At 72.4% G+C, this 55,945-nt stretch carries 52 protein-coding genes (2 of these 52 only partly in view); 30 read left to right on the top strand and 22 right to left on the bottom strand.

All coding sequences use genetic code 11. The annotated features are described in order from the left end of the window. Together gap and tkt are read right to left on the bottom strand one after the other, a co-directional pair. Nucleotides 1–814, bottom strand: partial view of a type I glyceraldehyde-3-phosphate dehydrogenase gene (gap, locus tag QM792_RS03380; RefSeq protein WP_415147772.1) — the 5' portion only. The gene continues 185 nt to the left of window position 1, outside the view; only the first 814 of its 999 coding nucleotides appear in the window; its start codon is at nt 812–814; its stop codon lies off the left edge, out of view. A 34-nt stretch (nt 815–848) separates the two neighbouring features. Beyond that, nucleotides 849–2,921 carry a transketolase gene (gene tkt / locus QM792_RS03375; RefSeq protein WP_415147771.1) on the bottom strand — a complete coding sequence of 691 codons (2,073 nt, stop codon included), beginning with the start codon at nt 2,919–2,921 and terminating at the stop codon, nt 849–851. 80 nt (nt 2,922–3,001) lie between these two features. On the opposite strand from tkt, the gene speD reads away from it, so the two are divergent. The 4 genes from speD to QM792_RS03355 all read left to right on the top strand — a co-directional run bounded on the left by speD (nt 3,002) and on the right by QM792_RS03355 (nt 5,614). Beyond that, the gene (gene speD / locus QM792_RS03370; protein WP_415147770.1) at nt 3,002–3,364 is read left to right on the top strand and encodes an adenosylmethionine decarboxylase; all 363 of its coding nucleotides are present in this window, start codon (nt 3,002–3,004) and stop codon (nt 3,362–3,364) included. A 71-nt stretch (nt 3,365–3,435) separates the two neighbouring features. After that, complete coding sequence (locus QM792_RS03365; protein ID WP_415147769.1) at nt 3,436–4,023, top strand: hemerythrin domain-containing protein; 588 nt, start codon at nt 3,436–3,438, stop codon at nt 4,021–4,023. A 25-nt stretch (nt 4,024–4,048) separates the two neighbouring features. Beyond that, the gene (gene murU / locus QM792_RS03360; protein ID WP_415147768.1) at nt 4,049–4,750 is read left to right on the top strand and encodes an N-acetylmuramate alpha-1-phosphate uridylyltransferase MurU; all 702 of its coding nucleotides are present in this window, start codon (nt 4,049–4,051) and stop codon (nt 4,748–4,750) included. A gap of 102 nt (nt 4,751–4,852) precedes the next feature. Continuing rightward, nucleotides 4,853–5,614 (top strand): hypothetical protein, encoded by a 762-nt coding sequence (locus tag QM792_RS03355; protein WP_415147767.1) that lies wholly within the window; start codon nt 4,853–4,855, stop codon nt 5,612–5,614. On the opposite strand, the gene QM792_RS03350 is transcribed toward QM792_RS03355, so the two are convergent. The 5 genes from QM792_RS03350 to QM792_RS03330 are packed head-to-tail and all read right to left on the bottom strand — an operon-like array spanning nt 5,592 to nt 11,684. Then, the gene (locus QM792_RS03350) at nt 5,592–7,220 is read right to left on the bottom strand and encodes an FAD-dependent oxidoreductase (RefSeq protein WP_415147766.1); all 1,629 of its coding nucleotides are present in this window, start codon (nt 7,218–7,220) and stop codon (nt 5,592–5,594) included. The two genes, QM792_RS03355 and QM792_RS03350, sit on opposite strands and share 23 nt — an antisense overlap. Then, the gene (locus QM792_RS03345) at nt 7,217–8,737 is read right to left on the bottom strand and encodes a polyamine aminopropyltransferase (RefSeq protein ID WP_415147765.1); all 1,521 of its coding nucleotides are present in this window, start codon (nt 8,735–8,737) and stop codon (nt 7,217–7,219) included. The genes QM792_RS03350 and QM792_RS03345 overlap by 4 nt, the downstream gene beginning before the upstream one ends. 25 nt (nt 8,738–8,762) lie before the next feature. Then, the gene (locus QM792_RS03340; protein WP_415147764.1) at nt 8,763–8,987 is read right to left on the bottom strand and encodes a DUF350 domain-containing protein; all 225 of its coding nucleotides are present in this window, start codon (nt 8,985–8,987) and stop codon (nt 8,763–8,765) included. 24 nt (nt 8,988–9,011) lie between these two features. After that, on the bottom strand, nt 9,012–10,628 hold the full coding sequence (locus QM792_RS03335) for a DUF4178 domain-containing protein (RefSeq protein ID WP_415147763.1): 1,617 nt from the start codon (nt 10,626–10,628) through the stop codon (nt 9,012–9,014). 21 nt (nt 10,629–10,649) lie between these two features. Beyond that, entirely contained in the window at nt 10,650–11,684 is a 1,035-nt protein-coding gene (locus tag QM792_RS03330; protein ID WP_415147762.1) for an SPFH domain-containing protein, read from the bottom strand. Nucleotides 11,685–11,783: 99 nt separating this feature from the next. On the opposite strand from QM792_RS03330, the gene QM792_RS03325 reads away from it, so the two are divergent. From QM792_RS03325 to QM792_RS03300, 6 genes are read left to right on the top strand one after another with little or no spacing between them, the layout of a single operon-like run. Beyond that, on the top strand, nt 11,784–13,010 hold the full coding sequence (locus QM792_RS03325; RefSeq protein WP_415147761.1) for an FAD-dependent monooxygenase: 1,227 nt from the start codon (nt 11,784–11,786) through the stop codon (nt 13,008–13,010). Nucleotides 13,011–13,031: 21 nt separating this feature from the next. After that, nucleotides 13,032–14,021 carry an AEC family transporter gene (locus tag QM792_RS03320; protein WP_415147760.1) on the top strand — a complete coding sequence of 330 codons (990 nt, stop codon included), beginning with the start codon at nt 13,032–13,034 and terminating at the stop codon, nt 14,019–14,021. 22 nt (nt 14,022–14,043) lie between these two features. Further along, the gene (locus QM792_RS03315; RefSeq protein WP_415147759.1) at nt 14,044–15,324 is read left to right on the top strand and encodes a glutamate-5-semialdehyde dehydrogenase; all 1,281 of its coding nucleotides are present in this window, start codon (nt 14,044–14,046) and stop codon (nt 15,322–15,324) included. 7 nt (nt 15,325–15,331) lie between these two features. Then, nucleotides 15,332–16,033: a 7-cyano-7-deazaguanine synthase QueC gene (queC, locus tag QM792_RS03310; protein ID WP_415147758.1), complete on the top strand. Its 702-nt coding sequence runs from the start codon at nt 15,332–15,334 to the stop codon at nt 16,031–16,033. Beyond that, nucleotides 16,026–16,538 (top strand): LemA family protein, encoded by a 513-nt coding sequence (locus tag QM792_RS03305; RefSeq protein WP_415147757.1) that lies wholly within the window; start codon nt 16,026–16,028, stop codon nt 16,536–16,538. Before queC ends, QM792_RS03305 begins: the two co-directional genes overlap by 8 nt. Before the next feature lie 39 nt (nt 16,539–16,577). Next, nucleotides 16,578–17,393 carry a hypothetical protein gene (locus QM792_RS03300; protein WP_415147756.1) on the top strand — a complete coding sequence of 272 codons (816 nt, stop codon included), beginning with the start codon at nt 16,578–16,580 and terminating at the stop codon, nt 17,391–17,393. 4 nt (nt 17,394–17,397) lie between these two features. On the opposite strand, the gene QM792_RS03295 is transcribed toward QM792_RS03300, so the two are convergent. Both QM792_RS03295 and QM792_RS03290 read right to left on the bottom strand, forming a co-directional pair. Further along, nucleotides 17,398–18,219 (bottom strand): carbon-nitrogen hydrolase family protein, encoded by an 822-nt coding sequence (locus QM792_RS03295; protein ID WP_415147755.1) that lies wholly within the window; start codon nt 18,217–18,219, stop codon nt 17,398–17,400. Between the two features lie 10 nt (nt 18,220–18,229). Then, nucleotides 18,230–22,396 (bottom strand): YhdP family protein, encoded by a 4,167-nt coding sequence (locus tag QM792_RS03290; protein WP_415147754.1) that lies wholly within the window; start codon nt 22,394–22,396, stop codon nt 18,230–18,232. An 89-nt stretch (nt 22,397–22,485) separates the two neighbouring features. On the opposite strand from QM792_RS03290, the gene glnE reads away from it, so the two are divergent. The 4 genes from glnE to QM792_RS03270 are packed head-to-tail and all read left to right on the top strand — an operon-like array spanning nt 22,486 to nt 27,321. Further along, nucleotides 22,486–25,227: a bifunctional [glutamate--ammonia ligase]-adenylyl-L-tyrosine phosphorylase/[glutamate--ammonia-ligase] adenylyltransferase gene (gene glnE / locus QM792_RS03285; protein WP_415147753.1), complete on the top strand. Its 2,742-nt coding sequence runs from the start codon at nt 22,486–22,488 to the stop codon at nt 25,225–25,227. Beyond that, nucleotides 25,224–25,817, top strand: a complete 594-nt coding sequence (gene rrtA, locus QM792_RS03280) for a rhombosortase (protein WP_415147752.1) — start codon at nt 25,224–25,226, stop codon at nt 25,815–25,817. The genes glnE and rrtA overlap by 4 nt, the downstream gene beginning before the upstream one ends. Then, nucleotides 25,804–26,703 carry a DMT family transporter gene (locus QM792_RS03275; protein WP_415147751.1) on the top strand — a complete coding sequence of 300 codons (900 nt, stop codon included), beginning with the start codon at nt 25,804–25,806 and terminating at the stop codon, nt 26,701–26,703. The genes rrtA and QM792_RS03275 overlap by 14 nt, the downstream gene beginning before the upstream one ends. A 48-nt stretch (nt 26,704–26,751) precedes the next feature. Further along, complete coding sequence (locus tag QM792_RS03270) at nt 26,752–27,321, top strand: glutathione peroxidase (protein WP_415147750.1); 570 nt, start codon at nt 26,752–26,754, stop codon at nt 27,319–27,321. Nucleotides 27,322–27,540: 219 nt separating this feature from the next. On the opposite strand, the gene corA is transcribed toward QM792_RS03270, so the two are convergent. Next, nucleotides 27,541–28,503: a magnesium/cobalt transporter CorA gene (corA, locus tag QM792_RS03265; RefSeq protein WP_415147749.1), complete on the bottom strand. Its 963-nt coding sequence runs from the start codon at nt 28,501–28,503 to the stop codon at nt 27,541–27,543. 258 nt (nt 28,504–28,761) lie between these two features. Between corA and hpf the strand changes: the two genes are divergently transcribed. The 3 genes from hpf (at nt 28,762) to hprK (ending at nt 30,719) form a co-directional block, all read left to right on the top strand. Further along, entirely contained in the window at nt 28,762–29,103 is a 342-nt protein-coding gene (hpf, locus tag QM792_RS03260; RefSeq protein ID WP_415147748.1) for a ribosome hibernation-promoting factor, HPF/YfiA family, read from the top strand. Between the two features lie 181 nt (nt 29,104–29,284). After that, nucleotides 29,285–29,755 (top strand): PTS sugar transporter subunit IIA, encoded by a 471-nt coding sequence (locus tag QM792_RS03255; protein ID WP_415147747.1) that lies wholly within the window; start codon nt 29,285–29,287, stop codon nt 29,753–29,755. A 7-nt stretch (nt 29,756–29,762) separates the two neighbouring features. Then, a complete protein-coding gene (gene hprK, locus QM792_RS03250; RefSeq protein WP_415147746.1) occupies nt 29,763–30,719 on the top strand; it encodes an HPr(Ser) kinase/phosphatase in 957 nt (318 codons plus the stop codon). A 4-nt stretch (nt 30,720–30,723) separates the two neighbouring features. Here the strand turns inward: hprK and QM792_RS03245 are convergent, their stop codons facing one another. After that, nucleotides 30,724–31,797, bottom strand: coding sequence for an aminoglycoside phosphotransferase family protein (locus QM792_RS03245; protein WP_415147745.1), 1,074 nt, complete (start codon nt 31,795–31,797; stop codon nt 30,724–30,726). A gap of 145 nt (nt 31,798–31,942) precedes the next feature. On the opposite strand from QM792_RS03245, the gene QM792_RS03240 reads away from it, so the two are divergent. The 3 genes from QM792_RS03240 to rsmA are packed head-to-tail and all read left to right on the top strand — an operon-like array spanning nt 31,943 to nt 36,469. Then, complete coding sequence (locus QM792_RS03240; RefSeq protein WP_415147744.1) at nt 31,943–34,279, top strand: LPS-assembly protein LptD; 2,337 nt, start codon at nt 31,943–31,945, stop codon at nt 34,277–34,279. Continuing rightward, complete coding sequence (locus QM792_RS03235; RefSeq protein WP_415147743.1) at nt 34,276–35,598, top strand: peptidylprolyl isomerase; 1,323 nt, start codon at nt 34,276–34,278, stop codon at nt 35,596–35,598. Before QM792_RS03240 ends, QM792_RS03235 begins: the two co-directional genes overlap by 4 nt. Nucleotides 35,599–35,602: 4 nt before the next feature. Then, complete coding sequence (rsmA, locus tag QM792_RS03230; protein ID WP_415147742.1) at nt 35,603–36,469, top strand: 16S rRNA (adenine(1518)-N(6)/adenine(1519)-N(6))-dimethyltransferase RsmA; 867 nt, start codon at nt 35,603–35,605, stop codon at nt 36,467–36,469. A 50-nt stretch (nt 36,470–36,519) separates the two neighbouring features. Here the strand turns inward: rsmA and QM792_RS03225 are convergent, their stop codons facing one another. The 4 genes from QM792_RS03225 to QM792_RS03210 form a co-directional block, all read right to left on the bottom strand. After that, nucleotides 36,520–36,702: a hypothetical protein gene (locus tag QM792_RS03225; protein WP_415147741.1), complete on the bottom strand. Its 183-nt coding sequence runs from the start codon at nt 36,700–36,702 to the stop codon at nt 36,520–36,522. Then, complete coding sequence (locus QM792_RS03220; RefSeq protein WP_415147740.1) at nt 36,681–37,118, bottom strand: barstar family protein; 438 nt, start codon at nt 37,116–37,118, stop codon at nt 36,681–36,683. Before QM792_RS03220 ends, QM792_RS03225 begins: the two co-directional genes overlap by 22 nt. Continuing rightward, a complete protein-coding gene (locus tag QM792_RS03215; RefSeq protein WP_415147893.1) occupies nt 37,115–37,444 on the bottom strand; it encodes a ribonuclease domain-containing protein in 330 nt (109 codons plus the stop codon). Before QM792_RS03215 ends, QM792_RS03220 begins: the two co-directional genes overlap by 4 nt. Before the next feature lie 353 nt (nt 37,445–37,797). Further along, on the bottom strand, nt 37,798–40,113 hold the full coding sequence (locus QM792_RS03210) for an NADP-dependent malic enzyme (protein WP_415147739.1): 2,316 nt from the start codon (nt 40,111–40,113) through the stop codon (nt 37,798–37,800). Nucleotides 40,114–40,273: 160 nt separating this feature from the next. Here QM792_RS03210 and QM792_RS03205 point away from each other — a divergent pair, with 160 nt between their 5' ends. From QM792_RS03205 to QM792_RS03180, 6 genes are all read left to right on the top strand, one after another. Further along, a complete protein-coding gene (locus QM792_RS03205; RefSeq protein WP_415147738.1) occupies nt 40,274–42,361 on the top strand; it encodes a sensor histidine kinase in 2,088 nt (695 codons plus the stop codon). Next, nucleotides 42,358–43,014: a response regulator transcription factor gene (locus tag QM792_RS03200; RefSeq protein ID WP_415147737.1), complete on the top strand. Its 657-nt coding sequence runs from the start codon at nt 42,358–42,360 to the stop codon at nt 43,012–43,014. The genes QM792_RS03205 and QM792_RS03200 overlap by 4 nt, the downstream gene beginning before the upstream one ends. A gap of 74 nt (nt 43,015–43,088) precedes the next feature. Next, nucleotides 43,089–44,048: a thiamine-phosphate kinase gene (gene thiL, locus QM792_RS03195; RefSeq protein WP_415147736.1), complete on the top strand. Its 960-nt coding sequence runs from the start codon at nt 43,089–43,091 to the stop codon at nt 44,046–44,048. 6 nt (nt 44,049–44,054) lie between these two features. Further along, nucleotides 44,055–44,561, top strand: coding sequence for a phosphatidylglycerophosphatase A (locus QM792_RS03190; RefSeq protein WP_415147735.1), 507 nt, complete (start codon nt 44,055–44,057; stop codon nt 44,559–44,561). Next, nucleotides 44,561–45,049 (top strand): CinA family protein, encoded by a 489-nt coding sequence (locus QM792_RS03185; RefSeq protein ID WP_415147734.1) that lies wholly within the window; start codon nt 44,561–44,563, stop codon nt 45,047–45,049. The genes QM792_RS03190 and QM792_RS03185 overlap by 1 nt, the downstream gene beginning before the upstream one ends. Further along, complete coding sequence (locus QM792_RS03180) at nt 45,046–45,933, top strand: 2-hydroxyacid dehydrogenase (RefSeq protein WP_415147733.1); 888 nt, start codon at nt 45,046–45,048, stop codon at nt 45,931–45,933. Before QM792_RS03185 ends, QM792_RS03180 begins: the two co-directional genes overlap by 4 nt. A 1-nt stretch (nt 45,934) precedes the next feature. Here QM792_RS03180 and holA read toward each other — a convergent pair whose 3' ends face one another. The 7 genes from holA to QM792_RS03145 form a co-directional block, all read right to left on the bottom strand. Beyond that, on the bottom strand, nt 45,935–47,035 hold the full coding sequence (gene holA / locus QM792_RS03175) for a DNA polymerase III subunit delta (protein WP_415147732.1): 1,101 nt from the start codon (nt 47,033–47,035) through the stop codon (nt 45,935–45,937). Nucleotides 47,036–47,049: 14 nt separating this feature from the next. After that, nucleotides 47,050–47,541: an LPS assembly lipoprotein LptE gene (gene lptE, locus QM792_RS03170; RefSeq protein WP_415147731.1), complete on the bottom strand. Its 492-nt coding sequence runs from the start codon at nt 47,539–47,541 to the stop codon at nt 47,050–47,052. Further along, nucleotides 47,538–50,165 (bottom strand): leucine--tRNA ligase, encoded by a 2,628-nt coding sequence (leuS, locus tag QM792_RS03165; RefSeq protein WP_415147730.1) that lies wholly within the window; start codon nt 50,163–50,165, stop codon nt 47,538–47,540. Before leuS ends, lptE begins: the two co-directional genes overlap by 4 nt. 74 nt (nt 50,166–50,239) lie before the next feature. Then, nucleotides 50,240–50,659: an ExbD/TolR family protein gene (locus tag QM792_RS03160; protein ID WP_415147729.1), complete on the bottom strand. Its 420-nt coding sequence runs from the start codon at nt 50,657–50,659 to the stop codon at nt 50,240–50,242. Between the two features lies 1 nt (nt 50,660). Beyond that, nucleotides 50,661–51,326, bottom strand: a complete 666-nt coding sequence (locus QM792_RS03155) for a MotA/TolQ/ExbB proton channel family protein (protein ID WP_415147728.1) — start codon at nt 51,324–51,326, stop codon at nt 50,661–50,663. A 4-nt stretch (nt 51,327–51,330) separates the two neighbouring features. After that, nucleotides 51,331–52,137, bottom strand: a complete 807-nt coding sequence (gene dapB / locus QM792_RS03150; RefSeq protein WP_415147727.1) for a 4-hydroxy-tetrahydrodipicolinate reductase — start codon at nt 52,135–52,137, stop codon at nt 51,331–51,333. Further along, nucleotides 52,134–52,667, bottom strand: a complete 534-nt coding sequence (locus tag QM792_RS03145; RefSeq protein ID WP_415147726.1) for an outer membrane protein assembly factor BamE — start codon at nt 52,665–52,667, stop codon at nt 52,134–52,136. The genes dapB and QM792_RS03145 overlap by 4 nt, the downstream gene beginning before the upstream one ends. A 100-nt stretch (nt 52,668–52,767) precedes the next feature. Between QM792_RS03145 and fur the strand changes: the two genes are divergently transcribed. From fur to ubiM, 4 genes are all read left to right on the top strand, one after another. Then, nucleotides 52,768–53,196 carry a ferric iron uptake transcriptional regulator gene (gene fur / locus QM792_RS03140; protein ID WP_415147725.1) on the top strand — a complete coding sequence of 143 codons (429 nt, stop codon included), beginning with the start codon at nt 52,768–52,770 and terminating at the stop codon, nt 53,194–53,196. Between the two features lie 48 nt (nt 53,197–53,244). After that, a complete protein-coding gene (queA, locus tag QM792_RS03135) occupies nt 53,245–54,309 on the top strand; it encodes a tRNA preQ1(34) S-adenosylmethionine ribosyltransferase-isomerase QueA (protein WP_415147724.1) in 1,065 nt (354 codons plus the stop codon). Nucleotides 54,310–54,337: 28 nt separating this feature from the next. Next, nucleotides 54,338–55,465, top strand: a complete 1,128-nt coding sequence (tgt, locus tag QM792_RS03130; protein ID WP_415147723.1) for a tRNA guanosine(34) transglycosylase Tgt — start codon at nt 54,338–54,340, stop codon at nt 55,463–55,465. 219 nt (nt 55,466–55,684) lie between these two features. Further along, nucleotides 55,685–55,945 carry the 5' portion of a 5-demethoxyubiquinol-8 5-hydroxylase UbiM gene (ubiM, locus tag QM792_RS03125; protein WP_415147722.1) on the top strand. It continues 1,038 nt past the right edge of the window, so 261 of the gene's 1,299 nt are visible here — the first part of the coding sequence; it begins with the start codon at nt 55,685–55,687; its stop codon lies beyond the right edge, outside the window.

Here is a 55,945-nt window from a genome sequence, read left to right as displayed (position 1 = left end):
CGCCCTTCATCGCGCCCTCGCTGGCCGCCTTCATGGCCTTGCAGATGTCATCGTAGCTGGCTTCCTTGTTCAGCTCGACGGTCAGGTCGACCACCGAGACGTCGGAGGTCGGCACGCGGAAGCTCATGCCGGTGAGCTTCTTGTTCAGCTCGGGGATCACCACGCCCACCGCCTTGGCCGCGCCGGTGCTGCTGGGGATGATGTTTTCCAGGATGCCGCGGCCGCCGCGCCAGTCCTTGTTGCTCGGGCCGTCGACGGTCTTCTGCGTCGCGGTGGTGGCGTGCACCGTGGTCATCAGGCCGCGCTTGATGCCGAAGGTGTCGTGCAGCACCTTGGCCACGGGCGCCAGGCAGTTGGTCGTGCACGAGGCGTTGGAGATGATCGCCTCGCCCTTGTAGCTCTTGTCGTTGACGCCGTAGACGAACATCGGCGTGTCGTCCTTGGACGGCGCGCTCATCACGACCTTCTTCGCGCCGGCGGCGATGTGCTTCTGCGCGGTTTCCTTGGTCAGGAACAGGCCGGTCGACTCGACCACGATGTCGGCGCCGACCTCGCCCCACTTCAGCTCGGCCGGGTCCTTCACCGCGGACAGGCGGATCTTCCTGCCGTTGACGATCAGCGTGTTGCCGTCGACGGCCACATCGCCCTTGAAGCGGCCGTGCACGCTGTCGTACTTCAGCATGTAGGCGAGGTAGTCGGGTTCGAGCAGGTCGTTGATGGCGACGACTTCCACGTCCTTGAAGTTCTGCACGGCGGCGCGGAACACCATGCGCCCGATGCGGCCGAAGCCGTTGATGCCGATCTTGATGGTCATGAGATTTCCTCCAGGTTGAATGGGTGGCGCGGCTTCAGCGGCGGCGCGCCAGCACCGCGCGCACGGTGTCGGCCACGTTGTCCGCGGTGAAGCCGAAATGCTTGAAGAGCACGCCGGCCGGCGCCGACTCTCCGTAGGTGTCGAGGCCGACGACGGCGGCGCAGCCGTACTTCCACCAGCCGTCGGTGACGCCGGCCTCCACCGCGATGCGGGGCAGGCCTTGGGGCAGCACGGCGCTCTTGTAGGCCGTGGCCTGGCGGTCGAACACGCTGGTCGAGGGCATCGAGACGACACGCACGGGGATGCCGCTCTTGGCCAGCAACGCCTGCGCGTGCAGCGCGAGCTGCACCTCCGAACCCGTGGCGACGATCACCGCCCGGGCCCTCTTCCGCAGCCCGACTTCAGCCGGCTCGGCCAGCACGTAGGCGCCTTTGGCGATGTCGTCGAGCCGGCCGTCTTTTGTGTCTTTCGGCAGGTAGGGAAGATTCTGTCGCGACAGCAGCAGCGCGGTGGGCCGCTGGCGGTTGGCGATCGCCGCCGCCCAGGCCGCCGCCGTCTCGGCGGTGTCGGCCGGGCGCCAGACGTCCAGCCCCGGGATCAGGCGCAGCGCGGCGGCATGCTCGACGCTCTGGTGCGTCGGGCCGTCTTCGCCCAGGCCGATCGAGTCGTGCGTGAACACGTGCACCACGCGCTGTTTCATCAGCGCGGCCATGCGGATCGCGTTGCGGCTGTAGTCGCTGAAGGTCAGGAAGGTGCCGCCGTAAGGCAGCAGCCCGCCGTGCAGCGCGACGCCGTTCATGATCGCCGCCATGCCGAACTCGCGCACGCCGTAGTTGATGTGGCGGCCGCCGTTGCTGGCGCCATCGCTGCCGAAGCGCAGCGCCGGCGTCGAGCTGGTGTTGGTGAGGTTGGAGCCGGTCAGGTCGGCGCTGCCGCCCAGCATCTCGGGCAGCGCCTGGGTGAAGACTTCCAGCGCCAGTTGGCTGGCCTTGCGGCTGGCCACCGTCTCGGCCTTGGCGTCGGCGGCCTGCAGCGCCTCGCCCACGGTCCGTGCCCAGTTCGCCGGCAGCTCGCCGCGCATGCGGCGCACGAACTCGGCGGCGAGTTCGGGAAACGCGGCGCGGTAGGCGGCGAAGCGTGCGTCCCACTGCGCTTCCAGCTCGGCGCCGCGCGCCTTGGCGTCCCAGGCGGCGTAGGCGGCTTCGGGGATCACGAAGGGCTCGCTGGTCCAGCCCAGCGCGGCGCGCGTCAGCTTGATCTCCTCGGCGCCCAGCGCCTCGCCGTGCGCCTTGGCGCTGCCGGCGCGGTTCGGCGAACCCTTGCCGATGGTGGTCTTGCAGCAGACCAGCGTCGGCCGGTCCGCCCGTGCCCTGGCCTGCGCGAGCGCCGCGCCGACCGCCGCCGCGTCGTGGCCGTCGACGCCGCGGATCACGTTCCAGCCGTAGGCATCGAAGCGCTTGGGCGTGTCGTCGACGAACCAGGGCGCGACCGGCCCGTCGATCGAGATGCCGTTGTCGTCGTACAGCGCGATCAGCTTGCCGAGCTTCCACGCGCCGGCCAGCGCGCAGGCCTCGTGGCTGACGCCTTCCATCAGGCAGCCGTCGCCGAGGAAGGCGTAGGTGTGGTGGTCCACCACCGCGTGGCCCGGCCGGTTGAACTCGGCGGCCAGCAGCTTCTCGGCCAGCGCCATGCCGACGGCATTCGTGATGCCCTGGCCGAGCGGGCCGGTGGTGGTCTCGACACCCGGCGTGACGCCGACCTCGGGATGCCCCGGCGTCTTGCTGTGCATCTGGCGGAAGTTGCGCAGCTCGCTCATCGGCAGGTCGTAGCCGGTCAGGTGCAGCAGCGCGTAGATCAGCATCGAGCCGTGGCCGTTCGAGAGCACGAAGCGGTCGCGGTCGGCCCAATGCGGGTTGGCCGGGTTGTGGCGCAACAGGCCTTGCGCCGGGCCCCACAGCGCGACGGCGATCTCGGCCATGCCCATCGGCGCGCCCGGGTGGCCCGAGTTGGCCTGCTGCACGGCATCCATCGCGAGGGCGCGGATCGCATTGGCCATCAGGGCCGTCGTCGAGGAGGCGGGGGCTTGCAAAGAGGCGATGTCGGCCATGTCGATCGCGGCGGCGGCGCGGAGGGCGGAAACCGCGGATTTTAAAGCCGCGCTCCCGCGCCCTCCGTATCATCCGCCGCATGCAGGGGCTGCACCTCACCGCCGACTTGAGTGGTTGCGATCCGGCCCGTCCGGTGATGGGCGACGCCGCCGCGCTGCGCGAGCGCTGCCTGGCGGCGGTGCGCGCGGCCGGGCTCGCGCCGGTGGGCGAGGTGTTCCACCGCTTCGAGCCCGGCGGCGTCACCGGCGTGGTGCTGCTGGCCGAGTCGCACGTGGCGGTGCACACCTGGCCCGAGCTGGGCGCGGTGACGCTGGACGTCTACGTGTGCAACTTCGGCGCCGACAACTCGGCGCGCGCGCGGGCGCTGCTGGCCGCGCTGGAACAGGCCTTCGCGCCGGCCGGCGCGCAGCGCCACGAGATCGTGCGCGGCACGCAAGCTTGACCCCGCTCAAGCCGCGCCGCGCCGCGCGGTGCGACGCTGGAGTCCTGCCGCAACGGCCCTGGAGTCCCGCCATGTCCCACCCTTCCATGACCATCATCCGCGACGAGCACGGCGCGCTGTCGGCGATGCTGCGCTCGCTGTCCATGCTGCTCGCCGAGCACCGCCGGCACGGCTCGCTGCCCGACTTCGGCGTGCTGCGCGCGATGCTGTTCTACATCGACGAATTCCCGGAGCAGTTGCACCACACCAAGGAGAGCGAGCTGCTGTTCCCGAAGCTGCGCGCGCGCTGCCCGCAGGTCGCCTCGGTGCTCGACCGGCTCGACCGCGACCACGCGCGCGGCGAGAAGGCGATCCGCGACCTCGAGCACGACCTGCTCGCCTTCGAGGTGCTGGGCGAGCCGCGCCGCGCCGCCTTCGAGCAGGCGGTGGAGCGCTACATCGACTTCTACCTCGGCCACATGCGCGTCGAGGAGGAGGAGGTGCTGCCGCTGGCGATGAAGCACCTGACGCCCGAGGACTGGAAGGAACTCGACGAAGCCTTCCTCGCCAACCGCGATCCGCTGACCGGCCACGAGCCGGCCGACCTGTACCGGCCGCTGTTCAGCAAGATCGTGCAGAGCGCCCCGGCGCCGATCGGCCTCGGCCCCGCATTGAACTAGAACCCGCGGCCCTAGACTCGGCGGGATGAAAGCGATCATCCTCGCCGCCGGCCGCGGCGAACGCATGCGGCCGCTGACGGACGCCTGCCCCAAGCCGCTGCTGCCGGTGCGCGGCAGGCCGCTGATCGAGTGGCACCTGGCCGGCCTGGCGCGCGGCGGCGTGCGCGAGGTGGTGGTCAACACCGCCTGGCTGGAAGAACAAATCGTCGCCGCGCTGGGCGACGGCGCGCGCTTCGGCCTGTCGATCCGCTACTCGCGCGAGGGCCGCGACCACGGCGGTGCGCTGGAAACCGCCGGCGGCCTGAAAAAAGCGCTGCCGCTGCTCGCACTCGCGGCCGACGAGCCGTTCTGGTACGTCGCCGCCGATGTGTTCGCACCCGCTTTCGACTTCGGCGCCGACGCGGCCGGCACGATCCAGGCCAGCCGGCTCGGCCACCTGTGGATGGTGCCGAACCCGCCGCAGCACCCGGGCGGCGACTTCGGCATCGCCGACGGCCTGGCGCTGCCGGCACGAGACGGCGCGAGCTTCACCTGGTCGGGCATCGGCCTGTTCCGGCCCGGCTTCGTGACCGAGCTGATGACCGACTTCGCGCCCGGCGAAAAAGCCCGCCTGCGCCCCTACCTCGACGCCGCGATCGTGCAGCGCCGCCTGGGCGCGACGCGCTGGACCGGCGACTGGGCCGACGTCGGCACGCCCGAGCGGCTGCGTGCGCTCGACGCGGGCTGAGCCACCCGAGCGAGCCGGCCTCCTGCCGTTCGACCAGCCGGAAACGCCGCTCGGGCGGGCGGCCCGCTTGATTCCGCACCAGAAGCCGCTAATGTGCGCGCCATGGACACGCTCACGTCCGTGATCACGCTGCCGATGTCGCTCGCCGCGGCCGGCGCGGCGCATTTCCTCGCCTCGCGCGCGGTGAAGGCGGTGCTGTGGTCGGTGTCGCCGCTGGCCACCGGCGAGCCGCAGGCCTACACCTATGAACGCGACGTCTGGCGCACCGCCGAGCCGGCGACGCTGCAGGTGGTGATCGCGGTGCTGGCCTCGGGCGCCGTCGTCTGGCTGGGCGCGCTGCTGGGCTGGCGCTGGCTCTCGGGCGCGGGCATCGCGGCCTGGTTCGGCGCGCTGGCGCTCGACCTGCTGCGCTGGGAGCGCGTGGCGGTCAGCGCGCACAACCTGTGGTTCCAGCGCGGGCTGCGCGAGCGCGTGCACCAGGTCGCCTACGAGAACATCCTCGACGTGCACGTGGAGGAGAAGGACACCGGCGGCTTCACGCTGCGGCGCGGCCGCGCCAACCGCGTCTGCCGCCTGAACGTGCGCATGAAGGACAAGCGCGTCGTCGCGCTGCCCAAGACCGACGCGCACGCCGGCCTCGCCGACGTGGAGGAAGTAGCCAACCAGTTGCGCCAGCGCCTGCGCCACCTCGAAGACCGCGAGGCGATGCGGCGCTCCGAAGCGGCTGCGCACGAAGCCGCGCAGCGCGCCGCCGAGGCGCCGGCCGACGGCGACGCCGAACTGCGCCGCGCGCTGAACAAGCTGCGCGCCGGCGCGCTGGCGCCGGACCTGCCCAAGGCCGTCAAGCTGCGCGACGAGTCCTGACCGCCTTCGTCACGTCGGCCGCCGCGCGCGTGCCGTGGAAGAAGGCCTCCTCGAACACCGAATAGCCGGCCAGGTCGGCATGCGCGAAGTGGACGCGGCGCTGCGGCGCGGCCAGCGCGCGCAGCGCCGCGTGGCCGCGCAGGCCCGGCACGGGGATGCTCATCGCGTGGCCGTAGCGCATCAGCTCGATGCGCCGCACGTGGCGCGGCAGGTCGGGGTGCGGCGCCGAGAGATCGGCGAGCACACGCGCCGCCCAGGCCTCGGCGCCGTCGGCCAGCAGGCGCTGGCGCGCGCCGGCTTCGTCGCCCAGCGCCCAGTACGCGGTCAGCACGGTCGGCCCCGGGTGCGGACGCAGGCTCTGGTGCATCGCGTCGACGTAGCCGAGCGCGTGGCTGCGGTAGATCACGTTGTCCCACGAGGGCGGCGCGCCGCCGCGGTCGATCGGCGCGCGCTCGCAGTGCAGGTTGGCCACCAGCCACGGCGCGTGGCGCATCGCGGCGGCGGCCTGCGCCAGCGCGGCCGGCGGCGAGTCCAGCACGCGCGCCGCGGCGAACAGCGGCAGCGCCATCACGAGCTGCGGCGCGACGAAGCGTTCGACGCGCTGCGCGCGCTCGTTCCAGGCATCGAGTTCGACGCCCTCGCGCCCCTCGCGCACGCGCAGCGCGACGCAGCCGCCGTGCAGGCGCTCACCCAGCGGCGCGGCGAGCCGCGCGGCGAGCCAGCCGTTGCCTTCCGGCCAGGTCAGCAGGCCGTCGCGCTCGGCCTCGCCCTCGCCGGGCGCGTGAAAGCCATGGCGGCTGGCGAAGTAGTGCAGCCCGGCCCAGGCCGACACCCGCGCGCTGCCGGCGCCGTAGTCGTCGCGGCAGCAGTAGTCGAGGTACCAGCGCAGCGCCGGCGCGTCGAAGCGCTCGCGCGCCAGCCAGTCGGCGAAGCTCAGCGCGTCCAGCGCCGCCAGTTCGTCGCTCCACGCGGCGCGCGCGGTCGGCACGCGGAAGGCGTCGGCATCCACCCAGCGCTGCACCTCGCGCGCGAAGCCGCGGTACTGGTCGCGCGTGCGCTCGCGCTCGGCGGCGGGCAGCGCCTCGACGGGCGGCAGCAGCCCCTCGACCCACTGGCCTTCGATGTGCAGCCGCTCCTGCGGGCTGTGGCACAGGTGGCGCTCGTCGTAGACCACGCGGCCGTGTTCGACGCGGCGCAGGCCGAGTTCGTCGAGCAGTTGCGCCACCTCGTTTGCATGCGGCCCCGGCAGCGGCAGGTAGTGCGCGCCCAGCGGGCAGCCCATGCCGCCGAGCACGTGGCCACGGCTGTTGCCGCCGGGCGCGTCTTCCAGTTCGAGCACGTGCACGTCGTCCAGGCCGGCGCGCATCAGCGCGCGCGCGGCCGCCAGCCCGGCGATGCCGGCGCCGACGACGATCGCGCCGGCGCGCCGCGTCACGGCCGGCGCGCCCAGGCTGCCGCTTTTCGTCGCGTCGCGCAGCCGGTGGCCGCGCTCGTGCGCGGCGCCGATCCAGTGCGCGCTCCAGCGCGCTTCGCCGTCGCGCGAGCAGCCGGCCAGCGCCGCGCCGGCCAGCGTCAGCGCGGCGCGCCGCGTGATGCCGCGCTTCACTGCTGCACCTTGCCCCATTCTTCCTCGAACAAGTGCACGAGGCGCTGGTTGGAGAGCTGGTTCGGCTCCGCCGGCACGCGCGCCATGTCGGGCGGGAAGTGGAACAGCGCCGGCAGCCCGGCCAGGTCGAGGAAGCGCAGCCCCTCGGGCAGCGCCCGCGGCATGCGCCACGGCCGCCGGCTCGCCAGGATGAAGCCCCATTCGCCGAAACTCGGCACGTGCGCGTGGTAGGGCGTGGCGACGAGCCCGGCGGCTTCGAGCGTGGCCGCCACGGTCCAGAAGCTGCGCCGCGCGATCAGCGGCGAGGTGGTCTGCACCACCGCGTAGCCGCCGGCGGCCAGGTGCGCGTCCAGGCGCTGGTAGAAGGTCGTCGTGTAGAGCTTGCCGATCGCGAAGTTGGTCGGGTCGGGGAAGTCGACCACGATCACGTCGAAGTGCGCGTCGTTCTTCTCCAGCCAGCCGAAGGCGTCGTCGTTGACGATGCGGACCTTGGGCGAGGCCAGCGCGTTGCCGTTCAGCGCGGTCAGCAGCGGCGCGCTGGAGAAGAGCTGGGTCATGTGCGGGTCGAGCTCGACCAGCGTCACCTGCTCGACGCTCGGGTACTTGAGGATCTCGCGCAGCGCCATGCCGTCGCCGCCGCCGAGCACCAGCACCTGCTTGGGCGCGCCGTGCGCGGCCATCGCCGGGTGCACCAGCGCCTCGTGGTAGCGGTGCTCGTCGCGCGAGTGGAACTGCAGGTTGCCGTTGAGGAACAGGCGCACGCCGGCATGGCCCGAGGTGACCACGACGCGCTGGTAGGCGCTGCTCTCGGCGTAGACGATGGCCTCGCCGTAGAAGCGGTCCTCGGCCCAGCGCGTGATCGTGTCGGCGCCGGCGAAGGCCGCCGCCAGCGCGGCCAGCGTCAGCGCGCAGGCCAGCGCGTGCGCCGCCAGGCCGCGCAGCTCGGCGCGGAACAGCCACAGCGTCCACAGCGCCACGCCGGCGTTGAGCAGCCCGAAGAACAGCCCGGTGCGGATCAGCCCGAGCTGCGGCACCAGCACCAGCGGGAAGGCGATCGCCACCGCCAGCGCGCCCAGGTAGTCGAAGGTCAGCACCTGCGAGACCAGGTCCTTCAGCGCGTAGCGCTCGCGGAAATGGCGCTTCAGGATGCGCATCACCAGCGGGATCTCCAGCCCCACCAGCGTGCCCACCACGAGCACCAGCGCGTACAGCGCGAAGCGGAACGAGCCGGCCGCGACGCTGTGCAGCGCGAACAGCGCCGCCGGCATCAGCCCGCCGACCAGCCCGACCAGCAGCTCGATGCGCAGGAACTGCGCGACGAGCTGGCGCTCGACGAAGCGCGACAGCCACGAGCCCACCCCCATCGCGAACAGGTAGGTGCCGATGACGGTGGAGAACTGCAGGACCGAATCGCCCAGCAGGTAGCTGGCCAGCGCGCCGGCGGCCAGCTCGTAGAGCAGCCCGCAGGCGGCGACGACGAACACCGAGGCGAGCAGCGCCAGCTCGGCCGGCCGCACGACCGCCGGCGCCGCGCGCCCGTCCTCAGCCGTGGATGGCGGCGGCAACGATCTGCCCGATGGAGATCGCGGTGGCGCCGACCACGATGGCCAGCGCGACGTTCTTCTTGTCGACGATCTCCTCCCACAGCTTGTAGGGCGAGAGCTTGTCGATCAGGACGAAGCTGATCCAGTAGATGCCCACGCCGATCAGGGCGTAGAGGATGGAGCCGAAGAAGACCTCGGGTTTCAGCCAGTCGATGCCGATCATGTTCGCTCCTCGTTCAATGTCGATTCACTTGTGGCCGCCGCCGCTGGACCAGCCGCCGAAGGATCCGCCGCCGACGCGCCCGCCGCCGCTGCGCGCGCTGCGCAGGCAATTCTGGTACTCCACCGAGGCCTCGCCGTAGGTGGAGCGCAGCGAGTCGCACTCGCTGCGCTCGCCGCCGTCGCAGCGGAACATCATCAGCAGCAGCACCACCACGAAGCCCCAGAAGAACACCTTGGCCAGCAGCGAGGCGGCGTTGCCCGAGGCCGGCAGCGCGTCGCGCGCCAGCGCCGCGCCCTGCGCCGGCGCGAGCTTGAAGGCCTGCACCACCGCGTCGGCGCTCAGCGTCTCGCCGGCCGACCAGGTGATCTCCTGCGCGTCGCCGCCGCCGGTGCGCTCGCGGTTGAGGCGCCGCGCGCCGAACGCGCCGGTGCCGACGTAGTCGGTGTTGTAGGTGCGCGCGTCGCGCTCGAGCTTCCAGTAGAACTCGCCGAGCACGTAGGTGACCATGCCGGTGTAGTCGTACAGCTTGCGGTAGACCACGCCCTGGTGCCTGACGCCCTCGCCGGCGCGCTCGGGCACGCCGGTGATCGGCGCGGTCCAGCTCCAGCCGTCTTCGGCGTCGACGAGGAAGGCGAAACCCTCGGTGCGGTGGTACAGCAGGTACTCGCGCCAGAACGCCTGGTCGTCCTCGCCGGTATCGACCTCGCAGCGCTCGGCGTAGCCCACCACCTGCCACGGCAGGGCCTTCTTCTCGCCCGGCCGGAAGGCGAACGCGAAGGTGCCGACGCTGCCCAGCGGAATGCGCGGCTCGCTGCCCTTGGCCTGCGCGTAGTGCTGAAGGTCGCCGCCGAGGCCTTGCGACACGTCGACCACGTGGCGGCACTGGTGGCAGACGATGCTCTGCGTGGTGGCGAGCTTCACCTCCAGCGCCGCGCCGCAGCTCGGGCACTCGGCGCCGCGCGCGCCCAGCGTCTTCTCGCTCGATTCGGCCAGGCCGGTCATCGCCAGCTCGCCGATCGCCACCGGGCGGCCCACCGACCACGTCGGCGCGGCCGGCTCGGCGTAGTCCAGCGTGCCGACCTCGTCGCGGGTGTTGCGCAGGTCGGCGACGACGAAGCCGCGCTCCAGGTTCGGCCGGGCCGGCAGCTCGCCCTGCGCGGCGACCAGCCGGGCCACCACCACCGAGGCCACCGTCCAGGCCTGGCCGGCCACGCTCACCGGCTGGCCGGGGCGCAGCGACTCGCTGGCCGGCGCGGCCCCGGGCAGCGGCGCGTCGAAGGCGAAGACGTAGCGGCCGTTGTCCTCGCTCAGCCAGCCCGACTTCTGGCCGTCGGGGCCGCTGTCGAACAGCGCGCGCCATTCGTTCCAGGTGCCTTCGGCGTAGCGGTATTGCAGCCGCCCGACCAGCACGAAGGGCGCGCCCTGGTAGCGGCCGGCCGCGCCGAGCTGCAGCGGCGAGTGGTCGTCGAACAACTCGGCGCTCTGGCCAATGCGGCGCAGCGCCTCGCCGTCGCGCACCAGGGTCGAGCGGCAGAAGCCGCAGACGGCGAAGGCCGACGCGGCCGAGCGGAACTCGACCGGCGCGCCGCAGTTCGGGCAGGCGGCCCGGTAGCCGCGCTGCGGACTGTCTTCGGTGGCCAAGGACGCGCTGGACCGGCGTTGCTAGACCAGCTTCTTCAGCAGCTCGGTCTTCTTGGCCTCGAACTCCTCGGCGCTCAGGATGCCCTTGCCCTTCAGTTCGGCGAGCTTCTCGATGGTGGCCATCACCTCGTCGGGCTTCACGCCCACGGCCGCCGGCGTGGCCTGCGCCGCCGCGCCGGCGCCTTGCAGGCCCTGGCCGAGCTGCTGCGCCATCACCTGGCCGAGCGCCACGCCGGCGCCCAGGCCCATCGCGTCGCCGACCACCCCGCCGCCGCCCGCGCCCTTGGCGAACTCGGGCAGCGACTGCGCCGTCTGGTACTGCATGAACTTGCCCATGTCGTTGCCGACCATGCCCATGCCGATCTTCTGGTCGAGGATCTTCTGCAGCTCCTCGGGCAGCGAGACGTTCTGCACCGTCACCGCCTCGAGCCGGAGGCCGAGCTTCTCGAAGGCCGGCGCGGTGGCCTGCTGGAGCTGGCTGGCGAACTCGACCTGGTTGGCGGCGAGGTCCAGAAAGGCGATGCCGCTGCTGGCCACCGCGTCCGAGATGTGCTGCAGCATCAGCGCGCGCAACTGGCCGTCGAGCTCGGCCACGGTGTAGCGCTCGCGCGTGCCGGAGATCTCGGTGTGGAACAGCTTCGGGTCGGCGATGCGGTAGGCGTAGTTGCCGAAGCCGCGCAGCCGCACCGCGCCGAAGTCCTTGTCGCGGATCGTCACCGGCTGCGTCGTGCCCCAGCGCTGGTCGACCTGCTGGCGCGTACTGAAGAAATACACGTCGCTCTTGAACGGGCTCTGGAACAGCTTGTCCCAGTTCTTCAGGTAGGTGAGCACCGGCAGCGTCTGCGTCGTCAGCTTGTACATGCCGGGGCCGAACACGTCGGCCACCTGGCCCTCGTTGACGAACACCGCCATCTGCGATTCGCGCACCGTCAGCGAGGCGCCGTTCTGGATCTCGCGGTCGGCCATCGGGAAGCGCCAGGCGAGCGTGCCGTCGCCCGCCTCCGTCCATTCGATGATGTCGATGAACTGTTTCTTGACGAAATCCATCAGCGCCATGAGGCCTCCCAGGTCGAGTCGACGATGAACGCCGGCGCGCGGGCGCCGGGGCGAGCGGATCATAGGGCCAGCCCCGCGCCGCGGGGGCAGAATCGCGTGATGTCCTCGACACCGATCGCCACCCCCGGCCTGCGCCTGGCCATCGTCGGCGCCGGCCCGGTCGGCCTGGCACTCGCGCTCGACGCCGCGCGGCGCCTGCCCGAGGCCGACATCAGCGTGTTCGACGCGCGCCCGCCCGAACGCGACGTGAGCGCCGATCCGCGCACGCTGGCGCTGTCGCTGGGCAGCGTGCAGTGGCTGCAGCGCCTGGGCGCCTGGCCCGCCGAGGGCATGCAGCCCATCCTGGAGGTGAACGTCTCGCAGCAGCCGCCCTCGGCGCCGCCACTGTTCGCCGCGCTGTTCGGCGAGCCCGAGGTTCGCATCGCCGCGCACGACGAGGCGGTGCCGATGCTCGGCGCGGTGCTGAGCTACGGCCGCATCGTCGCGGCACTGCAGCAGGCCTGGCTGGCCGCCGAGGCGGCGCAGCCGCAGCGGCTGCACACGCGCTTCGGCACGCCGGTGGGCGCGATCAAGCCGGTGGCCGGCGGCGTGGAAGTCGACGCCGGCATCGCCGAGCGCTTCGACCTCGCGGTGGTGGCCGAAGGCGGCGTGTTCGCCGAGCAGGCGCGCAAGGCGATCCGGCGCGACTACCGCCAGTGCGCCTGGGTCGGCACGGTCGAGCTGGCGCCCGGCGCGGCGCGCGGCGTGGCCTACGAGCGCTTCACGCGCCACGGCCCGGCGGCGCTGCTGCCGCTGGCGGACGGGCGCGCCTCGCTGGTGTGGTGCGTGCGGACCGACGAAGGCGATGAAAGCGACGGCGGCGACCCGGTGGCCGGGCTCGACGACGCGCAGCGCCTCGCGGTGCTGAACACCCTCTTCCCCGCCGCGGTGACACCGCTGGCCGCCATCACGCCGCTCAAGCGCTTCGCGCTCGGGCTGAACGCCGAGCGCACGCTGGTCGACGGCCGCACGGTGCGCATCGGCAACGCGGCGCAGACGCTGCACCCCGTCGCCGGCCAGGGCCTGAACCTCGGCCTGCGCGACGCCGCCGAGCTCGTGAACGGGCTGCGCCGCGGCGGCGACCTCGACGCCGCGCTGCGCCGCCTCGAATGGCAGCGCGCGCCGGACCGCTGGGCGATGATCGCCACCACCGACTTCCTCGCGCGCAGCTTCACCTGGGTGCTGCCGGGCGCCGGCGCGGCGCGCGGGCTCGGCCTGGCGGCCTTGCAGGCCGTGCCCGGGCTGAAATCGGTGATCGCGCGGCAGATGATGTTCGGCCGGCGCTGAGCCGCGCCGGGCGGAGCCGCGATGTCCGCATCGGTCTTCCTCAAGCTCGCCGCGATCTTCGTCGTGGTGGCGCTCGGCTGGGTGGTGGGCAAGGCGCGCTGGCTGGGCCCGAACGACGAAACCAGCGACCCGGCCCGCGTGCTCGCCAACGCGGCCTACTACATCTTCGTGCCGGCGCTGCTGTTCCGCACCACCGCGCGCCTGGACCTGGCCGCGATGCCCTGGGGCACGGTGATCGCCTTCTTCGTGCCGGTGCTGGCGCTGCTGCTGCTCGTCTACGCCTGGGAGCGCCGCACCCACCGCGAGCGCGGCCTGCCCGTCGCGGCGCCGAGCGTGCGCGCGATCTCGGCCACCTTCGGCAACTCGGTGCAGGTCGGCATTCCGTTCGCCGCGGCGCTGTTCGGCGAGGCGGGCCTCGCGATCCACGTCGCGCTGGTCAGCCTGCATGCGCTGACGCTGCTGACCGTGCTCACCGCGCTGGTCGAGCTCGACCTGGCGCGCGAGCGCCGCACGCTCGGCCACTCCAACGCGCACCTGCTCGCCACGCTCGGCCGCACGGTGCGCAACACCATCATCCACCCGGTGGTGCTGCCGGTGCTGGCGGGCCTGGCCTGGAACCTCGCCGCGCTGCCGCTGCCGGCCATCGCCGTCGAGATCCTCGCCACGCTGGCGCAGGCGGTGGTGCCGCTGTGCCTGGTGCTGATCGGCATGTCGCTGGCCTACTACGGCGTCAAGGGCGCGGCGCGCGGCGCGGTGCTGATCGGCGTGCTGAAGCTGCTGGTGCTGCCCGCGCTGGTGCTGGCCGCGGCGCGCTGGGGCTTCGGCCTGAGCGGCCTGCCGCTGGCGGTGGTGGTGATGATGGCCGCGCTGCCGGTGGGCAGCAACGCGCTGATCTTCTCGCAGCGCTACGCCGCGCTGGAGGCCGAGGCGACGGCGGCGATCGTGTTCTCGACGCTGGCTTTCGTGGCAACGGCCTCGATCTGGCTGGCCGTGCTGGCGTGGCTGGGATAGGCGTTCCGGGATAATCCGGCGCATGACTTCCGCCGACCTGCAAGCCACCATCGCGCACATGGGCGTGGCCGCGCGCGCCGCCGCCACCGGCATGGCGCGCGCGCCCACCGCCGCGAAGAACGCGGCCCTGCTGGCGCTGGCGCGGCGCCTGCGCGACGGCACGGCCGAGTTGCAGAAGGCCAACCACCACGACCTCGCCGCCGCGCGCAGCGCCGGCCTGAGCGAGCCGATGGTCGACCGCCTCGAGCTCAGCGAGAAGGTGATCGCCACCGTCGCCGAGGGCTGCGAGCAGATCGCCGCGATGCCCGACCCGATCGGCGAGATCACGAACGTGCGCCAGCGCCCGAGCGGCATCGCCGTCGGCCAGATGCGCGTGCCGCTGGGCGTGTTCGGCATGATCTACGAGAGCCGGCCGAACGTGACCATCGAGGCGGCCTCGCTGGCCATCAAGAGCGGCAACGCCTGCATCCTGCGCGGCGGCTCGGAGGCCATCCATTCCAACCTCGCGCTGTGGCGCTGCGTGCAGGCGGCGCTGTCCGAAGCCGGCCTGCCGCCCGACGCGGTGCAGCTGGTGCAGACCACCGACCGCGCCGCCGTCGGCCACCTGATCGCCTCGCCCGAGGCGGTGGACGTGATCATCCCGCGCGGCGGCAAGAGCCTGATCGAGCGCATCTCGCGCGAGGCGCGCGTGCCGGTCATCAAGCACCTGGACGGCAACTGCCATGTCTACGTCGACGCCAGCGCGGACCTGGAACTGGCGGTGAAGGTCACCGACAACGCCAAGACGCAGAAGTACAGCCCCTGCAATGCCGCCGAATCGCTGCTGGTGCACGCGGCCATCGCGCCGGCCTTCCTGCCGCGCATCGGCGCCGTGTTCGCGGCCAAGGGCGTGGAGATGCGCTGCGAGCCCAAGGCGCGCGCCTTGCTGGCCGGCGTGGCCGGCGCGAAGCTCGCCGACGCCAGCGAAGGCGACTGGAGCGAGGAGTACCTCGCGCCCATCATCAGCGTGAAGGTGGTGGCCTCGCTCGACGAGGCGATCGCGCACGTCAACCGCCACGGCTCGCACCACACCGACGCCATCCTCACCGACAGCCACACGAACGCGATGCGCTTCCTGCGCGAGGTCGATTCGGCCAGCGTGATGGTCAACGCCAGCACGCGCTTCGCCGACGGCTTCGAGTACGGCCTGGGCGCCGAGATCGGCATCAGCACCGACAAGCTGCACGCGCGCGGCCCGGTCGGCCTGGAGGGCCTGACCTCGGTGAAGTGGGTGGTGCTGGGCCAGGGCGAGATCCGGGAGTGACGGCGCCATGAAGGACGAGCGCCGCGCCCTCGTGCTGTTCTCCGGCGGGCAGGACTCCACCGTCTGCCTGGCCTGGGCGCTGAACCGCTTCCGCGCCGTCGAGACCATCGGCTTCGACTACGGCCAGCGCCACGAGGTCGAGCTGGCGTGCCGGCTCAAGGTGATCGAGGCGCTGCGCGCGCAATTCCCGAAGTGGGGCCGGCGCCTGGGCGAGGATCACCGGCTCGACCTCTCGCTGCTCGGCCAGATCTCCGACACCGCGCTGACGCAGCAGCGCGAGATCGAGATGAGCGAGAGCGGCCTGCCCAACACCTTCGTGCCCGGCCGCAACCTGCTGTTCCTGACCTTCGCCGCCACGGTGGCCTACCGGCGCGGGCTGAACGTGCTGGTGGGCGGCATGTGCGAGACCGATTTCTCCGGCTACCCCGACTGCCGCGACAACACGCTCAAGGCGCTGCAGGTGGCGCTCAGCCTCGGCCTGGACGCGCCGATGACGGTCGAGACGCCGCTGATGTGGTACGACAAGGCGCAGACCTGGGCGCTCACCGAGCGCCTCGGCGGCGAGGCCTTCATCGACCTGGTGGCCGAACACACCCACACCTGCTACATGGGCGACCGCTCGCGCCGCCACGAGTGGGGCTACGGCTGCGGCCTGTGCCCGGCCTGCGACCTGCGCCGCGCCGGCTACAACGCCTGGGTGAATGGCTGACACCACGCTGCCGGCCATCGTCGCCGCCGCGGTGCTGGTGTTCTGGGCGGTCGGCGCCTACAACCGGCTGGTCAGGCTGCGCAACGATCTGCTGCGCGCCTTCCCGGCCGTCGACGCGCAGTTCCAGGCGCGCCAGGCGGCGCTGATGCGCTGGGCCGAGGGCCTGGCCGCGCAAGCGCAGCCGGCCGACGCGCAGGCGCTGGCCGCGCTGCACGCCGCCGCGCGCCAGGCCGAGACGGCCTGCGGCCACGCGCGCGCCCACCCGGCACGCGCCGGCGCGGTGACCAGCCTGCGCCTGGCCGAAGACATCCTGGCGCATTCGCGCGCCGCGCTGGGCCCGGACGGCGAGGGCCCGGACGCGGCGCTGGCGGAAGCCGACACGGCGCTGGCCTTCGCGCGGCGCCGCTTCAACGAAACGGCCGAGTTGTACAACCATGCCGTGTCGCAGTTCCCGACCTGGGTCATCGCCGCCGTCTTCGGCTTCCGAAAGGCGGGCACACTCTAGGGTTCGTCGACCGCCCCGCAGATGCTCCAGACGCGCGTCATGACCGGCAAAGTGACCCCCGCGCTGTTCGGCCCGCCGCTGGCCGACGCGGAGCTGGAGGCCATGGCGCGCCTGGACCGCGTGCGCGGCATCGGCGGCATGAAGGCCGCGCTGCTGGCGCTGCTGCTGTCGCCAGCGCTGCCCGGCCGGCTGCGCGTCTGGCGCGAGGAGACGGCGACGCTGGCCGAGGCCGAGGCGATCCGCGCCGACCTGGCGAAGCTGGGGCCCTCGACCCGGCTGCCCTGGTTCGAGCTGCTGCTGGCGCGCATGGGCGCCTCGCCGCTGGCCGAGCGCCAGGCGCTGCTGCGCTCGGCGCGGCGCGTGCTCGGCCCGCCGGGGCAGCCGATCGACCGCCTGCTGTGGCTGGCGATGCGGCGCCAGTTCGGCGAACACCCCGACCTGCACGCCCAGCCCTCGTCCGACCCCGACGTCTCGCGCCTGAACATCGCCGAGGTGCTGAACGTGGCGCATTTCACCGCCCACCTGGCGCGCATGGTGCCCAGCGCCGACCCCGCGCAGGGCCAGGCCTGGTACCGGGTGGTGATGTCGCGCTGGCTCCAGCCGGCCGAGACGCCGCCCTGGCAGCGCCCCGACGTCGACGCGCTGGTGCACGCGCTCAACGGCCTGCAGATGATGTCGTGGATGCAGCGGCCGCAGGTGGTGCGCACCTGGGTGGCCGCGGCCAAGCAGGCCGCGCCGGGACGGCGCCTGATGGACCCGACGGCCGCCGACGCGCTGCGCCTGAGCTCGCTGCTGCTCGATTCGCCGATGCCGCCCGACCTGGCGCGGCAGTACGCGGAAATCGACCCCGATTGACCCGTCAGAGGCGGCGGTGCGCCAGCGCCGGCAGTTGCGCGCGCACCTCGGCGATGCGCGCCGCGTCCAGCTCGGCCAGCACGACGCCCTCGCCTTCGGGCCGCAAGGCCAGCACCTCGCCCCAGGGGTCGACGATCATGCTGTGGCCCCAGGTGCGGCGGCCGTTCTCGTGCCGGCCGCCCTGCGCCGGCGCGATCACGCAGCACTGGTTCTCGACCGCCCGCGCACGCAGCAGCAGCTCCCAGTGCGCCTGGCCGGTGGTGTGGGTGAAGGCGGCGGGCACGCAGATCAGGTCGCAGGGCCGCGCGCGCGTCAGCGCGCGGTACAGCTCCGGGAAGCGCAGGTCGTAGCAGACGCTCAGGCCGACGCGCAGGCCGGCGGCGTCGAAGGCCACCGCGTCGCTGCCGGCCAGGATCGCGCGGCCCTCGTCGTAGCTCTCGCGCACGCCGCCGGCCTCGCGTTCGAAGCGGAACAGGTGGATCTTGTCGTAGCGCGCCGCGAGGGCGCCGTCGGGCGCGTACACGCAGCAGGTGTTGAGCACGCGCCGCGGGTCGCCGCACCGCAAGGGCAGCGTGCCGCCCACCAGCCACACGCCGTGGCGCGCCGCCGCCTCGGCGAGCATGGCCTGGATCGGGCCGTCGCCGGGGCGCTCGGCGATCGCCAGCTTGTCGGCGTCGGCTCGGCCCATGAAGCAGAAGTACTCGGGCAGCGCGACGAGCCGCGCGCCCTGGTCCGCGGCCTGCGCGATCAGGCGCCTGGCGGCGTCGAGGTTCGCATCGAGCGAGGTGCCCGAAACCATCTGCACGGCGGCGATCCGGGTCTTCATGGCAGCCAGCCTACTGCAAGTTGCCGCGCGGCGCCGAGGCCGCCGACGCGGCCGGCGGCGGCGGCAGGTCGATCTCGGGCGCCGGCGCGTCGGGCTTGCGCTCGACACGCTCGACCTTCGGGTCTTCCCACGAGCCGCTGACGTGGAACTCGCGCGTGCCCGCCTCGGTCAGCGGCCGGCGCAGGAACACCTGCGCGAGAAAAGTGCCCAGCCCGATCGCCGGGTTGATCGCCGCATAGGCCAGCGAGGCGGTGCCGGCGTTGATCTCGGGCACGACGATCACGCGCAGGTCCTGCGTCTCGCGCGCGATGTCGGCCCGGCCTTCCATCAGCACCGCCGCCTGCACGCCACGCATGCGCAGGTTGTTGGTGCTGGCCACGCCCTGCGCGATCTTCAGGTCGCCGGTCAGCGCGTCGAAGGCGAAGCCTTCCTGGAACACGTCGCGGAAGTCGAGCACGAGCCGGCGCGGCAGCGATTGCAGGCTGAGCACCGAGAGCAGCCGCGCCGCGCCCGGCTCAGCCTTGAGGAACTGGCCCGACTCGATCGCCACCGCGACGTTGCCGGCCAGCGTCGGGTAGTCCAGCGACAGCGGCGAGCCCAGCCACGACACCTGCCCGCTCAGGTGGCCCTTGCCGCCGCGCACCGTCTTGCCGCTGCCCAGGCGCTCGAGCAGCGCGCCGGAATCGGCCACGTCGAGCTTGAAGTCGAGCACGGCGCGGCGGCGCGCCGTGGCGGCCGCGCCCGGCGCGGTCATGAAGGTGCCGCCGACCTCGGCCCACTGGCCGCTGCCGACGAGCTGCGCCTCCGGCATCACCAGCGCGAAGCGGTTCAGGCGCCATTCGCGCACCGCCGCGCGGCCCTCGCCGGCGACGCGGTTGACGGCGTCGACCTCCAGGCGGCCGAGCTTCTTGCCGCGCAGCTCGAAGTCGTCGACGACGATGTCCAGCGAGGGCACGCTGGACGGCTGCTGCTGGTCGAGCAGCGTCTCGACCTGCGCCACGTCGTTCTTCGGCAGCGACAGGCGCGCCAGCCGCGCGTGGATGCGCCCGGCCGCGTTGGCCGTGCCGGCGCGCGCCGGACGGTATTCGACGTAGCCGGCGAACTGCTCGGCCTCGACGTTGGCGCGCCAGCGCCCGTCTTCCTGCGAGGCGCCTATCACCACGCGGTTGAACTGGCGCGCCGAGGTGTCCAGCGTCTGCGCGCGCAGCGCGATCTGCGTCGGCAGGTAGCCGGCCGCGTCGCCACCGCCGTCGCCGTCCTTCGCGTCGCCGTTCAGCCGCGCCAGCACGTCCTCCCAGGCGTCCAGCGGCAGCGCGGCGAGCGTGGCGTTGGCGCGCACGCCGCTGGCCGGCTGCGGCGCCGCCTCGTTGATGCCGATGCCGCCGCTGAGCACGCGCGCGCCGTCGGCGGTCAACTCGCGCTGGTACTGCGCCTGCACCACGCCGCCCAGTTCGAAACGCAGCGTGTCGTTCGCCGCGGCCTCCCCAGGGGCCGCGACCGCCAGCGTGGTCTGGTAGCGCAGCGGCAGCGGCGTCTCGGCGGCCTTGCGCAGCGGCGCCGGCAGGTCGGAGGCCAGGCCGACCAGGCTGCTGGTGACCGTCAGCTCGGAGTGCCCGTGCACGAAACCGAGGCTGGCGCGGTAGGCGGCCTGGCCGCTGAAATGCCCGGCCAGCCGCGCCAGCGGGCCCAGCTCGGCGGCGCGGCGCAGGCCGTCGGCGCTGGCCGTGCCCTGGCCGCTGAAGCGCAGCGAGCCGTCGGGCTGGGTCGCGCCCTCGAAGCTCGCCTCGCCGCCGAACAGCCGCGCGCTCGCGCCGCTGACGGTCACGCCTTTTTCGGTGAAGGCGACGCGCCCCTTCGCGCCGGCCAGCAGCGGCGTGTCGGGCGTGATGCGCAGGTCGTTGCCGGCCAGCGCGAGGCTGCCGTTGACGCTGCTCGCCCGCAGCTCGGCCAGCGGCAGCGCCAGCGCGAGCTTCAGCTCGGCGTCGCCGCTGCCGCTCGCCTTGGCCAGCGCGCCGCCGGTCCACTGCCCGATGGGCGTGGCGTGGACGAAGCGCAGCATGTCGGCCAGCGGCCCGCGCGCGACGCCGTCCAGCGCCAGCACCGGCTTGTCGGCGAGGCTGCGCAGGCCGCCGTTGACCTGGCCGATCGCGACGCCGCCGAGCCGCGCGCGCGCGTCGCGGATCTCCAGCGTGGCGCGGTCGATCACCAGCGAACCGGCCATCTGCGTGAAACCCGGCCAGGGCGAGGTCCAGGCCGGCTTGCCGTCGTGCGCCGGCTCGCTGGGCACGTAGTCGAAGCTGGCGCCCTCGACGCGCCCGGCGATGCGGAATTCGCCGTCCTTGGCGCTGCGCGCGGCGACGTAGGGGAAGTCGAACAGGTCGCCCTTCACGCGGAAGCTCGCGTCGAGCACGCTGCCGGCGCGGATCGCGCGGGACAGGTAGCCGCGCGTCTCGGCCAGGTGCAGCGGCAGGTAGCGCGGCACCTGCACCGCGTTGCCGCGCGCGATGCGGCCGTTCAGCTCGAACAGGCCGGGCAGCCGGCCGCCGCGCCCGAAGCCCTCGCCCGGCCCGGTGGACCAGTTCGCGGCCAGCTCGCCCTGCGCATCGGCGTTGGCGAAGCGGCCGTCCTTGACCGTCACGCTCACCTGCGGCGGCGCGCCGCCGGCGCGCGGCGTGACGCTCCAGCCGAGCTGCGCCGACAGGCTGGTGAAGTCGACCACCGGCGCCTCGAACACGCCGGGGAATTCCATCGCCCCGTCGGCGATGTCGAGCTTGGCCTGGCCGCCGGTTTCGCTGGCGCTGACCTGCAGCGTCGCGTTGCGCAGCCCCGGGCGCCCGACGGCGCCGGGCTGTTCCGCCGCCTTGGCGGCCAGCGCCAGCCCGCTGAGCAGCGCCTTGGCCTGGTACCTGGCGGGCGCGTCCAGCGGGCCGGCCCAGCTCGCCGCCAGCCCGGTGACCACGCCCTGCGGCTTCAGCTCGGCCAGCAGCCGGCGCAGCGTGTCGCCCAGCGGCAGCCGCCCGGCGATCTGCGCCATCGCCGCCAGGTCGAGGCGCTGCGCGGCGATCTCGCCGCCGCTGATCTCGCCGCCCTCGCGCTGCTTCCAGGCCAGCGACAGGTCGCCGCGCGGCCAGCGCACGCCGTCGCCGGTGACGAAGCCGAAGTCCTTCAGCGCCACCGACACGCCCTGCTCGTCGCGGCGCGCCGCCAGCCGCCCCTGCACCTGCTCGACCACCAGCGGCTCGACGTTGCCCGCCAGGCGCATCGCGACGGCGCGCAGCGCGACGTCGACGGTGCCGCTCTTCAGCCGTCCGCGCTCGATCTCGATCCAGGCGCGCAGCGCGCCGTCGCCCTCGTTCAGCTCGAAGGGCAGCGCGACGTAGCGGCGCAGCTCCTTCACGTCGGCGCGCGGCAGGTCGACGAAGGCGTTGCCGCTCCAGCGCTCGACCTCGCCGGGCTTGGCCAGCAGCGGCTGCGTGAAGCGCCCGCGCAGGCTGAAGCGATCGCCCCAGGGGTCGTCGGGCGTGGCGTCCAGGCGCAGCTCGTGGTGCAGCAGGCCGTTGCGCAGCGCGAACTGCACGTTGGTCAGCGCGAGCGTGGGCGCGTCGCGCTGCTCGTCGGTCCAGTACAGGCTGCCGTCGCGGATGATCACCTCGTGCTGGCGGAACAGCCAGTCCCGCAAGGCGCCGTCGCCGGCCTCGCCCGCGCCGACGTCCAGCCCCGCGACCGACACGCGTCCGCTCGCGTCGCGGCGGATCTCGAGCTGCGGGCCTTCGATCAGCAACTGGTCGAAGCGCGGCTCCAGCGCCGCCAGCGAGCGCGGCGAGAGCGTCGCCACCACGCGCGGAAGCTGCAAGGCCGGGCGCTGCCGGGCGTCGAGCAGGCTCACGTCGCGCAGCTCGAAGCCCGGCACCCAGCCGCTGCTCTCGGCGCGGATCGCGCCGATGCGCACCGGCACGCCGAGCGCGCGGCTGGCCTGCGCTTCCAGCTCGGGGCGCCATTGCTCGATTCGGGGCAGAATCCCCCAGTACACAGTCAACCAGAGCGTCAGGAATAAGCTGGCGACCGCCAGCAGCAGCCCGAGGGACAGGCGCAGCAAGGCGCGCAGCAGCCGCCACGACGCGGCGGGCGGGCCGGATGTTGCGGGGGCGGCGCCGACGGCGGGCTGGTTCAGGGGCATGAAAACGACGCGATGCCAGAGAGTCTTCTTCGACGGGCCCGCTGCCGCGGCGCGCGGGCCAATCTAGCACACTGACCCCCACCGAAACGATGGGTTCCGCCTCGCATTCCGCCCCGGACTCGCAACATCCCGTGACGCCGGCGGCCCACGCCGGGCACAGCCGCTTCGTGCAGCGCATCCGGCGCCGCTACGCCGGCGAGCTGGCGCTGCTGCCGCCGGGCCTGCCGCGCCGCGACGCCATCGTCGCGCTGGTGGCCGCGCTGCGCGAGGGCGGCCGCCCGCTGGCCGGCGCGCTGCGCGTGGCGCGCCACCTCGTGCTGGAGCGCCTGGCGGTGCTCGACGTCGAGCAGGGCTGCGCGATGCAGGACGTGACGCTGGCGATGACCGAGCTGGCCGAGGCCACGCTCGACCTGGCGCTGGCCCACGCGATCGCCGAGCAGTCGGTGCGCCACGGCCTGCCGCGCACCGAGGCCGGCGGCGACATCGAGTTCTGGGTCGTCGGCATGGGCAAGCTCGGCGCGCGCGAGCTGAACGTCTCGTCCGACATCGACCTGGTCTACGTCTACGAGGACGAGGGCCAGACCGACGGCGCCGTGCCGGTCAGCGCGCACGAGTTCTTCGCGCAGGTGGCGCGCAACCTGTACACGCTGATCGGCGAGACCACCGACGACGGCTTCGTGTTCCGCGTCGACCTGGCGCTGCGGCCGAACGGCAACTCCGGCCCGCCGGTGGTGAGCCTGGACATGCTGGAGCAGTACCTCCAGGTGCAGGGCCGCGAATGGGAGCGCTTCGCCTGGCTGAAGAGCCGCGTGGTGGCGCCGCGCGCGAGCGTGGGCAACGGCCGCGCGCTGCCGCTGCGCGACATCATCACCAGCTTCGTCTACCGCAAGTACCTCGACTACGGCGTCTTCGAGGGCCTGCGCCAGTTGCACCGCAAGGTGCGCGACGAGGCTCAGCGCCGCGCCGCCGGCCGCCCCGAGCGCGCCAACGACGTCAAGCTCTCGCGCGGCGGCATCCGCGAGATCGAGTTCATCGTGCAGTTGCTGCAGGTGGTGCGCGGCGGCCAGTTCCCCGAGATGCGCACGCGCTCGACGCTCAAGGCGCTGTCGCGCCTGGCCGCCAGCGGGCTGATGAAGCCCGACAGCGCGACGCGGCTGGCCGACGCCTACGTGTTCCTGCGCCGCGTCGAGCACCGCATCCAGTACCTCGACGACCAGCAGACGCACCTGCTGCCCACCGCCGACGGCGACCTGAACTGGATCGCCCGCAGCCTCGGCCTGGCCTGCGACGCCGACGCCTGCGAACTGCTCGACCGCCTGGGCGAAACGCGCGAGTTCGTCGCGCTCGAGTTCGACGCGCTGCTGCACGACGGCCGCGAATCGGCCGGCGCCGCCGGCGGCTGCAAGGGCTGCGGCACCGCCGCGGCGCTGGACAGCGAGGCCTTCGCCGAGCGGCTGCCCGAGGCGCTGGCCGAGCGTGTGCGCCACCTGTGCGCGCAGCCCAAGGTGCGCGCGCTGCGCGAGGAAAGCAAGGCGCGCCTGGCGCGGCTGATCACGCGCGCCGCGCAGGCCGCGCAGCGCGGCGACTGCACGATGGACGCGGCGACGCGCTTCGTCGACTGGGTCGAGCCGCTGCTGCGCCGCGAGAGCTACCTCGCGCTGCTGGTCGAGCGCGCCGAGGTGCAGCAGCGCCTGCTGCGCCTGCTCGGCCTGGCGCGCTGGCCGATGCGCTACCTGATGCGCCACCCCGGCGTGATCGACGAGCTGGCCGACCAGCGCCTGCTGAACGGCCGCTTCGACGCCGCCGAGTTCGCCGCCGAGCTGGAGGCGCGCCACCAGGCCTGGGAGCGCTCCGGCCAGGCCGACCCGGAGGCGCTGCTCGACACGCTGCGCCGCGCCCACCACGCCGAGGTGTTCCGCACGCTGGTGCGCGACGTCGAATCGCACATCACCGTGGAGCAAGTGGCCGACGAACTCTCGGCGCTGGCCGACGCGACGCTGGCGCAGACGCTCGCCTGGGCCTGGAAGCACCTGAAGCAGGCGCACCGCCCCGAGCCGCGCTTCGCGGTGATCGCCTACGGCAAGCTCGGCGGCAAGGAGCTGGGCTACGGCAGCGACCTCGACCTCGTCTTCCTCTACGACGACGAGGACGAGCGCGCCGCCGAGGTCTACGGCGCCTTCACGCGCAAGCTGATCGGCTGGCTGACGCTGCGCACCGCGGCCGGCGAGCTGTTCGAGATCGACACCGCGCTGCGGCCGAACGGCAACTCGGGAATGCTGGTCACCTCGATGGCCTCGTTCGAGAAGTACCAGAGCGGCCGCGGCAGCAACACCGCGTGGACCTGGGAGCACCAGGCGCTGACGCGCGCGCGCTGGTGCGCCGGGCTGGCCGAGCTGGCGCCGCGCTTCGAATCGGTGCGCCGCGCGGTGCTGGCCGCGCCGCGCGACCACGCCGCGCTGCGCGAGGAGGTGCGCGCGATGCGCGAGAAGCTGCGCGCCGCGCGGCCGGTGCCGGCGGGCCGCTTCGACGTCAAGCACAGCCCGGGCGGCATGGTCGACGCCGAGTTCGCGGTGCAGTACCTGGTGCTCGCGCACGGCGCGGCGCACGCCGGGCTGCTCGACAACAAGGGCAACATCGCGCTGCTGCAGCGCGCGCAGGACGCCGGGCTGCTGCCCGAGGGCGTCGGCACGCGCGCCGCCGACGCCTACCGCGAGCTGCGCCGCGCCCAGCACCGCGCGCGGCTCGACGAGCAGCCGACGCAGCTCGACCCCGAGGCGCTGGCCGAACACCGCGACGCCGTGCTGGCGCTGTGGCGCACGGTGTTCGGTTGAACGCGCCCGCGCCGCGCGGCTGGCTCGCGCTGACGGCCGTGCTGGCGCTGGCCGCGCTGGGCGGCTGGTGGCTGCCGCGCAGCGCGCTCGACTGGCAGCCGGCGCTGGCCGCGCGCGAGCCGTGGCGGGCGCTGACGGCGGTGGCGGTGCACTACAGCGCGCTGCACCTGGGCGCCAACCTCGCCGGCGCGGCGCTGGTCGGCGCGCTGGGCGTGGCGGCGCGCGTGCCGCGCGCCTTCGTGCTGGCCTGGCTGGCCGCCTGGCCGCTCACCCAGTTCGGCCTGCTGCTGCGGCCCGACCTGCCGCACTACGGCGGGCTGTCGGGCGTGCTGCACGCGGGCGTGACCGTGGCGGCGCTGTGGCTGCTGGCGCGCGAGCGCGGCCGGCGCCAGCTCGTCGGCGCGGCCCTGCTGGCCGCGCTGCTGCTCAAGATCCTCGGCGAATCGCCCTGGGGCCCGGCGGTGCAGGCGCGCGCCGGCTGGGACATCGCCATCGCCCCCTTCGCCCATGCCAGCGGCGCCGTCTGCGGGCTGCTGTGCGCGCGTCTCGCGCTGTTGTTCGCCTCCCCTGCCCACCATGCCAAGCCCTGAACGCAAGACCCGTCTCGACACGCTGGCGATCGCCTCGCTGGTGCTGTGCTGCTTCCTGTGGGGCCTGAACCAGGTGGCCGCCAAGGTGGCGATCGCCGAGGTGCCGCCGCTGGCGCAGGCCGCGCTGCGTTCGCTCGGCGGCGCGGCGCTGGTGTTCCTGTGGGCGCGCTGGCGCGGCATCGCGCTGTTCGCCAGGGACGGCTCGCTGGGCGGCGGGCTGGTCTCCGGCCTGCTGTTCGCCGCCGAGTTCGGCTGCATCTTCGTCGGCCTGCAATACACCACCGCCTCGCGCATGGCGGTGTTCATCTACATCTCGCCCTTCGTCGTCGCGCTGGGCATGCCCTTCATCTCCGCCGCCGAGAAGCTCAAGCCGCTGCAGATGGCCGGGCTGCTGATCGCCTTCGCCGGCGTCGCCTGGGGCTTCGCCGAGGGCTTCACGCAGCCGGCGGCCGGCGAGTTGCAATGGCTGGGCGACGCGCTGGGCGTCGCCGCCGGCGTGCTGTGGGGCGCGACCACGCTGGCGATCCGCGGCAGCCGGCTGGCCGCCGCCTCGGCCGAGAAGACGCTGCTGTACCAGTTGGCGATCTCGGGCGCGGCGCTGGCGCTGGCGGCGGCGCTGAGCGCCCAGCCCTGGGCGCCCACGCTGTCGGCGCTGACCTGGGCGTCGCTGGTCTTCCAGGTGGTGGTGGTGACCTTCGCCAGCTACCTGCTGTGGTTCTGGCTGGTGCGCCACTACCCGGCCACGCGGCTGGCCTCGTTCACGCTGCTGACGCCGGTGTTCGGCCTGCTGCTGGGCGCGCTGCTGCTGGGCGAGCCGATCACGCCGAGGCTGGTGATCGCGCTGGCCGCGGTGTCGGGCGGCATCGTGCTCGTCAACCGCAACTGAAAGCCCGTGCGCCTTGTACGGGCCCGCCGCGCCGCCTAGGATGCACGCATGGACCTGCCACGCCGCCGCCTGCTGATCGCCGCCGCGCTGGCCGGCAGCGGCGCGGCGCGCGCCGCCGGGGCGAGCTGCTCGCCGCTGCTGGCGCGCAGCTTCCCGCGCCTGCAGGACGAAAAGCCGCAGGACCTATGCCAGTACGCCGGCCGCGTGCTGGTGGTGGTCAACACCGCCAGCTTCTGCGGCTTCACCGGGCAGTACAAGTCGCTCGAGGCGCTGCACGCGCGCTACCGCGAGCGCGGCCTGGTGGTGCTGGGTTTCCCGTCCAACGACTTCGGCCAGCAGGAGCCCGGCAGCGCCAAGGAGATCGCCGACTTCTGCGAAGGCACCTACGGCGTCAAGTTCCCGATGTTCGCCAAGTCGCGCGTCGCCGCCTCGGCCGGCGCCGAGGCCAACCCGCTGTTCGCCGAGCTGGCGCGGCGCACCGGCCAATGGCCGAAATGGAACTTCCACAAGTACCTGGTCGCCCGCGACGGCGCGAGCGCCACGAGTTTCGCCAGCAAGGTCGACCCGCTCGACCGCCCCTTCGTCGCCGAGGTGGAGCGGCGGCTCGCCGCCACCTGAACGCCGTCACGTCCGGTTGCGAACCGGCCAGGGAACTCGGCGCCGCCGGCCGTGTCTGAGTGTTCGGGCGGCGCGCCGCGTCGCCCACGGTTTTGTGTTGCGGAGCCTTCCGGCCTCGGCCGGATGAAATCCCCGGGTGGTTCTCCTCCTCCCTCCCTCCTCCCTCTTCGCCCGGGGGCGCTCCGCAGCAATCTTCTTGCCCGGCCCCGGCTGCCCGGTTCAGCGCAGCCAGCCCTTGCGGCGGAAGTAGAGGAAGGGAGCGGCCACCGAGGCCACCATCAGCCCGATCGCGAACGGATAGCCGTAGCGCCAGTTCAGCTCGGGCATGGCCTGGAAGTTCATGCCGTAGATGCTGGCGATCAGCGTCGGCGGCAGCAGCGCGACGCTGGCCACCGAGAAGATCTTGATGATCTTGTTCTGGTTGATGTTGATGAAGCCGACCGTGGCGTTCATCAGGAAGTTGATCTTGTCGAACAGGAAGGTGGTGTGCGAGTCGAGCGAGTCGATGTCGCGCATGATCTGGCGCGCCTCCTCGAACTGCTCGGCGTTGAGCAGCCGGCTGCGCATCATGAAGCTGACCGCGCGGCGCGTGTCCATCACGTTGCGGCGGATGCGGCCGTTCAAGTCTTCCTCGCGCGCGATCGCGGCCAGCACCTCGGCGGCCACCTGGTCGTTGACGTCGCGCTTGAGCACGCGCTCGCTGATCGCCTCCAGGCTGTCGTAGATGCCCTCCAGCGCGTCGGCGCTGTACTCGGCGTCGGCGTCGTAGAGCTTGAGCAGCACGTCCTTGGCGTCGTCGATCAGCGCCGGGATGCGCCGCGCGCGCAGGCGCAGCAGCCGGAACACCGGCAGTTCCTCGCCGTGCACCGAGAACAGCACGTTCTTGAACAGGATGAAGGCCACGCGCACGTTGCGCGCACGCTCGTCGTCGTCGATCAGGAAGTCGGAGCGGATGTGCAGCTCGCCGTTGTCTTCCTCGTAGAAGCGGGCGGACTCCTCCAGATCCTCGTCGACCACGTCCTGCGGGATGGTCAGGCCGTAGTGGCGGGCGATCCAGCCCTTTTCCTCGGGCGTGGGCGCGTCGAGATCGACCCAGATCGGCTTGACGCGCGCCAGCGCGTCGAAGCTCTCGATCTCTTCCTGGAACAGCCGGCCGTTGGCCAGCGAGAACACGTTCAGCATGGGGGCTCCAGCATGGCCCGGGGGAGAAAGCGTCAGGTGGAATGCTCGTGACCGCCGCGCCCCTGCGTGGAGCGCACGGTCACCGGAAAGGCGGCGCGTCCAAGTCGAACTCCGTGGATGAGCGACTGTCGATTATTGCATCGGCAAGCGCATGCAGGCGGGGTCTCGCACGCCCGCGCCCGGCGGCTTGTCAGCCCCGGCCAACGGGGGCACACTGGGTTCGACAAGCTCTTCCCCACGCCTGCGAAAGGAGTACCCATGAACCTGACGATCAGCGGCCATCACCTCGAAGTGACGCCGGCTCTGCGAGAGTATGTGCTCACAAAGCTGGATCGTGTCACGCGCCATTTCGACCAGGTGGTGGACATCAACGTGCTGTTGTCAGTCGAGAAGCTGAAGGAGAAGGAGCGCCGCCAGAAGGCCGAGGTGACGCTGCACGTGAAGGGCAAGGACATCTTCGTCGAGCAGTCGCACGAGGATCTGTACGCCGCCATCGACATGCTGATGGACAAGCTCGACCGCCAGGTCTGCCGCCACAAGGACAAGGTGCAGGATCACCACCACGCCTCGGCCAAGCGCATCGCCGAGTCGGCGCCCTGACGCGGCGCCCCTCCCCTGTAACGAGCGGCCCCGCGGGGCCGCTTTTTCGTGGGTGCACGGACCCGGCCGCGTTGCTGCGACGCAGCAGCCGGCGCAGAATGCCGCACGCGACTTCATAATCCCGTCAACTGCATTGCCAGCGGCTGCCGCGGCCACGAGCCCGGGGTCACACGTATCACCGATGAACCGCCTCGCCGCCATCCTGCCCGCCAGCAACGTGCTCGTGGACGTGGACGCCACCAGCAAGAAGCGCGTCTTCGAGCAGGCGGGCCTGCTGTTCGAGAACCAGCACGCCATCGCCCGCGCCATCGTGGCCGACAACCTGTTCGCGCGCGAGCGGCTCGGCTCGACCGGCCTGGGCCACGCGGTGGCGATCCCGCACGGCCGCATCAAGGGCCTGAAGAACCCGCTGGCCGCGGTGATCCGCGTGCAGCAGCCGATCCCGTTCGACGCCCCCGACGACGAGCCGGTGCTGCTGCTGATCTTCCTGCTGGTGCCCGAGGCGGCCACGCAGCGGCACCTGGAGATCCTCTCCGAGATCGCCGAGATGCTGTCCGACCGCGAACTGCGCGAGCGCCTGAAGACCGAGCCCGAGGCGGCCAAGGTGCACGAGCTGATCTCCAACTGGGAACCGCTCAAGTCGGTCGCCTGAGACCCTCGTGAAGCCCACCGTCATCAGCGCCGAGGCGCTCTTCGAGGAGCACCGCCCGGCGCTGCAGTGGGAGTGGATCGCCGGCCACGCGCACCCCGAGCGGCGCTTCGACGAGGCCGCGGTGCGCAACGCGCAGTCGGCCGCCGACTTGGTCGGCTACCTGAACTACATCCACCCCTACCGCGTGCAGATCGTCGGGCGCCGCGAGGTGGCCTACCTGAACGACGCGACGCCCGAGGTGGTGGAGCGCCGCATCTCGCGCATCGTCACGCTGGAGCCGCCGGTGCTGATCGTCGCCGACGGGCAGGTGCCGCCCGACAAGCTGGTGGCGATGTGCGACCGCGCCGAGATCCCGCTGTTCGCCACCGTCGAATCGGCCGGCCACGTGATCGACGTGGTGCGCGGCTACCTGGGCCAGCACTTCGCCGAGCGCACCACGCGCCACGGCGTGTTCATGGACATCCTCGGCCTGGGCGTGCTGCTGACCGGCGAATCGGGCCTGGGCAAGAGCGAACTCGGCCTGGAGCTGATCTCGCGCGGCCACGGCCTGGTGGCCGACGACGCGGTCGACCTGTTCCGCGTCTCGCAGACCGCGCTCGAGGGGCGCTGCCCCGAGCTGCTGCTCAACCTGCTCGAAGTGCGCGGCATCGGCCTGCTGGACATCAAGGCCATCTTCGGCGAGACGGCGGTGCGGCGCAAGATGCGCCTGAAGCTGATCGTGCACCTGGTGCGCAAGGAGACGATGGACCGCGAGTTCGAGCGCCTGCCCTACGAGCCGCTGTACGAGGAGATCCTCGACGTGCCGGTGCGCAAGGCGGTGATCGCGGTGGACGCCGGCCGCAACCTCGCGGTGCTGGTGGAAGCGGCGGTGCGCAACACCATCCTGCAACTGCGCGGCATCGACACCTACCAGGAGTTCATCGAGCGCCACCAGCGCGCGATGCAGAAGACCTCCGACAACTAGGCGGCTAGTAGAACGCCTCGACGCGGTCGGTGCCCATCAGGGGTTCGAGCAGGCGCGCCAGCGCACCCAGGCCGTTGTAGCGCGTCGCCACCTTGTGCGCGTAGGCGAAGAAGCGCGGCAGGTCCTCGCTGTACTTCGGCTTGCCGTCGCGGTGCTTCAGGCGGCAGAAGATGCCCAGCACCTTGAGGTGGCGCTGCAGGCCCATCCATTCGAGCTGGCGCCAGAACTCGCCGAAGTCGTCGGCCGGCGGCAGGCCGGCCTGGCGCGCCGCCTCCCAGTAGCGCACCGCCCAGTCGACCTCCTGCTCCTCGTCCCAGGAGATGAAGGCGTCGCGCAGCAGCGAGGCCACGTCGTAGCTGATCGGCCCGCGCACCGCGTCCTGGAAGTCGAGGATGCCGGGGCCGGCCCCGGTCACCATCAGGTTGCGCGGCATGTAGTCGCGGTGCACCGCCACCACCGGCTGCGCCAGTGCGCTGCGCACCAGCAGCTCGCAGGCGGCGTCCCACTGCTGGCGCTGCGCCTCGCTCCACGACTGGCCGAACTCGCGCGCCACGCACCACTCGGGAAACAGCGCCAGCTCGCGGCGCAGCAGCGCGTCGTCGTAGGGCGGCAGCCCGCTCGCGTCGGCGCGCGACTGCCATTGCACCAGCGCGGCGATCGCGGCGCGCATCAGCGCGTCGGCCTGCTTCGCCTCGCCGCGCTCGACGGCTTCGCGCAGCTCGGCGAGGTACAGGCGCGAGCCCAGGTCGCTGAGCAGCAGGAAGCCCCGAGCCTCGTCCCGCTCGATCACCTGCGGCGCGAGCAGGCCGGCCTCGTGCAGCAGCCGCGCCACCGCGACGAAGGGGCGCACGTCTTCCTGCGGCGGCGGCGCGTCCATCACGATGAAGCTCGGGTGGGCTCCCCCCGCCTCGGCGTCGATGCGGAAATAGCGCCGGAAGCTGGCGTCGCTGGAGGCGCTGCGCAGGCTGGCCGGCACGAGGCGGTGCGCCGGGGCGATGCCGGCCAGCCAGCGTTCGAACGCGGCGCGGCGCGCCTCGTCGTGCCAGGCGATGGGGGGGTGGGAAACAGGGGCGGTCACGGGCGGGGCGGGCGGTGCGAGGCGGGAAGCCTCGTGGATAATTCATTCTACAAACCGCCCCCGCCGTTCCGCGGCGTCCACGCCGCCCGTGTCGCTCCCGCCTTCCTCGCTTCGTTCCCGCCGCTGGCGTCTCGCGCCGCTGGCCGTGGCGCTTGCGGCCGCCGGGGGCGCGCGTGCCCAAAGCGCCGCGAGCGTCGATGAACCCGCGCTGCCGCTGCAATCGCTGACGACGCTGAAACCGCCGCCGCGCGGCGAGGCCGCCAAGGCGCTGCCCATCATCCTGCGCGCGCGCAGCCTGCGCGGCCGGCCCGACCTGGAAACCGTCGCCGAAGGCGAGGCGGAGTTCCGCCGCGGCGGCCTGCTGCTCAGCGCCGACCAGTTGAGCTACCTGCATTCCGACGATCTCGCCGTCGCGCGCGGCAACGTGCGCATCACCCGCGACGGCAACGTCTACAGCGGGCCCGAACTGCAGCTTCACGTGCAGCGCTTCGAGGGCTTCTTCCTGCAGCCGGAGTACCACTTCGGCCGCACCGGCGCCGGCGGCACCGCTCGCCGCATCGACTTCATCGACGAGCAGCGCGCGGTGGCCAGCGGCGCCACCTACACGAGCTGCCCGGTCGAGCCCGGCGGCGGCGAGCCGGCCTGGCTGCTGTCGACCGACAAGGTGCGCATGGACTTCGAGGCCAACGAGGGCATCGCCGAGCACGCGGTGCTGCGCTTCTACGGCGTGCCCATCCTCGGCGCGCCGGTGCTGAGCTTTCCGCTGTCCGACGAGCGCAAGTCGGGCTGGCTGCCGCCGTCGATCAACATCGACAGCAAGAGCGGCCTGCAGCTCTCGGTGCCGTGGTACTGGAACATCGCGCCGAACCGCGACGCGACGCTGACGCCGATGGTCTCGGCCAAGCGCGGCGTCGGCGGCGAGGCGGAGTTCCGCTACCTCGAGCCTGGCTACCACGGGCGCATCAACCTGCACGGCCTGCCGAACGACCGGCTCGCCGGCCGCGCGCGCTACGCGCTGCAGCTCGAGCACGAAAGCACGCTGCCGCTGGGCGCGAGCTTCTCGATGAAGGGGCTGCGCGTCTCGGACGACATCTACTGGAAAGACTTCCCGAGCGCGGTGCCCAGCCTCACGCCGCGCCTGCTGCTGGCCGACGCGGCGCTGCGGCGCGACTTCGACGGCTGGAGCGGCTACGCACGTGTGCACCGCTGGCAGGTGCTGCAGGATGCCGACGCGCGCATCGAGGCGCCCTACGACCGCGCGCCGCAGGTCGGCGTGCGCGGCACGCGGCGCTTCGGCAACGGCTTCGAGTTCGCGCTGGAGACCGAGCTGAACCGCTTCGCGATCCCGACCGACGGCCTGGCCGACCCGCTGGGCGCCACGCAGCGCCCGACCGGCGTGCGCTGGCACGCGCTGGGCAGCATCGCGCGGCCGTTCGGCACGCCGGGCTGGACGGTGACGCCGCGCGCCTCCTTCAACGCCGCGGCCTATTCGCTCGACGAGCCGCTGGCCGGGCGGCGCAGCGTCTCGCGCGTGATCCCGACGCTGAGCGTCGACAGCCACTGGCAGTTCGAGCGCGACGCCAACTGGTTCGGCCGCGACGTGCGCCAGACGCTCGAGCCTCGCCTCATGTACGTCAACACGCCGTACCGCGCGCAGGACGCGCGGCTGGCCTTCGACACCGCGCAGCGCGACTTCAACTTCGAGTCGCTGTACGCGGAGAACGCCTTCTCGGGCGTCGACCGCGTCTCCGACGCCCACCAGATCACCGCCGGCGTGACCACGCGCTTCCTCGACCCCGCCACCGGCGCCGAGGCGCTGCGCCTGGGCATGGTGCAGCGCTACCTGTTCCGCGACCAGCGCATCACCGGCGAATGCAGCAACTCGACCGACCCGCTCGTCGCGCCCGACTGCAAGCCGCTGACGCAGCGCTTCTCCGACGTGCTGCTGCTCGGCTCGACGACGCTGTCCAAGCGCTGGAACCTGGACGGCTCGATCCAGTACAGCCCCGACCTGAAGCGCACGGTGCGCTCCATCCTGGGCGCGCGTTACTCGCCCGGGCCGTACCGCACCTTCGGCCTCACCTACCGGCTGACGCGCAAGCTCTCCGAGCAGGTCGAGCTGGGCTGGCAATGGCCGCTGTACGGCCGCACGCCGGCCGAGGCCGCGGCCGGCGGCGGCGGCAGCCAGTGCAAGGGAAGCTGGTACAGCGTCGGGCGCATCAACTACAGCCTGCGCGACAGCCGCGTCACCGATTCGGTGGTGGGCTTCGAGTACGACGCCGGCTGCTGGATCGGCCGCGTCGTCGCCGAACGGCTGTCGACCGGCCGCAGCGAGGCGACCACGCGGCTGATGCTGCAGCTCGAGCTGGTCGGCCTGTCGCGCCTGGGTTCCAACCCGTTGCAGGTCTTGAAGGACAATATCCCCGGCTACAAGCTGCTGCGCGAGGAGAACTCCACTCCCGCCGCGACCCGAACCCCATGACCCATGCCCTGTTCGCCTGGCGGCCCGCGCTGCTGGCCCTCCTGCTCGCCGCCGCGGCCCCCGCCGCATTGGCGCAGACACGCGCCGCGCCGGCGCGCACCGGCGACTACATCCTCGCCGTCGTCAACCAGGAGCTGGTGACGGCCTCCGAGCTGCAAGGCCGCATCGAGCGCGTGCGCGCCGAAGCGGCGCGCCAGCGCGCCACGCTGCCGCCGGACGACCAGCTCCGGCGCGAGCTGCTCGACGCGCTGATCGACGAGCGCGTGCAGCTCACCCACGCGCGCGAGAGCGGCGTGCGCATCGACGACGCCGAGCTCGACCGCGCGGTCAACAACGTCGCGGTGCAGAACCAGATCACGATGCCGCAACTGCGCGAGCGGCTGCGCAAGGAGGGCATCGACTACACGCGCTTTCGCAACAACGTGCGCGACCAGTTGCTGACCGAGCGCGTGCGCGAGCGCGAGGTGCAGGGCCGCATCCGCGTCACCGACGCCGACATCGACGCGCTGCTGGCCGAGCGCCGCGCGGCCGCGGGCTCCAGCGCCGAATACAACATCGCCCAGATCCTCGTGACCGTGCCCGACGGCGCGAGCGCCGAGGAGACCGCGCGGCGCCGCGAGCGCGCCGAACTCGCCCGCAAGCGCGTCGCCGTCGGCGAAGCCTTCGAGGCGGTGGCGCGCGAGCTGTCGGAGGACGCCAACCGCGCCGCCGGCGGAGCGATCGGCCTGCGCAGCGCCGAGCGCCTGCCCGACGTGTTCGTCGAGGCGGTCAAAGGCCTGCAACCCGGCGAGGTGGCGCCCGAACTGCTGCGCACCGGCGCCGGCTTCCACCTGCTCAAGCTGGTCGACAAGCGCGAGGGCGACGCCTTCCGCATCACGCAGACGCGCGCGCGCCACATCCTGCTGCGCCCCTCGGCGCAGCTCAGCACCGAGGCGGCGCAGGCCCGGCTGGCGGGCTTCCGCCAGCAGATCGAGAGCGGCCGGGCGAGCTTCGAGGCGCTGGCGCGCGACAACTCCGAGGACGGCAGCGCGCCGCAGGGCGGCGACCTGGGCTGGACCAGCCCCGGCACCTTCGTGCCCGAGTTCGAGGAGGCGATGAACCGGCTGCCGATCAACGGCCTGTCCGAGCCTATCGTCTCGCGCTTCGGCGTCCACCTGATCCAGGTGACCGAGCGCCGTCAGACGACGCTGGACGTCAAGCAGCAGCGCGAGCAGGCGCGCAACATCCTGCGCGAGCGCAAGTTCGACGAGGCCTACGACGAGTGGCTGCGCGAGCTGCGCGCGCGCGCCTACGTCGAGATGCGCGAGGCGCCGCAGTAGACCGATGGCGCAGAAGCCGCGGGCCGAGCGCCGGGCCGCTCCCGAGCCGGCCCGTATCCCCTCGGGGGATCGACCGGCGTACCCGCCGGCCGAGGGGCTCCATCAGGCGCGCAAGCGCTTCGGACAGCACTTCCTGGCCGACACGGCAGTGATCGACGCGATCGTCGCGGCGATCGATCCGCGCCCCGGCGAGGCCATCGTCGAGATCGGCCCCGGCCTGGGTGCGATGACGCAGCCGCTGCTGGAACGCTGCGGGCGGCTCACCGTGATCGAACTCGACCGCGACCTCGCCGCGAAGCTGCGCCGCGAGCCTCGGCTCGACGTGATCGAGGCCGACGTGCTGACGGTCGACTTCGCCGCGCTGGCCGGGCAAGCCGGTGGCAAGCTGCGCGTGGTCGGCAACCTGCCCTACAACATCTCCTCGCCGATCCTGTTCCACCTGCTGCCGGTGGCGAACCGCGTGATCGACCAGACCTTCATGCTGCAAAAGGAAGTGGTCGAACGCATGGCCGCCGCGCCGGGCGGCAAGGACTACGGGCGCTTGAGCGTGATGCTGCAATGGCGCTACGACATCGAGGCCATCCTCGACGTGCCGCCCGAGGCCTTCGAGCCGCCGCCGCGCGTCGACTCGGCGGTGGTGCGCATGCAGCCGCTGCCGGGCGTCGAACAGGTCGACGCCGCGCTGCTCGGCGAGCTGGTCACGGTGGCCTTCTCGCAGCGCCGCAAGCTGCTGCGCCACACGCTCGGGCGCTGGCTGGACGCGCGCGGCGCCGCCGGCGATTTCGATCTGCAACGCCGCGCCGAGGAGGTGCCGGTGGCCGAGTACCTCGCGCTGGCGCGGCGCATTCCTCGCACGGTGGCGCCGCAATGAAAACGGCGGCCGAAAGGCCGCCGTCATCCGAGAAGAACGTCAGCGCGCGATCAGGCGGCGTTCAGCCACATCGCGGTGTCGAAGGCGCTGCTCATCATCGGCATGTTCATGCCGAAGCTGGCATTGGCCGCGTTCTTGGCGGCCGGCTTGCCGGCGACGTTCTGGGTCGTTTCCGTCGCCCGCTCCCATGACCCTTGTTCCTGGGAGCGGGCTACTGAAAAGAATAGAAGCACCTGAATGGTATTCGTCGCTCGCCCCAGTAGTCGGCGGCGTCGCGGAACACGTCGAGAAGCTGCTCGCGCGCCTCGCGGTCGAAGCGCGGGTTGTCGGGCAGTTGCTCCAGCACCACCACGAAGCCCGGCTGCGTGCCGGCCTTGTGCACCAGGTCGGTCATGCAGTCGTAGAGCGCGTCCAGGTTCTTGCCGAAATGGGCGGGGAACATGAACGCCTGGGCGATGGCCTCGAGCACCTCCTGCTTCGACTGCGCCGAAGACAGGTTCGCATAGAGGAAATGCTGGCCGGCGCCTTCGGCGGCGGCCATCAAGTCCTCCACGCGGTAGGCGCGGATGGCCTGCACGATGTTCGGACGGACGGTCTGCAAGAGCATGGTCTCGTTCCTCGTTGTTTCACCAGATCCCGTGCCGATCACTCCACGATGCGGCGAAAGCTCGCGTAGTGGTCGGCGCTGTAGTAGCAGGCTTCAGGCGCGGTGGGCTGGCCGCCGCAGACGATCCGCCGGGCGCCGCGGTTCCTGGCGCCCGGTGTCCTGACGGTGTACTCGCGATAGAAGCCCCGCTTTTGCGGCGGCAGCATCCGTTCGCGGTTGCCGAACACCGAGCCGTCCTTGGAATACGGAAACGGCCCGCCGGACAGGATCAGCCGATGTGTCTTCACGGCCTCGGGCGGCAGTTCGGCGAGCGCCACGACGGCCGCCGCAGCCGACTCCCTGGCCTGCGCCGCTCCGTTCGGAAGCATTGCACCGGCCACGCCTGCCGCCGCCACCACGACCGCCAGCCCCGCTTGCCGAAGCCCACGCCACCGCAGTGACCGACCGAAGGAAGACACGGGTAATCCCTGAATCCAGAAGCTGGAATGGTAGCGAAATGGACGGGAAATCACAAGTCACTGCCACAAAATCGGGCAATGGTCATGGATTGTGAGTTTGCGCTCACAATCTCCGAAACGGCCATTCCATCGAAAAATACGCAGCGCGGTGGTCCACCGCAACAGGCGTGTGACAGCTTGCGCGCCGCAGCAATGCCCCCGCGCCACCGTGGTGCTTCACGGGCGCGCGGCGCCGTTCAATCGAACTGCATGACCGAACGGTGTCAGCGTCCGGCGTTGGCGTCTGCGACGGTCAGGGCGGTCATGTTGACGATGCGGCGCACGGTGGCCGAGGGGGTCAGCACGTGCACGGGCTTGGCGGCGCCGAGCAGCACCGGGCCGATCGCGATGCCGCCGCCGGCGGCCGTCTTGAGCAGGTTGTAGGCGATGTTGGCGGCGTCGATGTTGGGCAGCACCAGCAGGTTGGCGTCGCCCTTGAGCGTGCTGTGGGGCATCAGCGTCTGGCGCAGCGCGCCGTCGAGCGCCACGTCGCCGTGCATCTCGCCGTCCACCTGCAGCCACGGCGCCTGCTCGCGCAGCAGCGCCAGCGTGCCGCGGATCTTCACCGCGCTGGGGTGCTCGCTGGTGCCGAAGTTCGAGTGCGACAGCAGCGCCGCCTTGGGCTCGACGCCGAAGCGCAGCATCTCCTCGGCGGCCATCACGGTGATCTCGGCCAGCTCCGCGGCGCTGGGCTCGGCGTTGACGTGCGTGTCGACCAGGAAGACCTGCCGCCCCGGCAGCATCAGCCCGTTCATGCAGGCGTAGACGCTCGCGCCGCGCGCGCCGCCCGGGCCGCCCGGGCGCTTGCCGATCACCTGGTCGATGTAGAACAGGTGCGAGGCGGTGGTGCCCCAGGTGCCGCACAGCATGCCGTCGACCTCGCCCTTGTGCAGCAGCATCGAGCCGATCAGCGTCAGGCGCCGGCGCATCTCGATCTTGGCCACCTGCACCGTCACGCCCTTGCGCTCGGTCATGCGGTGGTAGGTCTGCCAGAAGTCGCGGTAGCGGTCGTCGCGCTCGACGTTGACGACGTCGTAGTCCACGCCTTCCTTCAGGCGCAGCCCGAAGCGCTCGACGCGCTGCGCGATCACCGCCGGGCGGCCGATCAGCGTCGGGCGCGCCAGGCCCTCGTCGGCCACCACCTGCACCGCGCGCAGCACGCGCTCCTCCTCGCCCTCGGCGTAGGCGACGCGGCGCGCGGCGGCGCGCTTGGCCAGCGCGAAGATCGGCTTCATCGTCTGGCCCGAGGCGTAGACGAAGGTGTGCAGCTTCTCGCGGTAGGCGTCGTGGTCGGCGATCGGGCGCAGCGCCACGCCGCAGTCGGCGGCGGCCTTGGCCACCGCCGGCGCGATCTTCATCATCAGGCGCGGGTCGAAGGGCTTGGGGATCAGGTACTCGGGCCCGAAGCTCAGCGTCGCGCCCGAATAGGCGGCGGCCACCACCTCGCTCTGCTCGGCCTGCGCCAGCTCGGCGATCGCGTGCACCGCGGCGATCTCCATCTCGTCGGTCACCGTGGTGGCGCCGCAGTCGAGCGCGCCGCGGAAGATGTACGGGAAGCACAGGACGTTGTTGACCTGGTTCGGGTAGTCGGTGCGGCCGGTGGCGATGATGGCGTCGTCGCGCACGGCCTTGACCTCTTCCGGCAGGATCTCCGGGGTCGGGTTGGCCAGCGCGAAGACGATGGGCCGCGCGGCCATCGTGGCGATCATCTCCTTCTTGACCACGCCGCCGGCCGACAGGCCGAGCACGATGTCGGCGCCGACGATGGCCTCGGCCAGCGTGCGCTGCGCGGTCTTCTGCGCGAAGAAGGCCTTGTCCTCGTCCATCAGCTCGGTGCGGCCCTCGTAGACCACGCCGGCCAGGTCGGTGACCCAGATGTTCTCGCGCGGCAGCCCGAGCTTGACCAGCAGCCCCAGGCAGGCCAGCGCCGCGGCGCCCGCGCCGGAGGACACGAGCTTGGCCTTCTTGATGTCCTTGCCGGCCACCTTCAGCGCGTTCATCAACGCCGCGCCGACCACGATGGCGGTGCCGTGCTGGTCGTCGTGGAAGACCGGGATCTTCATGCGGTCGCGCAGCTTGCGCTCGACGTAGAAGCAGTCCGGCGCCTTGATGTCCTCGAGGTTGACGCCGCCGAAGGTGGGTTCGAGCGCGGCGATGATGTCCACCAGCTTGTCGAGGTTCTTCTCGTTGACCTCGATGTCGAACACGTCGATGCCGGCGAACTTCTTGAACAGCACGCCCTTGCCTTCCATCACCGGCTTGGCCGCCAGCGGGCCAATGTCGCCCAGCCCGAGCACGGCGGTGCCGTTGGTGATCACCGCCACCAGGTTGCCGCGCGAGGTGTAGCGAAACGCGTTGGCCGCGTCGGCCACGATCTCCTCGCAGGCCGCCGCCACCCCCGGCGAGTACGCCAGCGACAGGTCGTGCTGGTTGACCAGTTGCTTGGTCGCCGCGATGGCAATCTTGCCCGGCGTCGGAAACTCGTGGTACTCCAGCGCCGCCTTCTTCAGTTCGGCGCGCTTGTCTTCGGGAGTCGACATGGCTTGTCTCGCGTGTGGTGTTCGTGTGCGCCGCGCGGCGGGGGGAGCGGATTGTAGGAGCAGCGGACGCCGCGGCTGCGCAGTGTCGGCCCGCCGGCGGCACCCGGCCATGCGCGAAAGTGCGTATCTGTTTTGACCCGGCGGAATGAATACTGCGCCCATGAAAGAGCCCTCCGCCGCGCCCGCGCGCCCGCGCAGCCGCCGCCTCGCGCTGTGGGGCGCGCTGGTGGCTCTGCTGGCGGTGGCGCAGTCGCTGCTCGTCTTCCTGACCGCCAACTACGAGCGCGTGCGCGCGCAGGACCAGGTCGAGGCCGCCGCCGCCAGCGCCGCCGCCGACGTGCGGCAGACGCTCGCGCGCCAGTTGCAGAGCCTGCAGGCGCTGCAATGGAACGACCCCGACGCGACGCGCTGGCGCGCCGAGGCGGCCGCGCTGCTGCACACGCGGCGCGAGCTGATGCGCATCGAGCGGCGCGATGAGGCGCTGCACGTCACCGACGCCGTCGACTCGCCCTACCAGGGCCCGATCTTCGGCCGCATCGCGCGCGGCGCCATCGAACTGGAGGCGCAGCTCGCCTGCGCCGGCGCGCGGCGCATCACCACGCCGACGTTCTCGCGCAGCTACTTCGTGCCGCTGGCCGACGGGCTCGGGCTGGAGGTCATCGACCTGTGCATCCCGGCGCAGCGCGCCGGCCGCTCCGACGGCGCGGTGGTGGCGACCTTCGCGCTCGGCGAGCTGCTGGAGGAAGCGGTCGGCGCCGAGATGATCCGCGGCCACGAGCTGTCGTTCGTCGAGGGCGACGGCACGCGGCTGGCGCGCGCCGGCGTGCGCCGCGGCGGCGGCGTGTTCGTCGCCGAGCGCATCGTCGACCTGCCCGGCCAGCCGCTGCAACTGCGCGTCGACAGCACGCGCGGCACGCCCAGCCTGATCCCCAACCTCGCGGTGGCGCTGGTGCTGGGCCTGTCGCTCGCGCTCGCGGTGGTGGTGATGCTGCTGGCGCGCGACGTGCGCCGCCGCGCCGCCGCCGAGGCGCGGCTCGCCGAAGCGCTCGCCTTCCGCAAGGCGATGGAGGATTCGCTGGTCACCGGCCTGCGCGCGCGCGACCTGAGCGGACACATCACGCACGTCAACCCGGCCTTCTGCGAGATGGTCGGCTTCAGCGCCGACGAGCTGATGGCGCCGGCCACGCCGCCCTACTGGCCGCCCGAGCTGGCCGACGAGTACACGCGCCGCCAGAGCGCGCGCCTGGGCGGCCCGGCCATGAGGCCGGGGCGCAGCGAGCAGGAGGCGCGCGCCGGCTTCGAGACCGTGTTCATGCGCCGCAACGGCGAGCGTTTTCCGGTGCTGATCTTCGAAGCGCCGCTGGTCGACGGCCAGGGCCAGCACACCGGCTGGATGAGCAGCGTGCTCGACCTGAGCGCGCAGCGCCGCGCCGAGGAACTGTCGCGCCAGCAGCAGGAGCGCCTGCAGGCCAGCGCGCGGCTGGCCACGGTGGGCGAGATGGCCTCGCTGCTCAGCCACGAGCTGAACCAGCCGCTGACGGCGATCGCCAGCTACGCGGCCGGCTCGCTGAACCTGCTCGGCCCGAACCCCGAACCCGGCGCGCCGGCCGAAGCCGAGACCGAGACGATGCTGCGTCAGGCCGCGCAGCGCATCGCCGAGCAGGCCGAGCGCGCCGGGCGCGTGATCAAGAGCGTGCACGACTTCGTGCGCCGCCGCGAGCAGGCGCGCGAGGCGCTGCGCGCCGACCTGCTGTTCGACGCGGTGATGCCGCTGGTCAAGCTGCAGGCGCGCAAGAGCGGCACGCGCATCGAGATCGACCTGCCCGACCCGTCGCCGCGCGTGGTGTGCGACCGCACGATGGTCGAGCAGGTGCTGCTCAACCTGACGCGCAACGGCATCCAGGCGATGGAAGACAGCACCGAGCCGGCGCGGCGCGTGCTGACGCTGAAAGCCCGGCAGACCCATGCGCGCTGGGTGAGCTTCAGCGTGATCGACCACGGCCCGGGCATTCCCGCCGACGTGGCGGCGCGCCTGTTCACGCCCTTCTTCACGACGCGCCGCGAGGGCATGGGCCTGGGCCTGAGCCTGTGCCGCACGGTGATCGAGCAGCACGGCGGCGCGCTCGATTTTGTCGCGCTGGCCGAGGCGGCGGGCGGCCCGGGCACCGAATTCCGGTTTACCCTTCCGGCCGACGGCGGCGAGCGCCCGGCCCGGACGGCCGGGCACGCCGCCGCGGTCCCCCGATGAACGCCACCGCCTCCCCGCTCGGACTGCCCATCGTGTACCTCGTCGACGACGAGGACGTCGTGCGCGACGCGCTCGGCTGGCTGCTGCGCTCGCGCCGCCTGCTGTGCGAGGGCTTCGCCAGCGCCGAGGCCTTCGAGGCGATGCTCGACGCCAAGCCGCCTGCCGCGCTGGCCGAGTGGCCGCGCTCGCCGAGCTGCCTGCTGCTGGACGTGCGCATGCCCGGCATGAGCGGGCTGTCGCTGTTCGAGCGCCTGGTCGAGCGCGGGCTGATCGCGGCACTGCCGGTGATCTTCCTGACCGGCCACGGCGACGTGCCGACCGCGGTGGCCGCCGTCAAGCGCGGCGCCTTCGACTTCGTCGAGAAGCCGTTCTCCGACAACACGCTGGTCGACCGCATCGAGCAGGCGCTCGCGCTCAGCGAGGCGGCGATCCACGCGCGCCTGGGCCGCGAGGGCGTGCGCCGCCGCCTGGGCGAGCTGACCGAGCGCGAGCGCGAGGTGATGCGCCTGGTGGTCGAGGGACGGCCCAACAAGCTGATCGCCGACGAACTGGACATCAGCGTGCGCACCGTCGAGGTCCACCGCGCGCGCGTGTTCGAGAAGATGGACGTGCGCTCGGCCGTCGAGCTGGCCAACCTGCTGCGCGAGGCCTGACACAGCCCCCGTTCGCCCTGAGCCTGTCGAAGGGCCCGGCCCGAACGGGATGCGTACGCGGCGACAATCGCCGCATGTCCCTCGGCGAATTCGACCTGATCGCGAAGTACTTCACCCGCCCGGTGCGCCGCGCCGCGCTCGGCATCGGCGACGACTGCGCGCTGCTCGCGCCGGCGCCGGGCATGCAGCTCGCGGTGTCCAGCGACATGCTGGTCGAGGGCCGGCACTTCCTGTCCACCGTGGCGCCCGACCGGCTCGGCCACAAGGCGCTGGCGGTCAACCTCAGCGACCTCGCCGCCTGCGGCGCGCAGCCGCTGGCCTTCACGCTCGCGCTGGCGCTGCCGCGCGCCGACGAGCGCTTCCTGGAAGGCTTCGCGCGCGGCCTGTTCGCGCTCGCCGACGCGCACGCCATCGAGCTGGCCGGCGGCGACACCACGCAGGGGCCGCTGGCGATCTGCATCACCGTGATGGGCGAGCTGCCCGCGGGCGGCGCGCTGCTGCGCTCGGGCGCGCGCCCCGGCGACGATCTGTGGATCAGCGGCGCGCCCGGCGACGCGCGCCTCGCGCTGGAGGTGTTTCGCGGCACGGCGAGCCTGGACGCGCGGGCCTTCGAGGCGGTGCGCGCGGCGATGGAGCGGCCGCAGCCGCGCATCGCGCTGGGCCTCGCGCTGCGCGGCGTGGCGACGAGCGCGATCGACGTCTCCGACGGCCTGCTCGGCGACCTCGCCCACATCCTGCGCCGCTCGGGCGTCGGCGCCGTCGTCGAGGTCGACGCCGTGCCGCGCAGCGCCGTGCTGGCCGCGCAGCCGCCGGCGCTGCAACGCGAATGCACGCTGGCCGGCGGCGACGACTACGAGCTGCTGTTCACCACGCCGGCCGCGCGGGCCGAGCAGGTCCGCGCGGCCGGCCGCGCGGCGCAGACGGCGGTGACGCGCATCGGCCGCATCGAGGCCGGCCCGGGGCTGCGCCTGGTCGACCGCGACGGCCGCGCCGTGGCCGACAGCTTCGGCTCCTTCGACCACTTCCGGAGCTGAGAACCCATGCGGCCGACCTGGCGCTTCATGTTCGCGCACCCGGCGCGCCCGATCGCGCTCGGCTTCGGCGCCGGCCTCGCGCCCTGGGCGCCGGGCACGGTGGGCACGCTGTGGGCCTGGGCCGCCTACGCGGTCCTGCGCCCCGGCTTCGACGACGCGCAGTGGGGCCTCGTGATGGCCGCCGGCTTCGTGCTCGGCTGGTGGGCCTGCACGCTGACCGCGCGCCACATGGCCGTGGCCGACCCCGGTGCGATCGTGTGGGACGAGGTGCTCGCCTTCTGGCTGGTGCTGTGGCTGGCGATGCCGATGGGTTTTTTCGGGCAGGCCGTGGCCTTCGCGCTGTTCCGCTACTTCGACGCCGCCAAGCCCGGGCCGGTGGCCTGGGCCGACAAGCTCTTCAAGCAGCGCGCCGGCCAGGGCATCGGCTGGGCGCAGGGCTTCGGCATCCTGTTCGACGACCTGGTGGCGGCGCTGTGCACGCTGCTCGTGATCGCGCTGTGGAGGTGGTGGTGATGAGGCGCTTCGAGGCCGAGGTGCTGGCGCTCGGCGAGGCGCTGCGCGCGCGCGGCGACAAGCTGGCGGCGGCCGAATCGTGCACCGGCGGGCTGATCGCCGCGGCCTGCACCTCGGTGGCCGGCTCCAGCGACTGGTTCGAGCGCGGCTTCGTGACCTACTCGAACGAGGCCAAGAGCGAGTGCCTGGGCGTGCCGGCCGCGCTGATCGCCGCGCACGGCGCGGTCAGCGAGCCGGTGGCCTGCGCGATGGCCGAGGGCGCGCTGGCGCACTCGCGCGCGCAGTGGGCGCTGGCCGTCACCGGCATCGCCGGGCCGGGCGGCGCGGTGCCGGGCAAGCCGGTGGGCACGGTGTGGCTGGCGCTGGCCCGGGCCGGCGAGGCGCCGCATGCCGAGTGCCTGCACCTCGACGGCGACCGCACGGCGGTGCGCGAGCAGACGCTGCGCCACGCGCTGGCGCGCCTGCGCGCGGCGCTGGAGCGCGCATGAGCGTGCTGCTCACCGGCCGCTTCGACGCGGGCGAGCGCGACGAATGGCTCGCGCTGCTGCGCGCCGAACTGCCGGCCGAGCGCCTGGTCACCGAGCCGGAGGAAGCGGTCGACGTGGCCATCGTCGCCAACCCGCCGGCCGGCGCGCTGCAAGGGCTGCCGAAGCTGGCGCTGATCCAGTCGCTGTGGGCCGGGGTCGACAGGCTGCTCGCCGACACGAGCATCCCGGCGCAGGTGCCGATCGCGCGCATGGTCGATCCGGCGATGAACGAGGCGATGGCCGAGACGGCGCTGTGGGCGGTGCTCAGCCTGCAACGCGACTTCTTCGACTACGCGCGCCAGCAGGCCGCGACGCAGTGGCAGCCGCATCCGCAGCGGCGCGCCGACGAGCTGCCGGTGCTGGTGCTCGGCCGCGGCCAGATGGGCGCGACGGTGGCGCGGCGCCTGGCCGCCAACGGCTACACCGTCTCGGCCTGGGGCTCGCGCGACGGCGCGCTGGCGCCGCGCCTGGCCGACGCCGCCGTGGTGATCAACCTGCTGCCGCTGACGCCGGCCACGCGCGGCATCTTCGACGCCGCGACGCTGGCCGCGATGCGCCCCGGCGCCAGCCTCGTCAACCTGGCGCGCGGCGCGCACGTGGTCGATGCCGCGCTGCTGGCCGCGCTCGACGCCGGCCACCTGCGCCACGCGGTGCTCGACGTGTTCCACGCCGAGCCGCTGCCGCGCGAGCACCGCTACTGGTCGCACCCCCGGGTGACGCTGCTGCCGCACGTCGCGGCCGCCACCGATGCGCGCAGCGCGGCGGCGGTCGCGGCGGCCAACCTGAAGCGCTTTCGCGCCGGCGCGCCGCTGGCGCACCTGGTCGACCGCGCGCGCGGCTACTGAATCAGGCGCGCAGCGCCAGGTGCGGCGCCGCGACGCGCGAGCGGCCGTTGCCGGCCGGCGCCGCCGCCAGCGCCTCGATCAGCATCAGCACCAGGCGGCGCAGCGCCTCCCAGGCGTCGAGCGGCCAGTCGGGGTGGCGCAGGCCCTTGACCAGACCGTCGCAGACCTGCGCCGCTTCGAGCAGCGCGGCGATGGCGTTGTCGGTCAGCAGCGGCACGGCGCGCTCGAACAGTCGTTCCTTCGCGCCCCAGACGCGGTTCTCGCGCAAGGCCATCGGCAGCGGCTTGCCGGCGCCGACCGCGTCGCGCACGCGCTTCAGGGCGCGGATGTCCTCGGCCAGCGTCCAGTGCACCAGCACCGCGGCCTCGCCCTCGGCCTGCAGGCCTTCGAGCATGCGCAGCGCGCGCCCCACCTGGCCGGCCAGCACCGCCTCGCCGAGCTTGAAGACGTCGTAGCGCGCCACGTTCAGCACCGCCGCCTCGACCTGCTCGAAACCCAGCTCGCCGGCCGGGTAGAGCAGGCCGAGCTTCTGGATCTCCTGGTGCGCGGCGAGCAGGTTGCCTTCGACGCGGTCGGCGAAGAAGGCCAGCGTGCGCTGGCCCTCGTCGCCGCCCTGCACACGCTGGCCCTGCGCGGCCAGGCGCTGTGCGATCCACTGCGGCAGCGCCTTGCGCTCCACCGGGTCGACACGCACCGTGACGCCGGCGGCGTCGAGCGCGCCGAACCAGGCGCTGCTTTGCTGGCTGCGGTCCAGGCGTGGCAACTGCACGAGGGTGACGATGTCGTCGCTCAGTTGTTCGCAGTAGCGCTGCAAGGCCTCCGAGCCGTCCTTGCCCGGCTTGCCGCCCGGGATGCGGATCTCGATCAACTGCCGCTGCGCGAACAGGCTCAGCGCCTGCGAGGCGCCGAGCAGGCTGCTCCAGTCGAAGTGCGCGCCGCTGACGGTGTGCACCTGGCGCTCGCCGCAACCGGCGGCGCGCGCCGCGGCGCGGATCGCGTCGCCGGCCTCCTGCGCCAGCAGCGGCTCGTCGCCCCACACGGTGTACAGCGGCTTGACGCCCCGGGCGAGGTGCGCGGCGAGCTGGTCGGCGCGGACTTGCATCTCGCGGGCCCGCCTCAAGGTGCCGGCACCGAGGCCAGGCGCCGCAGCACCTGCGCGGCGATGTCGTTCTGCATCGAGCGGTACAGCGCCTCCTCCTCCTGCTCCTTGGCGAGCGCGGCGGTTTCGCTGTAGCTCATGTCGCGCGACAGCAGGATCTCGGTGGCGGGAATCATCTCGCGGCCCTGCGCGGTGCGCAGCTTGAAGCCGAAGCGCGAGCGCAACTGCAGTTCGCGCACCTGGCCGAAGGCGGTGGTGGCGACCACGCTCTTCTCGCGCGTGTCGGTGATCACCTCCAGCACCATCTGCGCCTGCGCCGGCGCGTCGACCACCACGGTGGTCGGCGTCGCGTCGATCTGGCGGCGCAGTTCGCGCTCGAGCGTGGACTTCGGCTTGAAGCCGGACAGCAGCACCGAGCGAAAGCGCAGCTCGGGCGCGCGGCGCAGCTCGAAACCGCAGCCGCCGAGGGCGCTCAGGCCCAGCGCGCCGAGCGCGGCCCTGCGCTTCATCCGACGACCACGTTCACCAGCCGCCCGGCGATCACGATCACCTTCTTGATCGCCAGGCCCTGCGAGAACTTGAGGAAGTCGGGGCTGGCGACCGCCGCCGCCTCGATGGCCGCCTTGTCGGCGTCGGCCGCCACCTGGATGGCGCCGCGCAGCTTGCCGTTGACCTGCAGCATCAGCTCGATGCGCTCCTGCAGCAGCGCCGCCTCGTCGACCTGCGGCCAGGGTGCGTCGAGCAGGTCGCCGTGCTGCGCGCCGTAGCCCAGCGCCTGCCACAGCACCCAGGTGGTGTGCGGGCAGGCCGGGTAGAGCGCGCGCAGCAGGATGCCGAAGCCTTCGCGCAGCACCGCGCCGGCGTCGCCCTTGCAGGCTTCGAGCGCGTTGAGCAGCTTCATCGCGCCGGAGACGACGGTGTTGTACTGCATGCGCTCGTAGTCGTAGCTCACCTGGCGCAGCACGCCGTGCACCTCGCGGCGCAGCGCCTTGGCGTCGTCGCCCAGCGCGGCGGCGTCGACCGCGCCGGCGGCGCGCAGCGCATCGGCGTTCTTCGCGCCGAAGTTCCACAGCCGGCGCAGGAAGCGGTTCGCGCCCTCGACGCCGGCGTCGTTCCACTCCAGCGTCTGCTCGGGCGGCGAGGCGAACATCACGAACAGCCGCGCGGTGTCGGCGCCGTAGCGGTCGATCAGGTCCTGCGGGTCGACGCCGTTGTTCTTCGACTTCGACATCGTGCCCACGCCTTCGTAGCTCACCGCCGAGCCGTCGCTCTTGAGCCTGGCGCCGGTGATGCGGCCTTCGGCGTCGAAGGTGTTCTCCACCTCGTGCGGCCAGAAGTACTCGATGCCGCCCTTGTCGCTCTTGCGCGAGTAGATGTGGTTGAGCACCATGCCCTGCGTCAGCAGCCGCGTGAAGGGCTCGTCGACCTTCACCAGCTTGAGGTCGCGCATCACCTTGGTCCAGAAGCGCGCGTACAGCAGGTGCAGGATGGCGTGCTCGATGCCGCCGATGTACTGGTCCATCGGCATCCAGTACTGCGTGCCGGCGCCGACCATCGCCAGGTCGTTCTTCGGGTCGCAGTAGCGCATGAAGTACCACGAGCTGTCCACGAAGGTGTCCATCGTGTCGGTCTCGCGGCGCGCCGGCTTGCCGCAGCGCGGGCAGGCGACCTTCAGGAAGCGCTCGCACTTGTTCAGCGGGTTGCCCGAGCCGTCGGGGATCAGGTCTTCGGGCAGCACGACGGGCAAGTCCTTCTCGGGCACCGGCACCGCGCCGCACGCATCGCAATGGATGATCGGGATCGGCGTGCCCCAGTAGCGCTGCCGGCTGACGCCCCAGTCGCGCAGCCGCCAGGTGGTCTTCTTCTCGCCCAGGCCGCGCGCGGCCAGCGCCTTGGCCACCGCGTCCACCGCCTGCGCGTGGTGCAGCCCGCTGTACAGGTCGGAGTTGACCGTGATGCCGCGCGCCTTGTCGGCGTACCACTCCTGCCAGCGGTCGTAGCTGAAGTGCGGCTCGCCGTCGACGTGGATCACCTGCAGGATGTCGATGCCGTACTTCTTCGCGAACGCGAAGTCGCGCTCGTCGTGGCCGGGCACGCCCATCACCGCGCCGTCGCCGTAGCTCATCAGCACGTAGTTGCCCACCCACACCGGGATCTTCTCGTGCGTCAGCGGGTGCTCGACGACCAGGCCGGTGGGCACGCCCTTCTTGTCCTGCGTGGCGAGTTCGGCCTCGGTGGTGCCGCCGGCCTTGCACTCGGCGATGAAGGCGGCCACCGCCGGGTTGGACGCCGCCGCGTGCAGCGCCAGCGGATGCTCGGGCGCGACGGCGCAGAAGGTCACGCCCATGATGGTGTCGGCGCGCGTCGTGAAGACGTACAGCCGCCCGCCGCCGACCGGCTGGCCGTCGTCGCCCTGGATGCGGTGCGGGAAGGCGAAGCGCACGCCCTCGCTGCGGCCGATCCAGTTCTCCTGCATCAGCTTGACGCGCTCGGGCCAGCCGGGCAGGTGCTTCTGCACGTGCTCCAGCAGCTCGTCGGCGTACTGCGTGATCTTCAGGTAGTAGCCGGGGATCTCGCGCTTCTCGACCGGCGCGCCCGAGCGCCAGCCGCGCCCGTCGATCACCTGCTCGTTGGCCAGCACGGTCTGGTCGACCGGGTCCCAGTTGACCACCTGCGTGCGGCGCTCGGCGATGCCGGCCTCCAGCATCTTCAGGAACAGCCACTGGTTCCACCTGTAGTACTCGGGCGAGCAGGTCGCGACCTCGCGGCTCCAGTCGATGGCCAGGCCCATCGCCTGCATCTGGCCCTTCATGTGGGCGATGTTGTCGTAGGTCCACTTCGCCGGCGGCACGCGGTTCTTCATCGCCGCGTTCTCGGCCGGCAGGCCGAAGGCGTCCCAGCCCATGGGCATCAGCACGTTCATGCCCTTCATGCGCAACTGGCGCGCGAGCATGTCGTTGATGGTGTAGTTGCGCACGTGGCCCATGTGCAGCTTGCCGCTCGGGTAGGGCAGCATCGAGCAGGCGTAGAACTTGGCCTTGCGCGGATCCTCGGTGACCCGGTAGGCGTCGGCGGCGTTCCAGGCGGCCTGGGCGGCGCGCTCGATCTCTGCGGGCTTGAAGTCGGGGCTCATGGGGCGGCGCGGCGGCGCTTCTGCAAAGGCGCCCGATTATAGGAAGCGCCCCCTCGCGCGCGCTCCCGCGACGCTCAGCGCGGCGGCGCTTCGGTGACGAAGCCGACGCGGCTGAGCCCGCCGGCCTGCACCAGCCCGATCAGCTCGGCGACGCGGCCGTAGGGCACGCCGCGGTCGGCGCGCAACTGCACCTCGGTGGCCGGGTTGGCGCGCGCCGCCTCGGCCACGCGCGCGCGCAGCACGGCCTCGTCGACCGGCGCGCCGGCGACGAACAGCGCGCCGGCCGCGTCGATCGCCAGTTCGAGCGACCGCGGCGCCTCGCTCGGCTGCGCGCCCTCGGCGCGCGGCAGCTCCAGGCGCAGCGCCGAGCTCATCAGCGGCGCGGTGATCATGAAGACCACCAGCAGCACCAGCATCACGTCGATCAGCGGCGTCATGTTGATGTCGCTCATCGGCTGCGGGCCGGCGCTGCGTTCGAGGCGGCCGAAGGCCACGTCAGGACTCCTCGATGGCGTCGGCGCCTGCGGCGACCATCTCGCGCAGGTCGTGCGCGAAGCCCTCCAGCTCGGCCTCGCAGGCGCCGACCCGCTTGCCGAACACGTTGTAGGCCAGCACCGCGGGAATCGCCACCGCGAGGCCGGCGGCAGTCATCACCAGCGCCTCGCCCACCGGGCCGGCGACCTTCTCGATGGTGATCGCCCCGGCGGCCGAGATCGCCGCCAGCGCGTGGTAGATGCCCCAGACCGTGCCGAACAGGCCGATGAAGGGCGCGGTGCTGCCGATCGAGGCGAGCAGCACCTGGCCGAACTGCAACTGCGCCAGCACCGCGTGCAGCGCGTCGCGCAGCCGGCGCGTGAGCTGCGAGGCGAGCTGGCCGCGCGATTCGAGCGTGCCGCCGCGCGCCTGCGCCGTGGCGGCGGCCAGCAGCGGCACGAGCGTGTCCTCGCGGTCGAAGGCGGACAGCGCGCGCTGCCCGTCGGCCAGCGTGGTCGCGGCCCAGAACGCCGGCACGGCGCGCGCGATGTCGCGCCGCACGCGGCGCAGCAGCCAGGCCTTCCAGAAGATCAGCACCCAGGCGCTGACCGACATCAGCAGCAGCAGCGCGGCGACGCCGCGCGTGATGAAGTCGCCCTGCTCCCAGAAGTGCTGCAGGCCGCCCATCGGGTCAGGCCAGGCCGAGCACCGCGTCCATGCCGTACAGGCCCTTGTCGTGCGAAGCCAGGAAGCGCGCCGCGCGCAGGCTGCCCTGCGCGAAGTTGGCGCGGCTGGTGGCCTGGTGGCGGATCTCGACGCGCTCGCCGGTGCCGGCGAACAGCACGGTGTGGTCGCCGACGATGTCGCCGCCGCGCACCGTCGCGAAGCCGATGCTGGACGGGTCGCGCTCGCCGGTGACGCCTTCGCGGGCGTAGACGGCGCAGTCCTTCAGCTCGCGGCCGAGCGCCGCGGCGATGACCTCGCCCATCTTCAGCGCGGTGCCGCTGGGCGCGTCGACCTTGTGGCGGTGGTGCGCCTCGATGACCTCGATGTCGTAGCCGTGTTCGAGCGCGCGGGCGGCGACTTCGAGCAGCTTGAGCACCACGTTCACGCCCACGCTCATGTTCGGCGCCAGCACGATCGCGTTGGCCTGCGCGTACTGCGCGACCTGCGCCTTCTGCGCCTCGCTGAAGCCGGTGGTGCCGATCACCGCCTTGACGCCCAGCGCTCGGCAGGCCTCGAGGTGCGCCAGCGTGCCCTCGGGGCGCGTGAAGTCGATCAGCACCTGCGCGTCGGCCAGGCCGGCGCGCAGGTCGGCGGTGATGGCGACGCCGCTGGCCGCGCCGAGGAAGGCGCTGGCGTCCTGGCCGATCGCGGGGCTGCCGGCGATGTCGAGCGCGCCGGCCAGCACCATGTCGTCGGCGCCGCGCACCGCCTCGATCAGCATGCGCCCCATGCGGCCCGAAGCGCCGGCCACCGCCACGCGCAGCGCGCTCACTGCGCCGCCTCCAGCGGCGGGTAGCTGCGCGCCGGGCCGACCGGCTCGGCGGCCGGGGCGGCGGGCTTCTCGGGCACCGGCAGCGCCTTCACCTGCTCTTCGCTGAGCGCCAGCGTCGGCGCCTTGCGCGAGGCCTTGAAGGTGTCGATGGAGGCGACGAACTCGCGCTCCTCGGGCAGCTCGGCGCTGGTGTCTATGCTGGCGAGCGTCTCGCCGTTGAACTTCGCGACGATGCGGCGCAACTGCGGCTCGGCGCCCTGGCGGCGGATCGTGAAGACGTAGTCCCAGCGGTCGGCGTGGAAGGTGTCGGTCAGCAGCGGCGAGCCGAGCACGTCGCGCACCTGGGCGCGCGACATGCCGGGCTTGACCAGCGCGAGCTGCTCCTTGGTGACCACGTTGCCCTGCACCACCTCGACGCGGTAGGGCGTGATCAGGCCGAGGATGTTGTCGGACGACTGCAGCGAGGCGCAGCCCGTGGCGACGAGCGCGGCGGCCGGCAGGCAGGCGAGGCGGCTGAAACGAGCGGGCATGGTGTTTTGCGGGCGGGCACGCCGCGGCGGCGGCAACCTCGATATGATCGACGGATTCTAGCGGTCGACACCGCCCGGGCCGATCCTTGCGAGTGCTGCCATGACCCATGCCGAGGAATTGAAGAACAGCGGCCTGAAGGCCACCCTCCCGCGCATCAAGGTGCTGGAGGTGTTCCAGCGCAGCATGCAGCGCCACATGAGCGCGGAAGACGTCTACAAACACCTGCTCGCCGAAGGCTCCGACGTCGGCCTGGCCACGGTGTACCGCGTGCTGATGCAGTTCGAGCAGGCCGGCATCCTGTCGCGCAACCACTTCGAGACCGGCAAGGCGGTGTTCGAGCTCAACGAGGGCAAGCACCACGACCACCTGGTGTGCATGGACTGCGGCCGCGTCGAGGAATTCTTCGACGCCGAGATCGAGAAGCGCCAGAAGGCCGTCGCCACGGCGCGCGGCTTCGATCTGCAGGAGCACTCGCTGGCGCTGTACGCCGCCTGCACCAAGAAGAACTGCAGCCACCGGGCGAAGTAGCCCCGGCACCGTTCGCGCCGGGTGCGGCATGGCACCATTGCCGCCGCCATGCCCGCGCCGCCCCGCTCCTACACGCTCGCCGATTTCGACTTCGACCTGCCGGCCGGGCTGATCGCCCAGCATCCCGCGCCCGAACGCTCCGCCTCGCGGCTGCTCGACGGCCGCGCGAGCGAACCCGTCGACCGCGTGTTCCGCGAACTGCCGGCGCTGCTCGACGCGGGCGACCTGCTGGTCTTCAACGACACCCGCGTCATCAAGGCGCGGCTGCTCGGCGCCAAGGCCAGCGGCGGCGCGGTGGAGGCGCTGGTCGAGCGCGTGCTGCCGCCGCGCGAGGTGCTGGCCCACGTGCGCGCCAGCAAGTCGCCGCGGCCCGGCGGCATGCTGCGCTTCGCCGGCGCCGACGGCAGTTCGTCGTTCGAGGCCGAGGTGCTGGGCCGCGACGGGCCGGACGGCTCGCTGTTCCGCCTGCGCCTGCCGGACGACCCGTTCGTGCTGCTCGAGCGCCACGGCCACGTGCCGCTGCCGCCCTACATCACGCACGCCGACGACGCCGACGACGAGCGCCGCTACCAGACCGTGTTCGCCCGCCACCCCGGCGCAGTGGCCGCGCCGACCGCGGCGCTGCACTTCGACGCCGGCGTGCTGGCCGCGCTGCGCGAGCGCGGCGTGCGCACGGCCGGCGTCACGCTGCACGTCGGCGCCGGCACCTTCCAGCCGGTGCGCGTGGAGAACCTCGCGCAGCACCGCATGCACAGCGAGTGGTTCGAGGTGCCGCAAGCCACGGTGGAGGCCGTCGCCGCGGCGCGCGCCGCCGGCCGGCGCGTGGTGGCGGTGGGCACGACCACGCTGCGCGCGCTCGAATCGGCGGCACTCGGCGGCGCGCTGGCGGCCGGCGCGCGCGAGACCGACATCTTCATCACGCCCGGCTTCGAATTCCGCGTGGCCGACCGGCTGGTCACCAACTTCCACCTGCCGCGCAGCACGCTGATGATGCTGGTCAGCGCCTTCGCCGGCCACGAGCGCGTGATGGCGCTGTACGCACACGCGATCCGCGCGCGCTACCGCTTCTTCAGCTACGGCGACGCGATGCTGCTGGCGCGCGTCGGGTCGTGAGCGCCGACCCGGCTGCGACAATCGGCGCATGCTGAGCTTCGAACTGTTGCGCACCGAAGGCCGCGCCCGCCGCGGCCGGCTGACGCTGAACCACGGCGTCGTCGAGACGCCGATCTTCATGCCGGTGGGCACCTACGGCACGGTCAAGGGCGTGATGCCGGCCTCGCTGGAGGCGATGGGCGCGCAGATCATCCTCGGCAACACCTTCCACCTGTGGCTGCGGCCGGGGCTGGACATCCTGGCGCAGTTCGGCGGCTTGCACCGCTTCGAGGGCTGGCGCAAGCCCATACTCACCGACAGCGGCGGCTTCCAGGTCTGGTCGCTGGGCGAGATGCGCAAGATCAGCGAGGAGGGCGTGCGCTTCGCCTCGCCGGTCAACGGCGACAAGCTGTTCCTGACGCCGGAAGTCAGCATGCAGATCCAGCGCGTGCTCGACAGCGACATCGTCATGCAGTTCGACGAGTGCACGCCCTACGAGACCAAGGGGCGCGTCACGACCGAGAAGGAAGCGCGCGCCTCGATGGAACTGAGCCTGCGCTGGGCGCGGCGCTGCAAGGCGGAGTTCGAGCGGCTCGAGAACCCGAACGCGCTGTTCGGCATCGTGCAGGGCGGCATGTTCGAGGCGCTGCGCGAGCAGTCGCTGGCCGCGCTGGTCGAACTCGACCTGCCCGGCTACGCGATCGGCGGCGTCAGCGTCGGCGAGCCCAAGGAGGACATGCGCCGCATCGTCGCGCACACGCCGCACCGGCTGCCGGCCGGCAAGCCGCGCTACCTGATGGGCGTGGGCACGCCGGAGGACCTGGTCGAGGGCGTGGCCCACGGCGTCGACCTGTTCGACTGCGTGATGCCGACGCGCAATGCGCGCAACGGCCACCTGTTCACCCGCTTCGGCGACCTGCGCCTGCGCAACGCGCGCTACAAGACCGACGAGCGGCCCATCGACGAGACCTGCGCCTGCCCCGCCTGCGCCGGCTTCAGCCGCGCCTACCTGCACCACCTGGACCGCTGCAACGAGATGCTCGGGCCCATGCTCGCCAGCATCCACAACCTGCACTACTACCTGAACCTGATGCGCGAGGTGCGCGAGGCGCTGGACGCCGGCGCCTTCGCGGCCTTCGCGGCGAAGTTCGCCGAAGACCGCCGCCGCGGCGTCTGATACCCATTCGCGTTCGAACGTATCAATGTCCTCCCGTTCGGGCTGAGCTTGTCGAAGCCCCACCGAGGCACTCGCGTGCCCTTCGACAAGCTCAGGGCGAGCGGAGTCTGACGTTCGAACGCGAATGGGTATGACGCGGCGCCAGGCCTTGACGCGGGTCAGGCCCGCGCCGACGCGCGGCGCGGATGATCGTCTTCCCTCTCACGCGCCGAGAACGCCATGACGCGCCGCATCCCCGCATCGCTGGAAACCCCTTTCGACACCGACGTGCTGATCATCGGCGCCGGCCCCAGCGGCCTGGCGCTGGCGCGCGCCCTGGCGAACGCCGCCATCCGCAGCATCGTACTCGACGCGCAGGACGCCGCCGCGCTGGCCGAGCCCGCGCCCGACGGCCGCGACATCGCGCTGACGCACCGTGCCGCCGCGCTGATGCGCACGCTCGGCCTGTGGGAGCGCCTGCCGGCCGGGGAAGTGGCGCCG

Origin of the sequence: Piscinibacter sp. (genome assembly GCF_047600445.1) — a bacterium.
GTDB lineage: Bacteria > Pseudomonadota > Gammaproteobacteria > Burkholderiales > Burkholderiaceae_C > Piscinibacter.
The sequence above is the reverse complement of the archived record's forward strand: the minus strand, read 5'-3'. Positions and strand labels throughout refer to the sequence as shown.

Bases quoted from the DNA above. Each gene is read 5' to 3' on its own strand.
- fur (WP_415147725.1), top strand. From the start codon at position 52,768: ATGACCCATGCCGAGGAATTGAAGAACAGCGGCCTGAAGGCCACCCTC.
- QM792_RS03210 (WP_415147739.1), bottom strand. From the start codon at position 40,113: ATGTCGACTCCCGAAGACAAGCGCGCCGAACTGAAGAAGGCGGCGCTG.
- queA (WP_415147724.1), top strand. From the start codon at position 53,245: ATGCCCGCGCCGCCCCGCTCCTACACGCTCGCCGATTTCGACTTCGAC.
- holA (WP_415147732.1), bottom strand. From the start codon at position 47,035: ATGCAAGTCCGCGCCGACCAGCTCGCCGCGCACCTCGCCCGGGGCGTC.
- rsmA (WP_415147742.1), top strand. From the start codon at position 35,603: ATGGCGCAGAAGCCGCGGGCCGAGCGCCGGGCCGCTCCCGAGCCGGCC.
- hpf (WP_415147748.1), top strand. From the start codon at position 28,762: ATGAACCTGACGATCAGCGGCCATCACCTCGAAGTGACGCCGGCTCTG.
- QM792_RS03305 (WP_415147757.1), top strand. From the start codon at position 16,026: ATGGCTGACACCACGCTGCCGGCCATCGTCGCCGCCGCGGTGCTGGTG.
- QM792_RS03325 (WP_415147761.1), top strand. From the start codon at position 11,784: ATGTCCTCGACACCGATCGCCACCCCCGGCCTGCGCCTGGCCATCGTC.
- QM792_RS03190 (WP_415147735.1), top strand. From the start codon at position 44,055: ATGCGGCCGACCTGGCGCTTCATGTTCGCGCACCCGGCGCGCCCGATC.
- QM792_RS03300 (WP_415147756.1), top strand. From the start codon at position 16,578: ATGACCGGCAAAGTGACCCCCGCGCTGTTCGGCCCGCCGCTGGCCGAC.
- QM792_RS03295 (WP_415147755.1), bottom strand. From the start codon at position 18,219: ATGAAGACCCGGATCGCCGCCGTGCAGATGGTTTCGGGCACCTCGCTC.
- QM792_RS03290 (WP_415147754.1), bottom strand. From the start codon at position 22,396: ATGCCCCTGAACCAGCCCGCCGTCGGCGCCGCCCCCGCAACATCCGGC.
- QM792_RS03215 (WP_415147893.1), bottom strand. From the start codon at position 37,444: ATGCTTCCGAACGGAGCGGCGCAGGCCAGGGAGTCGGCTGCGGCGGCC.
- QM792_RS03270 (WP_415147750.1), top strand. From the start codon at position 26,752: ATGGACCTGCCACGCCGCCGCCTGCTGATCGCCGCCGCGCTGGCCGGC.
- QM792_RS03185 (WP_415147734.1), top strand. From the start codon at position 44,561: ATGAGGCGCTTCGAGGCCGAGGTGCTGGCGCTCGGCGAGGCGCTGCGC.
- speD (WP_415147770.1), top strand. From the start codon at position 3,002: ATGCAGGGGCTGCACCTCACCGCCGACTTGAGTGGTTGCGATCCGGCC.
- corA (WP_415147749.1), bottom strand. From the start codon at position 28,503: ATGCTGAACGTGTTCTCGCTGGCCAACGGCCGGCTGTTCCAGGAAGAG.
- QM792_RS03205 (WP_415147738.1), top strand. From the start codon at position 40,274: ATGAAAGAGCCCTCCGCCGCGCCCGCGCGCCCGCGCAGCCGCCGCCTC.
- QM792_RS03145 (WP_415147726.1), bottom strand. From the start codon at position 52,667: ATGCCCGCTCGTTTCAGCCGCCTCGCCTGCCTGCCGGCCGCCGCGCTC.
- QM792_RS03340 (WP_415147764.1), bottom strand. From the start codon at position 8,987: ATGATCGGCATCGACTGGCTGAAACCCGAGGTCTTCTTCGGCTCCATC.
- glnE (WP_415147753.1), top strand. From the start codon at position 22,486: ATGGGTTCCGCCTCGCATTCCGCCCCGGACTCGCAACATCCCGTGACG.
- QM792_RS03320 (WP_415147760.1), top strand. From the start codon at position 13,032: ATGTCCGCATCGGTCTTCCTCAAGCTCGCCGCGATCTTCGTCGTGGTG.
- QM792_RS03155 (WP_415147728.1), bottom strand. From the start codon at position 51,326: ATGGGCGGCCTGCAGCACTTCTGGGAGCAGGGCGACTTCATCACGCGC.
- tkt (WP_415147771.1), bottom strand. From the start codon at position 2,921: ATGGCCGACATCGCCTCTTTGCAAGCCCCCGCCTCCTCGACGACGGCC.
- queC (WP_415147758.1), top strand. From the start codon at position 15,332: ATGAAGGACGAGCGCCGCGCCCTCGTGCTGTTCTCCGGCGGGCAGGAC.
- murU (WP_415147768.1), top strand. From the start codon at position 4,049: ATGAAAGCGATCATCCTCGCCGCCGGCCGCGGCGAACGCATGCGGCCG.
- QM792_RS03315 (WP_415147759.1), top strand. From the start codon at position 14,044: ATGACTTCCGCCGACCTGCAAGCCACCATCGCGCACATGGGCGTGGCC.
- lptE (WP_415147731.1), bottom strand. From the start codon at position 47,541: ATGAAGCGCAGGGCCGCGCTCGGCGCGCTGGGCCTGAGCGCCCTCGGC.
- QM792_RS03235 (WP_415147743.1), top strand. From the start codon at position 34,276: ATGACCCATGCCCTGTTCGCCTGGCGGCCCGCGCTGCTGGCCCTCCTG.
- QM792_RS03275 (WP_415147751.1), top strand. From the start codon at position 25,804: ATGCCAAGCCCTGAACGCAAGACCCGTCTCGACACGCTGGCGATCGCC.
- thiL (WP_415147736.1), top strand. From the start codon at position 43,089: ATGTCCCTCGGCGAATTCGACCTGATCGCGAAGTACTTCACCCGCCCG.
- QM792_RS03355 (WP_415147767.1), top strand. From the start codon at position 4,853: ATGGACACGCTCACGTCCGTGATCACGCTGCCGATGTCGCTCGCCGCG.
- QM792_RS03330 (WP_415147762.1), bottom strand. From the start codon at position 11,684: ATGGCGCTGATGGATTTCGTCAAGAAACAGTTCATCGACATCATCGAA.
- QM792_RS03255 (WP_415147747.1), top strand. From the start codon at position 29,285: ATGAACCGCCTCGCCGCCATCCTGCCCGCCAGCAACGTGCTCGTGGAC.
- QM792_RS03180 (WP_415147733.1), top strand. From the start codon at position 45,046: ATGAGCGTGCTGCTCACCGGCCGCTTCGACGCGGGCGAGCGCGACGAA.
- tgt (WP_415147723.1), top strand. From the start codon at position 54,338: ATGCTGAGCTTCGAACTGTTGCGCACCGAAGGCCGCGCCCGCCGCGGC.
- QM792_RS03200 (WP_415147737.1), top strand. From the start codon at position 42,358: ATGAACGCCACCGCCTCCCCGCTCGGACTGCCCATCGTGTACCTCGTC.
- QM792_RS03365 (WP_415147769.1), top strand. From the start codon at position 3,436: ATGTCCCACCCTTCCATGACCATCATCCGCGACGAGCACGGCGCGCTG.
- leuS (WP_415147730.1), bottom strand. From the start codon at position 50,165: ATGAGCCCCGACTTCAAGCCCGCAGAGATCGAGCGCGCCGCCCAGGCC.